The organism is Pseudomonas sp. AG1028 (assembly GCF_007993955.1).
Taxonomy (GTDB): Bacteria; Pseudomonadota; Gammaproteobacteria; order Pseudomonadales; family Pseudomonadaceae; genus Aquipseudomonas; species Aquipseudomonas straminea.
Genome location: NZ_VIVP01000001.1, coordinates 1 through 57,671, shown reverse-complemented (window position 1 = coordinate 57,671; position 57,671 = coordinate 1). Strand labels below are relative to the sequence as shown.

At 61.6% G+C, this 57,671-nt stretch carries 49 protein-coding genes and 1 pseudogene (1 of these 50 running past the window's edge); 23 read left to right on the top strand and 27 right to left on the bottom strand.

Translation table 11 applies throughout. The features are described 5' to 3' along the window. Positions 1 to 355, top strand: the 3' end of a protein-coding gene (locus FB481_RS00255) for an MlaD family protein (protein ID WP_093499929.1). Its footprint begins 563 nt before the window's first position; the window shows 355 of its 918 coding nt (coding positions 564–918); the start codon falls outside the window, past its left edge; it ends in the stop codon at positions 353 to 355. Next, positions 352 to 981, top strand: coding sequence for an ABC-type transport auxiliary lipoprotein family protein (locus FB481_RS00250; protein ID WP_147174736.1), 630 nt, complete (start codon positions 352 to 354; stop codon positions 979 to 981). The genes FB481_RS00255 and FB481_RS00250 overlap by 4 nt, the downstream gene beginning before the upstream one ends. 169 nt (positions 982 to 1,150) lie before the next feature. Here FB481_RS00250 and clpB read toward each other — a convergent pair whose 3' ends face one another. The 3 genes from clpB to rluD form a co-directional block, all read right to left on the bottom strand. Next, positions 1,151 to 3,715 carry an ATP-dependent chaperone ClpB gene (gene clpB, locus FB481_RS00245; protein WP_093499933.1) on the bottom strand — a complete coding sequence of 855 codons (2,565 nt, stop codon included), beginning with the start codon at positions 3,713 to 3,715 and terminating at the stop codon, positions 1,151 to 1,153. A gap of 337 nt (positions 3,716 to 4,052) precedes the next feature. Then, on the bottom strand, positions 4,053 to 4,793 hold the full coding sequence (gene pgeF, locus FB481_RS00240) for a peptidoglycan editing factor PgeF (protein WP_147174735.1): 741 nt from the start codon (positions 4,791 to 4,793) through the stop codon (positions 4,053 to 4,055). Further along, positions 4,790 to 5,764, bottom strand: coding sequence for a 23S rRNA pseudouridine(1911/1915/1917) synthase RluD (gene rluD / locus FB481_RS00235; RefSeq protein ID WP_013792894.1), 975 nt, complete (start codon positions 5,762 to 5,764; stop codon positions 4,790 to 4,792). The genes pgeF and rluD overlap by 4 nt, the downstream gene beginning before the upstream one ends. A 147-nt stretch (positions 5,765 to 5,911) precedes the next feature. On the opposite strand from rluD, the gene FB481_RS00225 reads away from it, so the two are divergent. From FB481_RS00225 to FB481_RS00210, 4 genes are all read left to right on the top strand, one after another. Further along, entirely contained in the window at positions 5,912 to 6,901 is a 990-nt protein-coding gene (locus FB481_RS00225; protein WP_093499936.1) for an outer membrane protein assembly factor BamD, read from the top strand. Positions 6,902 to 7,047: 146 nt separating this feature from the next. Then, positions 7,048 to 7,293, top strand: a complete 246-nt coding sequence (locus FB481_RS00220; RefSeq protein ID WP_093499938.1) for a PP0621 family protein — start codon at positions 7,048 to 7,050, stop codon at positions 7,291 to 7,293. Further along, a complete protein-coding gene (locus FB481_RS00215) occupies positions 7,283 to 8,875 on the top strand; it encodes a PAS domain-containing sensor histidine kinase (RefSeq protein ID WP_093499940.1) in 1,593 nt (530 codons plus the stop codon). The genes FB481_RS00220 and FB481_RS00215 overlap by 11 nt, the downstream gene beginning before the upstream one ends. Before the next feature lie 8 nt (positions 8,876 to 8,883). After that, positions 8,884 to 10,221, top strand: coding sequence for a sigma-54 dependent transcriptional regulator (locus FB481_RS00210; RefSeq protein ID WP_093499942.1), 1,338 nt, complete (start codon positions 8,884 to 8,886; stop codon positions 10,219 to 10,221). 107 nt (positions 10,222 to 10,328) lie between these two features. On the opposite strand, the gene thiO is transcribed toward FB481_RS00210, so the two are convergent. Beyond that, complete coding sequence (thiO, locus tag FB481_RS00205) at positions 10,329 to 11,423, bottom strand: glycine oxidase ThiO (protein WP_093499944.1); 1,095 nt, start codon at positions 11,421 to 11,423, stop codon at positions 10,329 to 10,331. 110 nt (positions 11,424 to 11,533) lie between these two features. On the opposite strand from thiO, the gene FB481_RS00200 reads away from it, so the two are divergent. From FB481_RS00200 to FB481_RS00165, 8 genes are all read left to right on the top strand, one after another. Next, positions 11,534 to 12,025 carry a GspH/FimT family pseudopilin gene (locus tag FB481_RS00200; RefSeq protein WP_147174734.1) on the top strand — a complete coding sequence of 164 codons (492 nt, stop codon included), beginning with the start codon at positions 11,534 to 11,536 and terminating at the stop codon, positions 12,023 to 12,025. A 69-nt stretch (positions 12,026 to 12,094) separates the two neighbouring features. Then, on the top strand, positions 12,095 to 12,646 hold the full coding sequence (locus tag FB481_RS23420; RefSeq protein WP_147174733.1) for a GspH/FimT family pseudopilin: 552 nt from the start codon (positions 12,095 to 12,097) through the stop codon (positions 12,644 to 12,646). A 15-nt stretch (positions 12,647 to 12,661) separates the two neighbouring features. Next, the gene (pilV, locus tag FB481_RS00190) at positions 12,662 to 13,228 is read left to right on the top strand and encodes a type IV pilus modification protein PilV (protein ID WP_147174732.1); all 567 of its coding nucleotides are present in this window, start codon (positions 12,662 to 12,664) and stop codon (positions 13,226 to 13,228) included. Further along, positions 13,225 to 14,073, top strand: a complete 849-nt coding sequence (locus FB481_RS00185) for a PilW family protein (RefSeq protein ID WP_147174731.1) — start codon at positions 13,225 to 13,227, stop codon at positions 14,071 to 14,073. Before pilV ends, FB481_RS00185 begins: the two co-directional genes overlap by 4 nt. Continuing rightward, a complete protein-coding gene (locus tag FB481_RS00180) occupies positions 14,070 to 14,714 on the top strand; it encodes a PilX N-terminal domain-containing pilus assembly protein (RefSeq protein WP_147174730.1) in 645 nt (214 codons plus the stop codon). The genes FB481_RS00185 and FB481_RS00180 overlap by 4 nt, the downstream gene beginning before the upstream one ends. Positions 14,715 to 14,725: 11 nt before the next feature. Beyond that, a complete protein-coding gene (locus tag FB481_RS00175; protein ID WP_178109807.1) occupies positions 14,726 to 18,475 on the top strand; it encodes a pilus assembly protein in 3,750 nt (1,249 codons plus the stop codon). Then, positions 18,472 to 18,927, top strand: coding sequence for a type IV pilin protein (locus FB481_RS00170; protein WP_147174729.1), 456 nt, complete (start codon positions 18,472 to 18,474; stop codon positions 18,925 to 18,927). Before FB481_RS00175 ends, FB481_RS00170 begins: the two co-directional genes overlap by 4 nt. 226 nt (positions 18,928 to 19,153) lie before the next feature. Further along, positions 19,154 to 22,924 carry a pilus assembly protein gene (locus tag FB481_RS00165; protein WP_147174728.1) on the top strand — a complete coding sequence of 1,257 codons (3,771 nt, stop codon included), beginning with the start codon at positions 19,154 to 19,156 and terminating at the stop codon, positions 22,922 to 22,924. A gap of 55 nt (positions 22,925 to 22,979) precedes the next feature. Here FB481_RS00165 and FB481_RS00160 read toward each other — a convergent pair whose 3' ends face one another. Further along, positions 22,980 to 23,138: a YqaE/Pmp3 family membrane protein gene (locus FB481_RS00160; RefSeq protein WP_013792916.1), complete on the bottom strand. Its 159-nt coding sequence runs from the start codon at positions 23,136 to 23,138 to the stop codon at positions 22,980 to 22,982. A 198-nt stretch (positions 23,139 to 23,336) separates the two neighbouring features. On the opposite strand from FB481_RS00160, the gene FB481_RS00155 reads away from it, so the two are divergent. Continuing rightward, entirely contained in the window at positions 23,337 to 23,897 is a 561-nt protein-coding gene (locus FB481_RS00155; protein WP_147174727.1) for an NADPH-dependent FMN reductase, read from the top strand. 278 nt (positions 23,898 to 24,175) lie between these two features. Here the strand turns inward: FB481_RS00155 and FB481_RS00150 are convergent, their stop codons facing one another. From FB481_RS00150 to bioB, 10 genes are all read right to left on the bottom strand, one after another. Beyond that, on the bottom strand, positions 24,176 to 25,951 hold the full coding sequence (locus tag FB481_RS00150) for an acyl-CoA dehydrogenase C-terminal domain-containing protein (protein WP_147174726.1): 1,776 nt from the start codon (positions 25,949 to 25,951) through the stop codon (positions 24,176 to 24,178). A 94-nt stretch (positions 25,952 to 26,045) separates the two neighbouring features. Further along, on the bottom strand, positions 26,046 to 27,338 hold the full coding sequence (locus FB481_RS00145) for a diguanylate cyclase (RefSeq protein WP_147174725.1): 1,293 nt from the start codon (positions 27,336 to 27,338) through the stop codon (positions 26,046 to 26,048). 136 nt (positions 27,339 to 27,474) lie between these two features. Further along, positions 27,475 to 29,280, bottom strand: coding sequence for a phenylacyl-CoA dehydrogenase (locus FB481_RS00140; RefSeq protein ID WP_147174724.1), 1,806 nt, complete (start codon positions 29,278 to 29,280; stop codon positions 27,475 to 27,477). Between the two features lie 153 nt (positions 29,281 to 29,433). Then, positions 29,434 to 30,177 (bottom strand): putative metalloprotease CJM1_0395 family protein, encoded by a 744-nt coding sequence (locus tag FB481_RS00135; RefSeq protein WP_093499969.1) that lies wholly within the window; start codon positions 30,175 to 30,177, stop codon positions 29,434 to 29,436. Positions 30,178 to 30,222: 45 nt separating this feature from the next. Then, positions 30,223 to 30,489 carry a hypothetical protein gene (locus FB481_RS00130; protein WP_093499971.1) on the bottom strand — a complete coding sequence of 89 codons (267 nt, stop codon included), beginning with the start codon at positions 30,487 to 30,489 and terminating at the stop codon, positions 30,223 to 30,225. Positions 30,490 to 30,581: 92 nt separating this feature from the next. Continuing rightward, positions 30,582 to 31,265 (bottom strand): dethiobiotin synthase, encoded by a 684-nt coding sequence (bioD, locus tag FB481_RS00125; protein ID WP_147174723.1) that lies wholly within the window; start codon positions 31,263 to 31,265, stop codon positions 30,582 to 30,584. Continuing rightward, positions 31,262 to 32,053: a malonyl-ACP O-methyltransferase BioC gene (gene bioC / locus FB481_RS00120; protein ID WP_147174722.1), complete on the bottom strand. Its 792-nt coding sequence runs from the start codon at positions 32,051 to 32,053 to the stop codon at positions 31,262 to 31,264. Before bioC ends, bioD begins: the two co-directional genes overlap by 4 nt. Beyond that, on the bottom strand, positions 32,050 to 32,757 hold the full coding sequence (locus FB481_RS00115; protein WP_147174721.1) for an alpha/beta fold hydrolase: 708 nt from the start codon (positions 32,755 to 32,757) through the stop codon (positions 32,050 to 32,052). Before FB481_RS00115 ends, bioC begins: the two co-directional genes overlap by 4 nt. Next, complete coding sequence (bioF, locus tag FB481_RS00110) at positions 32,757 to 33,929, bottom strand: 8-amino-7-oxononanoate synthase (protein ID WP_093499979.1); 1,173 nt, start codon at positions 33,927 to 33,929, stop codon at positions 32,757 to 32,759. The genes FB481_RS00115 and bioF overlap by 1 nt, the downstream gene beginning before the upstream one ends. 91 nt (positions 33,930 to 34,020) lie before the next feature. Beyond that, positions 34,021 to 35,076, bottom strand: coding sequence for a biotin synthase BioB (gene bioB, locus FB481_RS00105; protein WP_093499981.1), 1,056 nt, complete (start codon positions 35,074 to 35,076; stop codon positions 34,021 to 34,023). An 82-nt stretch (positions 35,077 to 35,158) separates the two neighbouring features. On the opposite strand from bioB, the gene FB481_RS00100 reads away from it, so the two are divergent. The 4 genes from FB481_RS00100 to rarD all read left to right on the top strand — a co-directional run bounded on the left by FB481_RS00100 (position 35,159) and on the right by rarD (position 38,747). Then, complete coding sequence (locus FB481_RS00100; RefSeq protein WP_167363076.1) at positions 35,159 to 35,896, top strand: ComF family protein; 738 nt, start codon at positions 35,159 to 35,161, stop codon at positions 35,894 to 35,896. A 58-nt stretch (positions 35,897 to 35,954) separates the two neighbouring features. Next, the gene (locus FB481_RS00095; RefSeq protein ID WP_093501190.1) at positions 35,955 to 36,719 is read left to right on the top strand and encodes a TOBE domain-containing protein; all 765 of its coding nucleotides are present in this window, start codon (positions 35,955 to 35,957) and stop codon (positions 36,717 to 36,719) included. A gap of 66 nt (positions 36,720 to 36,785) precedes the next feature. Continuing rightward, the gene (locus FB481_RS00090) at positions 36,786 to 37,760 is read left to right on the top strand and encodes a serine/threonine protein kinase (protein ID WP_147174720.1); all 975 of its coding nucleotides are present in this window, start codon (positions 36,786 to 36,788) and stop codon (positions 37,758 to 37,760) included. Between the two features lie 90 nt (positions 37,761 to 37,850). Then, positions 37,851 to 38,747 carry an EamA family transporter RarD gene (gene rarD, locus FB481_RS00085; RefSeq protein ID WP_093499985.1) on the top strand — a complete coding sequence of 299 codons (897 nt, stop codon included), beginning with the start codon at positions 37,851 to 37,853 and terminating at the stop codon, positions 38,745 to 38,747. A gap of 56 nt (positions 38,748 to 38,803) precedes the next feature. On the opposite strand, the gene FB481_RS00080 is transcribed toward rarD, so the two are convergent. Together FB481_RS00080 and FB481_RS00075 are read right to left on the bottom strand one after the other, a co-directional pair. After that, positions 38,804 to 39,322, bottom strand: coding sequence for a glycine cleavage system protein R (locus tag FB481_RS00080; RefSeq protein ID WP_013792932.1), 519 nt, complete (start codon positions 39,320 to 39,322; stop codon positions 38,804 to 38,806). 23 nt (positions 39,323 to 39,345) lie between these two features. Beyond that, positions 39,346 to 39,792 carry a GNAT family N-acetyltransferase gene (locus tag FB481_RS00075; protein WP_093499988.1) on the bottom strand — a complete coding sequence of 149 codons (447 nt, stop codon included), beginning with the start codon at positions 39,790 to 39,792 and terminating at the stop codon, positions 39,346 to 39,348. 308 nt (positions 39,793 to 40,100) lie between these two features. On the opposite strand from FB481_RS00075, the gene FB481_RS00070 reads away from it, so the two are divergent. Then, positions 40,101 to 42,278, top strand: coding sequence for a malate synthase G (locus FB481_RS00070; protein ID WP_147174719.1), 2,178 nt, complete (start codon positions 40,101 to 40,103; stop codon positions 42,276 to 42,278). Positions 42,279 to 42,525: 247 nt separating this feature from the next. Here FB481_RS00070 and FB481_RS00065 read toward each other — a convergent pair whose 3' ends face one another. Both FB481_RS00065 and FB481_RS00060 read right to left on the bottom strand, forming a co-directional pair. Beyond that, a complete protein-coding gene (locus tag FB481_RS00065) occupies positions 42,526 to 43,569 on the bottom strand; it encodes an acyltransferase (RefSeq protein WP_147174718.1) in 1,044 nt (347 codons plus the stop codon). Positions 43,570 to 43,656: 87 nt separating this feature from the next. Continuing rightward, positions 43,657 to 44,700, bottom strand: coding sequence for a glycoside hydrolase family 5 protein (locus tag FB481_RS00060; RefSeq protein WP_147174717.1), 1,044 nt, complete (start codon positions 44,698 to 44,700; stop codon positions 43,657 to 43,659). Positions 44,701 to 44,900: 200 nt separating this feature from the next. Here FB481_RS00060 and FB481_RS00055 point away from each other — a divergent pair, with 200 nt between their 5' ends. Beyond that, on the top strand, positions 44,901 to 46,832 hold the full coding sequence (locus FB481_RS00055) for a putative nucleotidyltransferase substrate binding domain-containing protein (RefSeq protein ID WP_147174716.1): 1,932 nt from the start codon (positions 44,901 to 44,903) through the stop codon (positions 46,830 to 46,832). Then, positions 46,829 to 47,536 (top strand): PolC-type DNA polymerase III, encoded by a 708-nt coding sequence (locus tag FB481_RS00050; protein WP_093499998.1) that lies wholly within the window; start codon positions 46,829 to 46,831, stop codon positions 47,534 to 47,536. Before FB481_RS00055 ends, FB481_RS00050 begins: the two co-directional genes overlap by 4 nt. Before the next feature lie 107 nt (positions 47,537 to 47,643). Here the strand turns inward: FB481_RS00050 and yegQ are convergent, their stop codons facing one another. The 8 genes from yegQ to FB481_RS00010 form a co-directional block, all read right to left on the bottom strand. Beyond that, on the bottom strand, positions 47,644 to 48,951 hold the full coding sequence (gene yegQ / locus FB481_RS00045; protein WP_147174715.1) for a tRNA 5-hydroxyuridine modification protein YegQ: 1,308 nt from the start codon (positions 48,949 to 48,951) through the stop codon (positions 47,644 to 47,646). Positions 48,952 to 49,161: 210 nt separating this feature from the next. Beyond that, positions 49,162 to 49,464, bottom strand: a complete 303-nt coding sequence (locus FB481_RS00040; protein ID WP_093500003.1) for a hypothetical protein — start codon at positions 49,462 to 49,464, stop codon at positions 49,162 to 49,164. Between the two features lie 45 nt (positions 49,465 to 49,509). After that, entirely contained in the window at positions 49,510 to 50,859 is a 1,350-nt protein-coding gene (gene creD, locus FB481_RS00035) for a cell envelope integrity protein CreD (protein WP_093500005.1), read from the bottom strand. 148 nt (positions 50,860 to 51,007) lie between these two features. Beyond that, positions 51,008 to 51,445: a CBS domain-containing protein gene (locus FB481_RS00030; RefSeq protein WP_147174714.1), complete on the bottom strand. Its 438-nt coding sequence runs from the start codon at positions 51,443 to 51,445 to the stop codon at positions 51,008 to 51,010. 120 nt (positions 51,446 to 51,565) lie between these two features. Next, positions 51,566 to 52,987 carry a two-component system sensor histidine kinase CreC gene (gene creC / locus FB481_RS00025; RefSeq protein WP_147174713.1) on the bottom strand — a complete coding sequence of 474 codons (1,422 nt, stop codon included), beginning with the start codon at positions 52,985 to 52,987 and terminating at the stop codon, positions 51,566 to 51,568. Between the two features lie 30 nt (positions 52,988 to 53,017). Continuing rightward, on the bottom strand, positions 53,018 to 53,698 hold the full coding sequence (gene creB / locus FB481_RS00020) for a two-component system response regulator CreB (RefSeq protein ID WP_147174712.1): 681 nt from the start codon (positions 53,696 to 53,698) through the stop codon (positions 53,018 to 53,020). Positions 53,699 to 54,444: 746 nt separating this feature from the next. Next, the gene (locus FB481_RS00015) at positions 54,445 to 56,472 is read right to left on the bottom strand and encodes a methyl-accepting chemotaxis protein (protein ID WP_147174711.1); all 2,028 of its coding nucleotides are present in this window, start codon (positions 56,470 to 56,472) and stop codon (positions 54,445 to 54,447) included. Positions 56,473 to 56,570: 98 nt separating this feature from the next. Beyond that, positions 56,571 to 57,071 (bottom strand): ATP-dependent zinc protease, encoded by a 501-nt coding sequence (locus tag FB481_RS00010; RefSeq protein WP_147174710.1) that lies wholly within the window; start codon positions 57,069 to 57,071, stop codon positions 56,571 to 56,573. 294 nt (positions 57,072 to 57,365) lie between these two features. On the opposite strand from FB481_RS00010, the pseudogene FB481_RS00005 reads away from it, so the two are divergent. After that, positions 57,366 to 57,671, top strand: a pseudogene (locus tag FB481_RS00005) (hypothetical protein); the annotation flags it as partial.

Here is a 57,671-nt window from a genome sequence, read left to right as displayed (position 1 = left end):
CGAACAACGCGAGGAACTGCGCGAAGCGCTCGCGCAAATGTCTGCCGCCGGCCGTGAGGCCAGCGCCCTGATGAACAACGCCAACAAGCTGTTCAGCGGCCCGGCGCAGAACACAATGGAAAGCGCCGAGCGCCTGGCAGCCTCGCTGGAGCGCAGCAGCAGCAATATCGAACAGCTGCTGCAGGACAACCGCGCCGCCCTTGATGGTGGTATGCAGGGCATCGGCGAACTCGGCCCGGCGATCAACGAACTGCGCGACACCCTGGGCTCGTTGCGCTCGTTCTCGCGGCGCCTGGAAGAAGACCCGGCCGGTTATCTGCTGCGCAGCGACAGCATCAAGGAGTTTCAGCCATGAAGGTATTCGTCACTGCCGGCGCTCTATTGCTGACCGGCCTGCTCAGTGCCTGTTCGGTTCTGCCCAAGGGCGAGCCACTCGAGGTGTACTTGCTGCCGAGCAACCTGCCGGTGCGTGCAGCCGGGGAGCAGCGGGAAAGCTGGTCGCTGCGGGTCAACCGCCCGCAGAGCAGCCAGTTGCTGGACAGCCCGCGCATCGCCGTGCTGCCGCAAGGCGATCGCATCAGCGCCTACCAGGGCGCCCGCTGGAGCGACCGCGCGCCAGCGCTTTTTCGCGACCGGCTGATCGGCGCCCTCCTCGATGACGGCCGAGTCGGCGCCGTCAGTAGCGACGACGGTCGCCTGCAGGCCGACCTGGAATTGAGTAGCGATCTACGCGCCTTCCAGAGCGAGTACCGCAACGGACGGCCGGAAGTGCATATCCTGCTCGATGCCCGCCTGGTGCAGGCTGGCAACCAGCGCATCCTCGCCAGCCGGCGTTTCGAAGTGCGACAGATCGCTGGGGACACGGCGGTGGAATCGGTGGTTAAGACATTCGGCGCTGCCAATGACCAGTTGTCGCGCCAGCTGATCGATTGGGTAGTGCAAGAAGGCCGACACAATGCGCCGGATAACAGCAAGCCCTGAAAACTGTTAGTAGCGAGCATTAGAGCTGGCTCCTGTGGGAACGGGCCATGCCCGTGATTTTCGCGCGCATGGCGCGCTCCCACAGGTCGATGACAGCTATCGCTGCATAATAAAAAACGGCCGATGTGATCACTCACACCAGCCGTTCTTTGTGCTGCATTATCAGGCTTTAGACGAAGACGATCTCGTCGTTCTCGACCTTGCCCGTCACCGTGCTGCCCGGGCTGAACTGGCCAGACAGGATCAGCTGCGCCAGCGGGTTTTCGATCCAGCGCTGGATGGCGCGTTTCAATGGCCGCGCACCGTACACCGGGTCATAGCCAACGGCGATCAGCTTGTCCATCGCCTCGTCGGAGAGCTCCAGGCTCAGGTCGCGTTCGGCCAGGCGCTGCAGCAAACGCGAAAGCTGAATGCGCGCGATGCCGGCGATCTGTTCACGGGCCAGGGGCTCGAACACCACCACCTCGTCGATGCGGTTCACGAACTCGGGGCGGAAGTGGTTGCCCACTGCATCCATCACCGCCGCACGCTGCGCCTCGCGGTCGCCAACCAGCTCCTGGATCTGCGCCGAGCCCAGGTTGGAGGTCATCACGATCACCGTGTTCTTGAAGTCCACAGTGCGGCCATGGCTGTCGGTCAGGCGGCCATCCTCGAGCACCTGCAGCAGCACGTTGAACACATCCGGGTGAGCTTTTTCAACCTCGTCCATCAGCACCACCGAGTAAGGTTTGCGGCGCACCGCCTCGGTCAGGTAACCGCCCTCCTCGTAGCCGACATAGCCGGGCGGCGCGCCGATCAGCCGCGCCACGGAGTGTTTCTCCATGAACTCGGACATATCGATACGCACCAGCGCGTCTTCGGTGTCGAACAGGAACTCGGCCAACGCCTTGCACAGCTCGGTCTTGCCCACACCGGTCGGGCCGAGAAACAGGAACGAGCCGCTGGGTCGGTTCGGGTCAGCCAGGCCGGCACGCGAGCGACGCACGGCATTGGCCACCGCCACCACGGCTTCGTCCTGACCGATCACCCGCTGGTGCAGCAGGCCTTCCATCTTCAGCAGCTTGTCGCGCTCGCCTTCGAGCATCTTCGAGACCGGGATACCGGTCCACTTGGAAACCACTTCGGCGATTTCTTCTTCGGTGACCTTGCTGCGCAGCAACTGGTTTTCCGTGGTGCCGTGCTGATCGACCATCTGCAGGCTGCGCTCCAGATCGGGAATCACCCCGTACTGCAGCTCGGCCATGCGGTTGAGATCGCCCTTGCGGCGCGCCGCTTCGAGCTCGGTCTTGGCCTGCTCGATACGCTGCTGGATCTGTGCCGAGCCCTGGACTTCGGCTTTTTCCGACTTCCAGATGTCTTCCAGATCGGCGTATTCCTTCTCCAGCTTGGCGATGTCTTCCTGGAGTTTGACGAAGCGCTTCTTGGCCGCCTCATCCTCTTCCTTCTTCAACGCCTGGGCTTCGACCTTGAGCTGGATCAGCCGGCGATCCAGGCGATCGAGCACCTCGGGCTTGGAGTCGATCTCCATGCGAATACGGCTGGCGGCTTCGTCGATCAGGTCGATGGCCTTGTCCGGCAGCTGGCGGTCGGTGATGTAACGGTGGCTGAGCTTGGCCGCGGCGATGATCGCACCGTCAGTGATGGCTACCTTGTGGTGCACCTCGTAGCGCTCTTTCAGGCCGCGCAGGATGGCGATGGTGTCTTCCTCGCTCGGCTCGTCGACCAGCACTTTCTGGAAGCGCCGCTCCAGGGCAGCATCCTTCTCGATGAACTGGCGGTACTCGTTCAGTGTGGTAGCGCCCACACAGTGCAGCTCGCCACGGGCCAGGGACGGCTTGAGCATGTTGCCCGCATCCATGGCGCCCTCGGCCTTGCCGGCGCCAACCATGGTGTGCAGCTCATCGATGAACAGAATCACCCGACCTTCCTGTTTGGACAGCTCGTTGAGCACGGCCTTGAGGCGCTCTTCGAACTCGCCGCGGAATTTGGCACCGGCGATCAGCGCGCCCATGTCCAATGACAGCAGGCGCTTGTCCTTGAGGCCGTCCGGCACTTCGCCGTTGACGATGCGCTGGGCCAGGCCTTCGGCGATGGCGGTCTTGCCGACGCCGGGCTCACCGATCAGTACCGGGTTGTTCTTGGTACGCCGTTGCAGTACCTGAATGGTGCGGCGGATCTCGTCGTCACGGCCGATCACCGGGTCGAGCTTGCCCTCTTCGGCGCGCTTGGTCAGGTCGACGGTGTACTTGTCGAGCGCCTGGCGCGACTCCTCGATGTTCGGGTCGTTGACCGCATCGCCGCCACGCAGGTTGTTCACCGCGTTCTCCAGCGCCTTGCGGCTCACACCCTGGGCGAGCAGCAGCTTGCCCAACTTAGTGTTCTCATCCATCGCGGCGAGCAGCACCAGTTCGCTGGAGATGAACTGGTCGCCCTTTTGCTGTGACAGGCGATCGGCCTGGTTGAGCAGGCGCGCCAGATCCTGAGACAGGCTGACGTCACCGGTAGGGTTCTGGATTTTGGCCAGTTGGTCGAGCTCTTTGCTCAAGGCCTGGCGCAGGCCGTTCACATCGAAGCCCACCTGCATCAGCAGCGGGCGAATGGAGCCGCCTTGCTGGTCGAGCAGCGCCTGCATCAGGTGCAGCGGCTCGATGGCGGAATGGTCGTGGCCGACGGCCAGGGACTGGGCGTCGGAAAGGGCAAGCTGCAACTTGCTGGTTAAACGGTCGATTCGCATGGCGTCTTCCTTCCTGTAAAGGCAGGCCGGCGCGGTGCATGCGCCTGACAATAAAACCTGCCGAGATGGAGCATAGATGAGGCCGATTGTGCGGGTTTCAAGCGGAGAGGTTTTGCGGTGGATCAGGGGCGGCGTCGAAAGTGCCACCCCTGATGACGCGCCGTTCGACAGCGGCGCCCGTGCTGACGATCACTTAGGACCTACTCACGGTCTTTCGGCCCGACTTCAGTACCTTGTTCCGGCCACGGTCTTGTAGGAGCGGCTTTAGCCGCGAGCTCTTTAATTGTCCTGATAACAAGCTCGCGGCTAAAGCCGCTCCTACGCAATTGCTGAGTGTCTAGCGATCCGCCAGCCAGATCAGCGACGCGAAGCGCCCGGTCTGGGCCGCGCGTCGGTAGGAGTAGAAGCGCGAATCACTGACGGTGCAGAAACCGCCGCCATATACGGCGTTGACACCACGCGCCGCCAGGCGGATGCGCGCCAGCTGATAGATATCGGCCATAAAGCGCCCGGCATTCTGGCTCGGCATGAAAGCGCCCGCGGCCTGAGCATGCTGACTGACGAAGGCCTCACGCACCTCGGCGCCAACCTCGAAGGCCTGGGGGCCGATGGCCGGTCCCAGCCAGACGAGCGTGTCGTCCGCCTCGATAGCCAGCGCATCCTGCGTGGCTTCCAGCACGCCATTGGCCAGGCCGCGCCAGCCGGCGTGGGCTGCAGCCACAAGACTGCCGGCGCGGTCGCAGAACAACACCGGCAGGCAGTCGGCGGTCATCACCGTGGCGGCAATGCCGGGTGTCGCCGTCCAGCTGGCGTCGGCTTCGACCACCGTTTCCGGGTCGGCATGGGCAACGGCAATACCATGCACCTGCTGCAGCCAGGCCGGCCGACAGCCGAGCTGGCTGAGCAAACGCTGGCGATTCTTGGCCACCGCTGCCGGGTCATCCTCGACATGGGCGGCCAGGTTGAAGCTGTCGTAGGGCGCCTGGCTCACGCCTCCGGCGCGGGTGGTCACGCAGGCACGCACCCAGTCGGGCGCTGGCCAGTTGGGCGTCAGCCAGTCGTGGGCCTTGTCACTCATCCGATGAACGCCTCGCGATCCTGACGCAGGAGACTCAGCAACCAGACGAAGTCATCGGGCAGCGGCGACTGCCACTTCATGCGCTCACCGGTAATCGGGTGATCCAGCTCGAGGAAACGCGCGTGCAGGGCCTGGCGCGGAAACTCCTTGAGGTTCTGCACCATGGTCTGGCTGGCGGCCGGCGGAATACGGAAGCGGCCGGCATACACCGGGTCGCCCACCAGCGGGAAACCGATATGGCTCATGTGCACGCGAATCTGGTGCGTGCGGCCGGTTTCCAGTTTGACGCGGGCGTGGGTGTGCGAACGGAAGCGCTCCAGCACACGGTAGTGGCTGACTGCGGGCTTGCCGCCATCGGTCACCGCCATACGCTGGCGCTGGGACGAGCTGCGGCCGATGGGCGCGTTGATCTTGCCGCCCGAAGTGATCACACCGATGACGATACATTCATAGATACGGCTCACGGTGCGCTTCTGCAACTGATCGACCAGGCGGGTCTGCGCCTCGATGGTCTTCGCGACCACCATCAGGCCGGTGGTGTCCTTGTCCAGGCGGTGCACGATGCCCGCGCGCGGCACGTTGACGATGTCCGGCACGTGGTGCAGCAGCGCATTGAGCAGGGTGCCATCGGCATGCCCGGCCGCCGGGTGCACGACCAGGCCGGCGGGCTTGTCGATCACCAGGATCTGCTCGTCCTCGTAGACGATGTTGAGCTCGATGTCCTGGGCGATCCACTCACCCTGGGCTTCCTGCTCGGCCGACAGCGCCAGAACGGCGCCACCGTGGACTATATCGCGCGGGCGCAGCACCTGGCCGTCGACGGTCAGGTTGCCCTCCTTGATCCAGCCGGAAAGGCGCGAGCGCGAATGCTCGGCGAACAGCTGGGCGGCGACTTGATCGAGGCGCTGGCCGCCCAGATCGGCGGGGACCTCGGCGGTTAATTCAATGGCCTGCTTATTGATAGATGACATGCTCGGCAACGGCGGGGGCATAGCCTTTGGTTTCGGCTACACGCTTGTGGTTAAATACGGCGTCTTTGCCCCAGGGGTACCGGGGGCACTCATCATAACAGGACGGCCCTGCCCAAGACAGCCGCCGTCCCAGGGACGCAAGCCGCCATGCCAGTGAAACACCTGCTGCTGATCGCCATCCTCGCACTTACCGCCGCCTGTTCCTCCAAGGAAGTCCTGGACGAAAACCTGAGCGAGGCAGAACTCTACCAGCAGGCTCAGCAAGACCTGGATAATGGCAGCTACACCAGCGCCGTCACCAAGCTCAAGGCCCTGGAATCGCGCTACCCCTTCGGCCGTTACGCCGAGCAGTCGCAGCTTGAGCTGATCTACGCCAACTACAAGAACGCCGAGCCGGAAGCCGCGCGCTCCGCCGCCGAGCGCTTCATCCGTCTGCACCCGCAGCACCCGAACGTCGACTATGCCTACTACCTCAAAGGCCTGGCCTCGTTCGACCAGGACCGCGGCATCGTCGCCCGCTTCCTGCCGCTGGACATGACCAAGCGTGATCCGGGCGCGGCCCGCGACTCCTACAACGAGTTCGCCCAGCTCACCAGCCGTTATCCAAACAGCCGCTACGCACCGGATGCCAAGCAGCGCATGATCTACCTGCGCAATCTCCTGGCCGCTTACGAAATTCACGTCGCCCACTACTACCTGCGCCGCCACGCTTACGTGGCTGCGGCCAACCGTGGCCGCTACGTGGTGGAAAACTTCCAGGAGACCCCGTCAGTCGGCGACGGCTTGGCCGTAATGGTCGAGTCCTACCAGCGCCTGACCCTGGACGACCTGGCCGCTACCAGCCTGGAAACCCTCAAGCTCAACTACCCCGATCATCCGAGCCTGGAAAACGGCGAGTTCGTGCCACAGGAAGAGGCCGCCGACGAACGCTCCTGGCTGGCCAAGGCTACCCTCGGCCTGATCGAAAGCGACGCGCCACCACCTCCAAGCCAGACCCAGGCCAGCCAGGACGTGCAGCGCCAGTACCAGGAAGCAGTCGACCAGATGCCGGCAGAGCTGAAATCCGGCGAGCAGGGCGAGGCGCAAGGCCGCAAACGCTCCTGGTTCAGCTACATGACATTCGGCCTGTTCGACTGAACTCTGTCTTCACGCCAGCCTGATCACGATGCCAGTCAATCGACTGGCATCGTGCTTTCTGGCCTGGCAAAAACGCGTGCCGGGTAACTGTGCGGGCAAGTCGTCGTTAGCTACACTGCCCCATCCCTCGACACGAAGAGAGCGCCATGGGCCTGTTCCGCCTGCTGTTCTGGATTGCTATCATTTTTGCCGTCATCTGGGTATGGCGGCGCTATGTCAGTGCCCCGCGCCAGCGCCAGAAGGCAACCCCAACCGCAGACAGCCCGACGCCGATGGTGCGCTGTGCCCATTGCGGCGTGCACACACCGCAGCAGCACGCCCTACAGCTGGCGCAGCGCTGGTACTGCAGCCAGGCCCACCTGGAACAAGGCCCCAAGCCCGGTGCCCAATAGCGCGCTAGCGGTACGCGGCTCCCAGGGCCACCGTATCTTCCGGCTGTATCACCTCTATCGCCTGATCATCGGCGTGGTGCTGGTGCTGCTGGTTTCCGCGAACCTGGACTCCGAACTGCTGGAGCTGGCCCACGTGCCGCTGTTTCGCGGTGCCAGCTGGGTCTATTTGATTCTCAACATCCTGATCGCGCTGACGCTACACACGCCCAACCGCCTGCTGCCGGTATTCGCCGTGGCGCTGGGCGACGTGATCATGCTCTCGGCGCTGTTCTACGCCGGCGGTGGCACGCCAAGCGGCATCGGCAACCTGTTGATCGTCTCGGTCGCGATCGCCAATATCCTGCTGCGCGGACGCTTCGGCGTGCTGATCGCCGCCGCTGCGTCGATCGGCATGATCTACCTGACCTTCTACCTGAGCCTGCATCACGCGCAGGCCAGCGCCCAGTACGTGCAGGTCGGCGCTCTAGGCGCCCTGAGCTTCGCCGCCGCGCTGTTCGTGCAAGGTGTGACCCGCCGCCTGCAGGCCAGCGAGAGCCTCGCCGAACAGCGCGCCGCCGATGTGGCGGATCTGGAAACTCTCAATAACCTGATTCTGCAGCGCATGCGCACCGGCATTCTGGTAGTGGACGAGCAGCGCCGCGTGCTGCTGGCCAACCAGGCAGCCCTCGCCCTGCTGGATCAGCAGAACCTGGCGGGTAAGATTCTCGACCCGCACTGCACTGAACTGGTCAAACGCCTGCAGCAATGGCAGGAAAATAGCAGCCTGCGCCCTGCCAGCCTGCAGACGCTCAGCGACGGCCCGACCTTGCAGCCCAGCTTCATCCCACTGCAGCGTGGCGGCCAGCGGCACATCCTGATCCTGCTCGACGACATCTCCCAGATCGCCCAGCAGGCGCAGCAGCTCAAGCTGGTCGCCCTTGGGCGCCTTACCGCCGGCATCGCCCACGAGATTCGCAACCCGCTAGGCGCCATCAGCCATGCGGCGCAGCTGCTGCAGGAATCCGAAGACCTGCAGGGGCCGGATCTGCGCCTGGCGCAGATCATTCAGGATCACTCGCGGCGCATGAACCTCATCATCGAGAACGTACTGCAGCTCTCGCGCCGCCGCCAGGCCGAGCCGCAACTGCTGGATCTCAAATATTGGCTGCACCGCTTCGCTGCTGAATTTCGCAGCACAGCGCCGGCCTCCAAGGTGCTGCACCTGGCCATCGAAGGCAGCAGCATCCAAACGCGCATGGATCCCAACCAGCTCAACCAGGTCATCACCAACCTGGTGCAAAACGGCCTGCGCCACAGCGCCAAGATCAATCCGCAAGGCCAGGTGTGGCTGAAGCTGTTCCGCGATCCGCGCAACGATCTGCCGGTGCTCGAAGTGCTTGACGACGGCGAAGGCGTGCCGGCAGACCAACTGCATCACATCTTCGAGCCTTTCTACACCACGGAAAACAAAGGCACCGGCTTGGGCCTGTATATTTCCCGCGAGCTTTGCGAAAGCAACCAGGCTCATCTTCACTATCAACCACGCGAAGGCGGCGGCGCCTGCTTCCGTATCACCTTCGCGCATCCGCGAAAACTGAGCTGAACGACCTGATGAATCGCCAGAGAGCCCTGATCGTCGACGACGAACCCGATATCCGCGAACTGCTGGAGATCACCCTCGGGCGCATGAAACTCGACACCCGCAGCGCCCGCAACGTCAAGGAAGCGCGTGAGTGGCTGGCCAAAGAGCCGTTCGACCTGTGCCTGACCGACATGCGCATGCCCGACGGCACCGGGCTCGACGTCGTGCAGCACATCCAGCAGCGCTATCCTCAAACGCCGGTGGCGATGATCACCGCGTTCGGCAGCATGGATACCGCGATCAACGCGCTCAAGGCCGGCGCCTTCGATTTTCTGACCAAACCGGTCGACCTCGGCCGCCTGCGCGAGCTGGTCGATACGGCGCTGCGCCTGCGCAGCCCTGAAGATGAAGAAGCCCCAGGAGCCAGCCGACTACTGGGTGAATCGCCACCGATGCGCGCCCTGCGTGCACAAATTCAGAAGCTCGCCCGCAGCCAGGCGCCGGTGTACATCAGTGGCGAGTCGGGCAGCGGCAAGGAGCTGGTCGCGCGGCTGATCCACGAACAGGGCCCGCGTCGCGAGCGCGCCTTCGTGCCGGTCAACTGCGGCGCGATTCCCTCGGAGCTGATGGAAAGCGAATTCTTCGGCCACAAGAAGGGCAGCTTCACCGGCGCCGTCGAAGACAAACAGGGCCTGTTCCAGGCCGCCAACGGCGGCAGCCTGTTTCTCGACGAAGTGGCCGATCTGCCGCTGACCATGCAGGTCAAACTGCTGCGCGCCATTCAGGAAAAGGCCGTCCGCGCCGTCGGCGGCCAGCAGGAAGTGGTGGTCGACACCCGCATCCTGTGCGCCACCCACAAGGACCTCGCCGCCGAAGTGGCGGCCGGTCGCTTCCGCCAGGATCTCTACTACCGCCTCAACGTCATCGAACTGCGCGTACCGCCGCTGCGCGAGCGCCGTGAAGACATTCCGCTATTGGCCGACGTGATGCTCAAGCGCCTCAACGAAGGCATCGGCCTGCCGCCGGTCAAGCTCGACGGCCCGGCGCTGGAAAAGCTCAAGAGTTACCGCTTCCCCGGCAACGTGCGCGAGCTCGAGAACATGCTGGAGCGCGCCTACACGCTGTGTGAAGGCGACGTGATCTGCGCCAACGACCTCCGCCTCGCAGACGCCGCACCGGCTGGCGAGAACGGCGACGCCAGCCTGGCGCAGATCGACAACATCGAGGATTACCTGGAAGACGTCGAACGCAAACTGATCATGCAGGCGCTGGAGGAAACCCGCTGGAACCGCACCGCCGCCGCCCAGCGCCTGGGCCTGAGCTTTCGCTCGATGCGCTATCGCCTCAAGAAACTGGGCATCGACTGAGACCGTAGCCTGCGGTTGCCCCCCCCTGAGCACACAGCCCTCGTAGCCTGAGGTTGAGCGAAGCGATACCCAGGTTCAGCGGCCCCGCCCCAAAGCAGGTCGCCTACCTAAAAACGCCCTGCCGGCGAGTAAGGCGCCGGATCGATGATCGGCTCACGCCTCAGCATCAGATCCGCCAGCAACCGGCAGGATGCCGGCGCCAGCACCAGTCCATTGCGGTAATGCCCGCAATTCAGCCACAAGCCCTGATGCTCCGGCACCTCACCGATAAAGGGAATGCCCTCGGGCGAGCCGGGCCGCAATCCAGCCCAATGTCCTACCACCTCGGCGTCGCGCAATGCCGGCAGCAACGTTTCGGCAGACGCCCGCAGACTGACCAGTGCGTCATTGGTCGGCGTTTTATCGAAGCCGGCATGCTCCAGCGTACTGCCCACCAGAATGTGACCGTCACGCCGCGGAATCGCATAACGCCCACCGGCCAGCACCATGCTGGGCAGAAAATCCTGCGCACACTTGAACAGAATCATCTGCCCTTTGACCGGTTCGACGGGCAGGCTCATTTCCAGACTCTGCAATAGCTCGCCGCTCCACGCGCCGGCAGCGACAACAACTTGCTCGGCCAACAACTCGCCAGCGGCAATTTGCACCCCTGCGATACGGGTGCCTTCGCGCACGAACTGCACAACCGGGCTGTGCTCACGCAGCGTTACATTCGGCAAACGTTGCAGGGCGGCGCGCAATGCCTTGACCAGCCGCGGGTTACGCACATTGGCGACGCCGGACATATAAATGGCGCGCTGGAATCCGGCGCCCAGAGCGGAAACCTGCCCATAGGCCGACTCGACCGGCACCTCATGCAACGGCCGCCCCTCACGCTGCGCCCAGGCCAACGCATCGGCCTGATCGTCCAGATCCAGCCAGTACAGACCGGTGACATGCACTTCGGGGTCGATACCGGTGTCCGCCAGCAACCGCTCGCCCAAGCCTGGGTAGTAATCCTGAGACCAATGCGCCAGCGCCGTCACCGCCTGGCTGTATCGCCATGGATACAGCGGCGACACGATCCCGCCCCCTGCCCAGGATGCCTCCGAACCAACAGAACCACGATCCAGCAAGGTGACGCGCTTGCCTGCCATCGCCAGTTGATAGGCCGACAACAACCCGATAACCCCGCCCCCCACCACAATCACATCCGCACGCACAACTCACCCCAGTCACGAAAACGGCAAGCCTTGACAGCGACACCTCAGGGTCTAAACAGAAAAGGCAGGCCAGGAAGGCCGCCAATCATACGCGCATAGGGATATGCATCATGAATAGAGATCAACAGAAGGCCGTAGGCCTGGTGGAGTTGCTGTTTGTGGTCGCTCTACTGGGCATTTTGCTTAGCCTGGCCATTCCCGCTTTCGCTCGCTTCCAAGAAAACAAGCGCCACGAATCGACTCGCGACCTTCTTGCCAGCCATATTCAGAAAACTCGTACGAACGCCATAACTCAAGGTCGCCCCCACAAGCTATGCGGTTCGAGCGATGGCGCAATCTGTGACGGCGACTGGAGCAGCTATTGGCTTATCACAACGGCAGGCGATGAGCCGACGATATTGAGCCAACAGGCAGCCCCGACTGGGAATATCTGCAGGATAGGTTTCGGCAGCGACAGTGTCAGCTTTCATCCCAATGGAACCAGCTGGGTTAGCAACGGCACGATTTTCATATGCAACAGCAATGGGCCTCACCAACTGTTGACACTCAACCGCCAAGGGCGACTGAAACTTGGCACCAGTCACACTTCTCAATGCTGCTAGACCAGTCATCCGCACTTCAAGGCCGATCATCTACAGCCTGAAGACAGCTATCAGGGAAGCCGTCAGGATTTGCATGTCTTCCTGTATTTAGACTGGACAACCATGCCAAGACTCTCGGATAGCCTGCCATCGGCGTACTCGCATACGCAACGTGGCTTCACCCTGATTGAGCTGATGATCATCATCGCTCTGGTCGGGATAATCGCCGCCATCGCCATTCCGAACTTCACCCAATTCATCAATAAGAGTCGCACGCAGTCGCTGAACAACGAGATGCTGGCACTGGTGCAGTACGCACGCACTACTGCAGTCGAGCAAAAGACCTTCATGAGGGTTTGCAAGGAAAGCGGTCGCTGGACAGTGAAAAAAACCTGTACCGATGCAGCTGAAGTACAGCGAAGACTGGATATTCCGCCTGGCAGCACGGTGAATCCAGTGGTCACTTCCGTCACTGAAATACTGTTCAGGTACAACGGAACCAGTACCGATACGACTTTGCTTACCTGCCAAGGTACTGACTACGCCAACGGTTTTACCATCGACGTCAAAGCCAGCGGCAGCGTCCGAAGTTGGCCAAGAGGCATGACTAGTTCCACTACCAGCATGACAGCCTGTCAGTAGTACCGAGGAAAGGTGATGAAAAACGTGCAAAAGGGATTCAGCCTGATCGAAGTACTCGTAGCTTTGCTGCTAACCACCGTCGGGGTGCTCGGCATGGTCGCCCTACAAGGCCGCAGCGTGCAGTACTCGCAAGATTCCGTGCAGCGCAATGTGGCAGTAGATTTAGCTAATGAACTGGTTGAAATCATCCGCGCCAACCCCGGCGAGACCTTTAGCAACGCCGCGCCGCAGTTCCCGATGAACAATGGGCTCAAGTCCAGTTCGATCTTCTATAAAGCCAAAGCGTCGGATTTCTCCAGCCCAGCCGATTGTGTCGCCAGCGCTACCGTAGTGCCCAAGACCGCCGCCGAACAACGTGACTGCTGGGCCAGTAAGGCAAAGGCGCTGCTGCCGGGCGGCTCGACCGTTTTCGTCAGCGACTCGTATATCTGCCGCAGCAGCAGCGCCGGCAACTGTAATGGCCAAGGCTCCATGATCGAAATCCGCCTTGCCTGGCAAGTTCGAGAAGGTACTTGCCTAGATGCGGCTGACACCACCAACTCTTCGACCATCTGTACCTATACCGTGCGAGTGCAACCATGAATCACATGAAGCGCCAAAGCGGTCTTTCGATGATCGAACTGCTGATCGCGCTGGCGATCAGCAGCTTTCTGATTCTGGGTATCACTCAGGTATACATCGATAACCAGCGGCATTACCTGTTCCAGCAGAGTCAAAGCGGCAATCTCGACAGCGGCCGATTTGCAGCGCTGTTGCTCGATCAATATCTGGGCAAGGCCGGCTATCGCCGAACTCCCTCAAGCCTTCTGGAAATGTCTTTCCCGGAGCGCGCAGCATCAGATGGCTGCATGGCCTTTAGCGCAGGTGCGTCAGTTACCAATTTGGCTACAACTGAAGGAGTAGGCTTCTGCCTGCGATACCAGCCCCAGGTAAGCGGCGACCTCGACTGCCAAGGCGTGGCAAGCAGCACCACATTCACACAAGCCTTCCCTTCGAATCTGACCTCAAACGACTTGATCATTCTTGCCTTCAAATATGAGCCAGGGGCTTCGAACGCACTTCAGAACGGCAGGCTTCTGTGCAAAAGCCTGAACGCAACTACCCCTCAATTCACCGAACAGCTCACAGGCATCGCTGATATGCGCGTCGATTTTGGTGTCGGCAGCAGTGACGTACTTTCCAAGGAAGTGACGTCTTACTTACCGCAAAAAGACTGGACGGCCAGCTCGGGGGCGATCCGTAGTGTGCGCTACTCCCTGCTGATGGCAAGTGCAGCTGGGCAGCGGGATAGCGACGACTCCAAGGTGCTCACCGATTGGCTCGCCGTGGCACCAGCCGCAACCAAAACGCGCCTGCAAGCAGGCGACAACAAACGTATTTACCAGGTCGTCGGAAGCACTCAAACCGTCAGGAATCTAATGCCATGACCCATCTATCTGATCGCCACTCACAAAACGGCGCTGTCCTGGTCGTCGCCCTGGTCATGTTGCTGGTACTGACACTGATGGCCGTAGGCAGCATGCGAGGCACCACGTTGGAAAGCCGCATCACGGCAAACCGCGCCCACGACACGCAACAGCAAAGTGCAGCTGATGCAGCGCTGCGTGAGGCAGAATTTCGCTACTACGGCCCGGCAAACCTAATCGATAAACTTGAAGGTAACGCAGCCAATTGCACCACAGCCAATACAATCAAGAGCAACGGCCTGAATAAACCGTGCTTGCTCGCAATCAACGATGGAAATTTGCTCAACTTCGTTGACAAACCTTGGTTGATCACATCAGCTTTTTTCAAAAGCGAGTCCACGAATAGCTTAGTGTGGATGCCTTATAGGGGTACGGATGCGGCAAACCAAACGACCGCTGGAAATAGAGAAACCGCCAACAATCAGACCACCCTTTGGAACAGCACTCGGGCGGTAACCGTCAGTAACAACGCGGTCAATGCAGAGTATGGGATGGTTGCCCAAGGCCAAGGCACCTACTACTACCTGAACAATTCCAAAGCTGACGATCAGGTCTATCTGCAGTCAACGCATGCCAATATATATATGGGCCTGAACAATTGAGATCCAGCATAATGAAAAGCAATCAGTACACCAAACTATTCTTTTACGGTGCGTTTAGTGCAACGCTACTGCACGGAGCCAATAGTTATGCTGCTGTCTCGCAAAGCCCATTAAGCCTTACAATTGGCGTTCCTCCCAACATGCTTCTGACGCTTGATGACTCAGGCAGCATGCGGTTTGGGTTTGCACCCGATGCTATTAGTGCAACATCAGCCACTCGACGCGCCAAATCCAGCGCATTCAACCCGCTCTACTACAACCCAACCGCAAAATACAAATCCCCCACGATTTTCAAAACAGATGGAACAGAGCAAGCACTAACAACAAGCTTCACCAAAGCTTGGCACAATGGATTCAACACCGGTATCAACTCGATCGATCTAAGTAAAGCCGAATACCGTGCAGCTTGGGACGTACCTATTACAGCTCCGCCCAGCAACTACAGCTACAATAACTCCACAAACTATTCAGGCACCGGGGTAGTTAGCCGACTAAGTCAGAACCCTGACTCAGACTTTGAACTAACTTTCAACATGAACCGCGATGGCACCGAGATAAGAACGATCAGTGATAGTGGCATTACATTCACAGTTATTAGAACCACTGACCGTCGAAGCACAACGTGTAGCGCAACAGCCAGCCACACATCATTTGCATCGCCGATTACAGCAAGCTGCAGCGTAAATGGTGCAGCAACCACGGTAACCGCGAGCCTGACGAAACAGCCGGTACCCGCATATTATTATATTTATGACACATCACTCGCCACCAACTGCAACTTATCAGTAGATGCCTGCTATAAACTGCGTTTTGTCGATCCTAACGAACAGCAAAATTTTGCTAATTGGTATTCTTTCTATCGAAACCGCGCATTGGCGACCATTTCAGCTGCTGCGCTAGCGTTTTATGATGTTTCCCCGGCGGTCCGCCTAAGCTGGCAAGGACTGAACCGCTGTACAACATTCAACGGATCAGATGCTGATTGCGGCAATAACGCTTTCAAAGCCTACAGCCCGACTCACAAAGGCCAGCTTTACAACTGGCTCCGCACAATGACATTCGACAATGGCACCCCATTGCCGGTAGCTATGCGAAGGGCTGGCGACTTTTACCAAACCGCTACCGCTTGGCAAGCGTTTCCCAATGCCGCGGGTAATACTACTCAGAACACCTATGCCTGCCGAGCCAGCTACCACATCATGATGACGGATGGCGTCTGGAATACCGCGGCATCGGCGCCTAGTGATTTCAAGGATGATGCGAGGACCTTCGAGCTCCCTGATGGTACAGCTTTTTCGCGAAGAGCCCCCTACTACGACAGCACTTCAAATACCTTGGCTGACTTGGCGATGCATTACTGGGCAACTGATCTTAATCCTAACCTGACTAATAAGCTGGCTGCCTATACCCCCTTCAAGAGTGGAAATAGCACGACTGATTATTGGGACCCGCGCAACGACCCCGCCACATGGCAGCATATGACCAATTTCACGATGGGCCTTGGTCTTACTCAGTCGCTTAATCAAAGCAATATTCCATGGGCAGGAAGTACGTTTGCCGGTACCGGATATAGCGCCCTGGCCGCAGGTACGGCGAATTGGCCCGCCGCCGGCCCCAATGCCACTAATGAAAACGTCTACGATCTTTGGCATGCGGCAATTAACTCCCGGGGTGAGTTCTTTAGCGTGGACAGCCCCGAAGATATGGTCCAAGCCTTTGCCGATATACTTTCACGCATCGCCGACCGCAAGTCCACAGCTGCACGCCCAGCGATTAACTCAGGGCAGATTAGTGTCGATGAAAATAATAACGGCACAGTTAAAACAGTGTCGTATCAGACATCCTATGCCAGTGATGACAACTGGTCTGGTGATGTAAAGCGCTTCGAAAAAGGCTGGAACGCTCAAACCAGCACAATCGAGACCATGGAAGTTTGGAGCGCCAAAGCCAATGTCCCCGGCATCCGCAACATTAAAATTGCGGGAGCAGGAAACTTGGGGCTCGTGGACTTTAACGCTGAAAATGCAGCTCTTACTAGCTACTCAGGTACTACGCTGCTCAACTATCTGAATAGAAATCCAGAAAGCGCTAACGTCGCCGACACTAAAGCTCCGGAACGTATCAATTACCTACGAGGTGATCGGACTGGTGAAGGCTCCACTTTCAGACGTCGAAGCGGGGTGCTGGGCGACTTCTACTCCTCCACACCTGCTGTGGTATTAAATACGCCACGTTATCTGGAGCAGTTTACCAATCGACTAGAAGGCAACCAAAAATATACTGAGTTCAAGAACGCCATTGCCAATCGTCCCTCCCGCGTATATGTGGGCGGCAATGACGGCATGCTGCATGGTTTTGATGCACAAACGGGGATCGAGAGGTTCGCATTCATTCCTTCTGCAGTTTTCCCTAAACTCAACAAACTGACTGGCTCCAACTACAGCCACGAATTTTATGTCGATGGTTCCCCCACTGTTGCCGACGTTTACACTGGTACCGAATGGCGCACAATTCTGGTTGGCACGTTAAAGGCTGGTGGAAAATCTATTTTTGCACTTGACATCACTACGCCGGGAGAAGAAAAGCTACTGTGGCAATTTGATGAGAACAGCATTACGGATGCTGAGAGAGTAAAGATGGGCTACAGTTTCTCGCAGCCTACGATTGCACGACTGCATACAGGAAAATGGGCAGTCGTATTCGGCAATGGTTATGAAAGCGCTAATAATACCAATGGCAAAGCTGCCTTGTTCATTGTTGATGCGATGCAAGGGACCTTACTCAAAAGCCTGGAGGTACAGGGTGCCAGCGGCGTTGCAAATGGGCTCTCAACACCGAAGCTTGGCGATTTCAACGGAGACGGCACAGCTGACTACGCCTACGCGGGGGATTTGCAAGGCAATATGTGGCGCTTTGATCTCCTGCGTACAACACGTGATGCCGATGCTCCGTTCAAAGTCACGAACGATGTGCCTGTCAGTCAGTTCAGGGTAGGCTTCGGTGGTAACCCGCTATTTAAAGCTACTGCAGACAATGAGGGTACAAAACGTCAGCCCATCACCTCAGCCCCAAGCCTCATCACGCATCCAACAGGTCGCGGATACTTGGTGGTATTTGGTACCGGACGTTTCTTTGATACCGCCGATAAGGAAGGCGATAAAAGCATGTCCCAGAGCGTCTATGGAATTTGGGACAAACAAACGCTGGGAGAGATTGCTAATAATCCCAATATTTCGCGATCAACACTACAAGCTCAGAGTATTATGAATAGCACCACAGTTTCAGCTGATGGACGGACGGCACAAGGCCGCGTCATCAGCAACAATGCTATTCGCTGGCAAGATACGACTAACTCGTCAGGCTCCACGCTGCCAGCTCAAAATGGTTGGTACCTGAACCTCGTACAAAATGATGGCGAGATGGTAGTGGAAAACATGTCCCAGTTGGGGCGAACAATATTCTTCCAATCCTTGGTTCCAAATACCGACCCTTGCGGCGACGGTGCAAGTAACTGGACTTACGCACTTAACCCCTTTACAGGCGGCCGAACGAATCAGAAAGCGTTTGACTATGCGCCAACATCTGACGTCGGCACGAAAATCATCTCTGCCGTTCGTCAGGACGGTGAGGGCGGCGGAACTCTTTCTCAGAATCCAGATAGCAGCTACCAGTACTGCACCGGCCAATCCTGCATCAGTATTTATCCAGACCCAACTAGCATTGGCCGCCAGGCATGGCGTCGCACGGAGGAAAAGGAATGAATAAGTTCACAAGCAACGCAAGGCTCTCCGCTCGCACCTACAGACAAACCGGCTTCACATTGATCGAGATGATGGTCGTCGTAGCCATCATCGGCATACTGGCCGCCATCGCCTACCCGAGTTACACGGAATATGTAAAACGCGGTAATCGCACAGAGGGTCAGGCGTTACTAAGTGATGCGGCCGCTCGCCAGGAGCGCTATTTCAATCAGAACAATGCCTATGTGACGGCAGCGGCCGACATAGGAAAGCTGGGAATGAATCTTTCGAGTAACAAGTCAGCTACTGGGAAATATATCTTTTCCGTAGGTAAGGTTGCTGGTGACGGCGGTTATACCCTGACAGCCACCCAGCAGTTTAGCGATACAAAATGCGGCAATCTCACGCTTACCGCGAATGGCGTTAAAGGGGCTACTGCATCAGGCGCCAGTGCGAGTGATTGCTGGCGCTAGTTCAATAATCTGCAACTAAAAACCGCGCTAGGCGCGGTTTTTTTTGCCTACGATTTGACAGGCAAGTCCTCTCGAAGGCCTATGTGGCACTTGTATTTGAAACACGCGAACGAAACCGTGATGCGTACCGCCACCCAGACGACGAGAGGTAGCCGAATTGGGCAGAACTATCTGCTCTACGCACGACCGTATACACAAGGAGCATGAGCGAGGGAGAGCCGGCGAGATGAAGCGATTCACAACCATCTTCAATGTCAAAACGCTGCGCTACGCCGTGTTGAGCGTTGCATTATCGAGCACCACGAGCAGCTTGGCAGCCGTTTCGCAGAGCCCGCTGAGCCTTACAGTGGGCGTGCCCCCCAATATGCTGCTGACACTCGATGATTCAGGAAGCATGCGCTGGGGGTTTGCGCCAGACGGACTAAGCAGCGAATCCGCAACTCGACGGGCCAAATCCAGCGCTTACAATCCGATCTACTACAATCCAAATGCCACTTATGCCGCTCCGGTGGTCTTCGATACATCGGGCAATGAGCAGCAGCTGGCGACCACTTTCACTCAGGCTTGGCACAACGGATTCAAAACCTCAGTAGGCTCGGCAAACTTGAGCGGTGCTGGCTATAGAGTGGCCTGGGACGTCCCCTTAACCACCATTCCAGGAAGTACCAGCTACAACTACGGAGACGTCAGCAACTATGCCCAACCGACTGGCACGGTTTCACGGCTGGCTGATAACCCCAGCGCCGACTTCTCCGCCACGGTAAGCCTCAGTACACTCATTGCTACCCAAGCAAACTCGCCCGGCGGCATCCAATTCACCATCACTCCGGTCCTCATTGGAGTGCTCGGCTGTACAGCGGTCGCCAGCTACCCAGGCATTTTTTCAGGCCTCACCGCGGACTGCAGCAGGACGGCCAGCGGTTACACCGCTTCGCTGGTCAGGCGACCAGTACCGGCTTACTACTACATCTACGATCCAAGCAGAGCCGGCAATTGCACAACGGGCAACGACAATTGCTATACCTTGCGTTTCGTCGGTAGCAACGAACAGGCTAATTTTGCGAATTGGTATTCCTTCTACCGCAATCGCGCACTATCGACCATTTCCGCTGCAGCGCTGGCCTTCTATAACCTCTCACCCTCCGTCAGGTTGAGTTGGCAGGGATTGGGACGCTGCACCACTTTCGATGGCAGTGATACTACCTATTGCCGCAACAACGCGTTCAAGGCCTATACGCCCGCTCACAAAGGTCAGCTCTACGCATGGCTACAGAATATTGCGTTCGACCAGAGCACCTATCTGCCTGCGGCGATGAAGCGTGCTGGTGAGTTTTATAGAACGACCGTTCCATGGCAGGTATTTCCCAACGCGACCGGAACCAATACCACCCAGAACACCTACGCGTGCCGCGCCAGTTACCACATCATGATGACCGATGGGCAGTGGAACGAGGCGGCAAGCGCGCCAAGCAATTTCCGTCATGACGCGGCGTCCTTCACGCTCCCGGATGGCAGGGCGTTCACGCAACGCGCGCCTTATTACGACAGTACGCCCAATACGCTAGCGGATCTGGCCATGCACTATTGGGCTACTGACCTGAACCCTAACCTAAGCAACAGTTTGCCCGCTTACCTGCCATTCAAAAGTGGCGATACGACAGCAGACTACTGGAACCCGCGCAACGACCCGGCGACCTGGCAGCACATGACCAATTTCACCATGGGGCTTGGGCTGACGCAGTCTCTAACCCAGAGCAACATCCCATGGGGCGGCAGCACCTTTGCGGGAAGCGGCTACGCGGCGCTTGAGGCCGGCGCCGCATGGCCTGCGGCGGCAGCCAATGCCACCGATGCGAATGTCTACGACCTGTGGCACGCCGCAATCAATTCCCGGGGAGAATTCTTTAGCGTCGACAGCCCAGAGGCCATGGTGCAAGCCTTCGCGGATATCCTCTCGCGCATCGCGGATCGAAAATCCAGTGCCGCCCGCCCTGCGATCAACTCTGGCCAGATAAGCTCCGACGAGAGTACGACTCAAACGGTTTCCTATCAGACCTCGTATGCCAGTGACGACAATTGGTCCGGGGACGTAAAGCGCTTCGAAAAACGCTGGAATGCTCAAACCAGTACCATTGACACCGTGGAGGTTTGGAGCGCCAAGACCAAGGTCCCGGCTTGGTCGCAACGGCGAATAAAGATCGCCGCCCCAACGACTGCCAGTAACAACGGACTTCAGGATCTCACCTCTGCCAACGCGCTTCTCAGCCAATACGCTGGAACCACGCTGCTTGCCTATCTGACCAGAAACCCGGAAACCGGCCTTGTGGATAATCTGGCCGCTTCACGAGTGGACTATCTGCGTGGCAGTCGGACGGGTGAAGGCACCACGTTCCGTCGCCGTAGCGGGCTACTCGGCGACTTCTACTCATCCAGCCCCGCCGTTGTGTCGGGGGCGCGATACCTCGAACAGTTTTCCAATCGTCTGGAAGGCAATACGGCTTACACCACCTTCAAAACTGCCATCGCCAATCGCACTCCGCGCATCTATGTTGGTGGCAACGCCGGCATGCTGCACGGCTTCAATGCGCTTACGGGGGTCGAAGAATTCGCCTTCATTCCATCCGCTGTGTTTCCCAAACTGCATAAGCTGACAGGCGCCAATTATTCACACGAGTTCTATGTCGACGGTTCGCCTGTTGTTGGCGATGTCTATGACAGTGCTACACGGCAATGGCGAACCATTCTGGTCGGAACGCTCAAAGCGGGCGGCAAATCCATATTCGCGCTTGATGTCACCACACCTGGCAGCGAAAAGCTGTTGTGGCAGTTTGATGAGAACAGCATCGCTACGGCCAACGCCGCAAAAATGGGGTATAGCTATTCACAGCCCACCATCGCTCGCTTGCACAACGGCAAGTGGGCAGTGGTTTTCGGCAATGGCTATGAAAGCGCGGGCAATACCAATGGCAAAGCAGCCCTTTTCATTCTGGATGCGATGCAAGGTACGCTGCTTAGGAGCCTTGAAGTTCAAGGCTCGGCTGGCGTTGCCAATGGGTTATCGACGCCCAAGCTGGCTGACTACAACGCTGACGGTGTAGCCGATTACGCGTACGCGGGCGACCTGCAGGGGAATATGTGGCGCTTCGATCTCCTACGCAGCGGTCGTAGTAACACCACCCCTTTCACCACGGCCGACGATGGCGATTCCGCTGTCAGCGAATTCAAGGTCGGGTTTGGCGGAAGTCCTCTGTTCAGGGCTACTGCAGACAACGCGGGAACTCAACGCCAAGCCATTACATCGGCTCCCAACCTTGTAGCTCACCCAACTGGAACGGGCTACCTGGTGGTGTTCGGAACGGGTCGTTTTTTCGACAGCGATGACAAGGACGGTGACAAGAGTATGCCGCAGTCTGTCTATGGCATCTGGGACAAGCAGACCTTGGGCGAAATAGCTAACAACCCGTCAATCAACCGCAGCAGCTTGCAGCAGCAGACTGTAACGGATTCGGTAACGGCGACTGCCGGCGATGGCACGACTCGCCAGGCTCGCATCATAAGCAATAACACCGTTCGATGGCAGGCAACTACAGGGAGCTCTGCACAACCGGCACAAAACGGTTGGTACCTGAACCTGTCTCAAACCGATGGAGAAATGGTGGTTGAAAACATGTCGCAGCTCGGCCGCACCATTCTTTTCCAGTCATTGACGCCCAATAGCGATCCCTGCGGAGACGGTGCCAGCAGTTGGAGCTACGCCATCAACCCCTTTACCGGAGGTCGAACCTCGCAGCGAGCGTTCGCTTATAGTGCATCGAACTCCTCTCTTGGCACTTCTATCATTTCAGCGGTACGCCAGGACGGTGAAGGTGGCGGCACGCTCTCCCAGAATCCTGATGGTGGCTACCAGTATTGTACTGGTCAGGAGTGCGTCACCGTCTACCCAGACCCCTCAAGCATCGGTCGACAAAGCTGGCGGCGGGTAGATCGACAGGATTGAAACTGAGCACGCAATAAAAAACGCCCCTCGGGGCGTTTTTTATTGCTCGCTTGGCTCAGCGCTTGGCGATGATGTACACCGCATGAATGATGCCCGGGAAATAGCCCAGTAGCGTCAGCAGGATATTCAGCCAAAAGGCGCCAGCGAAGCCGACCTGCAGGAACACTCCCAGCGGCGGGAGGATAATGGCGATCAGAATGCGGATCAGATCCATGATGATAGTCCTATGGTGAGGCCCAAGCGGGCGATACCCCATAATCGACTGACGCTGGCAAGCGGCGGTTCAGGGAAAATCGCCTTGCCAAGCCTCGCATGCAAGTGGACACAGTCAGGAAAGTTTATCGTCGCGCTACGGAGTCTATAGTGAGCAGGCCTGTCTATAACTGCTCCATCCCCGTTCAGGAGAGCTTCCATGAGCAAAACGTACAACGTGGCCGTACTGGTTGGCAGCCTGCGCAAGGCATCGATCAACCGAAAACTGGCGCTGGCACTCGCCGATCTGGCGCCACAGCAGCTGAAACTGAATATCGTCGAGATCGGTGAGCTGCCGCTTTATAACGAAGACATCGACGTCGATCCGGCTCCAGCCGCCTACACCACCTTCCGTAACGCGCTCAAAGCCGCTGACGCCGTGCTGTTCGTGACCCCCGAATATAACCGCACGATCCCAGCGCCGATGAAGAATGCCGTAGACGTCGCCTCGCGGCCTTACGGGCAGAGCGCACTGAGCGGCAAACCGGCCGGCATCGTCAGCGCCTCGCCAGGTGCCATCGGTGGCTTCGGCGCCAATCATCACCTGCGTCAGGCTCTGGTGTTCCTTGACATGCCGGTGCTGCAACAGCCCGAGGCCTACCTGGGCGGCGCCGGTAACTTCTTCGATGAAAGCGGCAAGCTGAGCGACAGCATCAAGCCCTTCCTGCAGAAGTACATCGACACCTTTGCAGCCTGGGTAGAGAAGACGGCGAAGCCATAAGGCTGAGCCCGAGAGCCCGCCCAGCGGGCTCTAGCCGCGGTGCAACCAAACTGTTTTTGCCGCACAAAAAGAAAACCCCGCCGAGGCGGGGTTTTTCAGACTTGAACCTGACATCCTTGATCAATCCGCCATCCTGGCAGCGTCCCACGTATCCTTGTCTGTTCAGTGCGCTTCCTGCGCTAAGTCCGTGAAGTGAAGATTACGCCTGTGCCGCAGGTGGCCATAGTGGCTAAAGGCAGAACCGCGTGTAAGCAATAGCCTACACGCGGCTCACAGACTCAGAACTGCTCGGCGGCCAGCAGATACAGGCTGTCGCTGCCGGCGCCCACCGAGGCGTTCAGCGAGTGGATGCGCGGTAGCAGGCGGGCGAAGTAGAAACGTGCGGTGCCCAGCTTGCCGGAGTAGAAATCATCCTGCCCTTCCTTGCCCTGCGCCGCCTTCGCCATCATCGCCCACATGTAGGCGTAGGCGGTGTAGCCGAACAGGTGCAGGTACTCCACGGAAGCAGCCCCGATCTCATTCGGATTGCCTTGCGCACGTGCGAGCAGTGCTGCCGTCTGGGTTTCCAGAATCTCGACGGCCTCCAGCAGCGGCGCCCTGAACTCCTCGGCCAATGCAGCATCGCTGGCAAAGGCTCGCACTTCGCCGGTGAAATGCCGGCAGAAGGATCCACCATTGCCGACGATCTTGCGGCCGACCAGATCCAGCGCTTGAATGCCGTTGGTGCCTTCGTAGATCTGCGTGATGCGACAGTCGCGCACCAGCTGTTCCTGGCCCCACTCGCGTACGTAGCCGTGACCACCGAACACCTGCTGGCCGTGGATGGTGGTCTCCAATCCCAGGTCGGTAAGGAATGCCTTGGCCACCGGCGTCAGCAGTGCCACCAGCTCTTCGGCGCGCTGGCGGATGGTTTCGTCCTCGCTGTACTTGGCGGTATCGAGTTGCAGGGCTACGTAGCTGGAGAAGGCGCGACCGCCTTCGTTGAAGGCCTTCATGGTCAGCAACATACGGCGCACGTCCGGATGCACGATGATCGGGTCGGCCGCCTTGTCCTTGGCCACCGCACCGGTCGGCGCACGGCTCTGAATGCGCTCGCGGGCATACTCGATGGCGCTCTGGTAGGAACGCTCACCGGTCGACAGCCCCTGGATACCAACGCCCAGGCGCTCATAGTTCATCATGGTGAACATCGCCGCCAGGCCGCGGTTCGGCGCATCGATGATGTAGCCGGTGGCGCCATCGAAGTTCATCACGCAGGTGCTAGACGCCTTGATGCCCATCTTGTGCTCGATTGAGCCGCAGGAAACCGCGTTGCGCTCGCCCAGCGAGCCGTCGGCGTTGACCATGAACTTGGGCACCAGAAACAGCGAGATGCCCTTGGGCCCGGCCGGTGCATCCGGCAGCTTGGCCAGCACCAGGTGGATGATGTTCTCGGTCAGGTCGTGCTCACCGCCGGTGATGAAGATCTTGGTGCCGCTGACCTTGTAGCTGCCGTCAGCTTGCGGCTCAGCCTTGGTGCGGATGATGCCCAGGTCGGTACCGGCGTGGGGCTCGGTCAGGCACATCGAGCCGGCCCAGACGCCAGCGTACATATTGGGTAGGTAGGCCTGCTTGAGTTCTTCACTGGCATGGGCGTTGATCGACAGGCAGGCACCGGCAGTCAGCATCGGGTAGAGACCGAACGACAGGCTGGACGAGTTGACCATCTCTTCGACCTGGGCGGAGATAACCTTGGGCATGCCCATGCCGCCGAACTGCGGGTCACCGCCCACGCCAACCCAGCCGCCCTCGGCGTAGGCCTTGTAGGCCTCGATGAAGCCAGCCGGCGTGCGTACCTCGGTATTGGCCCAGGTGCAGCCCTCCTCGTCACTGGCGCGATTCAACGGCGCGATCATGCCGGCAGTAATCTTGCCTGCCTCCTCGAGAATGGCGTTGGCGGTTTCCTCGTCGACGACCTCGGCCAGGGCAGGCAACTGCGCCCAGAGTTTGGAAACCTGGAAAACTTCGTTGAGCACGAAGCGCATGTCACGCAGGGGAGCTTTATAGTCGGCCATGGGAAATCCTCGGTAGCACGGTCAGAAACCGAGTCTAGCGCAACAACTTTTCAGAGACATAGGGTCGTGTCGTGACCGGTCGACCACCGATCGGTCAGGCCGGATCAGCCTTCACCTTTACCGCGCCGCGGCGGCGCTGCACCTGGCTGCTCACGCAGTTGCGCCCGGCGCTCTTGGCGCCATAAAGCGCCTTGTCGGCCGCCTTGAGCACCTCCTCCACACTGCGGTGCTCGCTGCTAGGCTGGGCCACGCCGATGCTGACCGTCACCGACACCTGGGATGCGCCTGCGCCGGCACGACGTTGGCGCCCTACTCTGTCGTCGACTGGGCGTAGTTGCTGATCACGCAGCTGAATCTGATAACGCTCGACCGCCTGACGTACCGCTTCCAGGTGAGGCAGACATTGCTCGACGTCCTTGCCGGGGAACACCAGGGTGAATTCCTCGCCGCCGTAACGATATACCTTACCGCCACCACCGACCTTGCGCAGCTGGCTGGCCACCACGCGCAGCACCTGGTCGCCGGTATCATGGCCGTGTGTATCGTTGAATCGCTTGAAGTGATCCACATCGGCCATGGCGATCACGTAATTGCGCCCCAGGCGCTGCAGGCGCTCGTTCAACGCTCGGCGACCGGGCAATCCGGTCAGTTCGTCACGAAAGGCCATCTGGTAGGCCTCATGAGCCACGCCGACGACGATCATCAGCATCACCACACTGGACATTACCTGCAGTGCATGGGGCTGGATGAAGGTCTTGGGCAGCATCCAGAACAGGGCCAGGGCCCCGATCAGTTGCACGGCGTGTACAGGCCGGGGCTTGCGTAGGTACTGAACCAGCAAAGCGATGATCACCAACAGGAACACTGGATAGGCCAGTTGCACCAGGTTCATCCACCCAGCGTGCAGCGACGGCCAGCGAATCACCGAAAGCCATTGTTCCAACTCGTGGGGATAACGCCGTGCCAACGCCGCAGCCACGCCGCCGACCGCTAGCAATACGGCCACGCGCGCAACCAGATCCTGAATCAGATGGGTACGTTCGCGCCACATGGCGAACAGACCGTAAAGCGCCGGCAACAGCAGGCTGCAGAGGTGGAAAACTAGAGCGGCGTCCTCGCGCACCCGGCCGAATTCACGGTAGTAATCGGCCTGTTCGTCGAGCAGGTAGTAGCCCAGATAGAGCACCAGCAACATGAATAGCTCACGCTGGCGGCCGTAAACCACGCAGAAGGTGCCACCTAGCAGCAGCAGCGAGGTGGGCAGCACGTTGAACAGCGAGGTGAAGAAGTCGGTCAGGGTCGGCAGTGTCGCGGCCAGCAAGCCGCCCCCAAGCAGCAGCAAGGCCGGCACGAAATGCCACAGGCGCAACGCGACTAAACGCGGCAAGGCGGGCTCCGCAATGGCCAAAGGAGGAAGCTGGCATTCTGCCTGTAATTAGCCGGCAACGCACGCCGGCACTCATAAGATCCTGTCCCATAAAAAACCGCGGCACTCAGGCCGCGGTTCATTTATCGCTGACGGATCAGTAGCTCAGCGCGAAATCTTCTTCGCTCATGTCCATCAGGTTACTGGCACCGGAAAGCATGGCCGCTACGTGAGTGCGGGTGCGTGGCAGAATGCGCGCGTAGTAGAACTGCGCAGTCTGCAGTTTGGCCTTGTAGAAGGCCTGGTCACCCTCGCCGGAGGCGATCTTCTCGGCCGCCACACGCGCCATGTCGGCCCAGAAGTAGGCCAGGCAGGCGTAGCCGGAGTACATCAGGTAATCGACCGAAGCGGCACCGACTTCCTCACGATCCTTCATGGCAGCCATGCCGATCTTCATGGTGACTTCGCCCCACTCCTTGTTGAGCTTGGCCAGCGGCTCGACGAATGCCTTGAGCGCATCAACGCCTTCATTGGCCTGACAGAACTTGTGGACGATCTTGGTGAAGCCTTTCAGCGCTTCGCCCTGGGTCATCAGCACTTTACGGCCCAGCAGGTCGAGGGCCTGAACGCCGGTGGTGCCTTCGTACATCATCGAGATGCGGCAGTCGCGCAGGTTCTGCTCCATGCCCCACTCGCTGATGAAGCCATGGCCGCCATAGATCTGCATACCGTGGGACGCCGACTCGAAGCCGACTTCGGTCATGAACGCCTTGGCGATCGGGGTCAGGAAGGCCAGCAGGCCGTCGGCCGCTTTCTTCTGCTCCTCGTCCTGAGCGTACTTGACGATGTCCACTTGCTTGGCAGTGAAGTAGACCATCGCACGGTTGCCTTCGGCGAACGCCTTCATGGTCAACAGCATGCGGCGCACGTCCGGGTGCACGATGATAGGGTCGGCGGCCTTGTCCGGCGCTTTTGGGCCAGTCAGCGAACGCATCTGCAGGCGTTCACGGGCGTACTTGATGGCGCCCTGGAAGCCCAGCTCGGCGTGGGCCAGACCTTGCAGCGCGGTACCCAGGCGAGCGGTGTTCATGAAGGTGAACATGCAGTTCAGACCTTTGTTCGGCGGGCCGATCAGGAAACCGGTGGCCGAATCGAAGTTCATCACGCAGGTGGCATTACCGTGGATACCCATCTTGTGTTCGATGGATCCACAGCTCACGCCGTTGCGCTCACCCACGCCGCCTTCGGCATTGGGCAGGAACTTGGGCACGATGAACAGGGAGATCCCCTTGGTGCCAGCCGGCGCATCGGGCAGGCGGGCCAGGACGATATGGACGATGTTGTCGGCCATGTCGTGCTCGCCAGCGGAGATGAAAATCTTGGTGCCGGAGATGCTGTAGGAGCCATCAGCCTTTGGCTCGGCCTTGGTGCGCAGCATGCCCAGATCAGTGCCGCAGTGCGGCTCGGTCAGGCACATGGTACCGGTCCACTCGCCGGACACCAGCTTGGTCAGGTAGGTGTGCTGCTGCTCTTCAGTGCCGTGGGCAGAGATGGTATTCATCGCACCGTGGGACAGGCCTGGGTACATGCCCCAAGACCAGTTGGCGGTACCAACCATTTCGCTGACCGCCAGCCCCAGGGACTCAGGCAAGCCCTGACCACCGTGCTCGACATCGTGAGCCAGGCTCGGCCAGCCGCCTTCGACGAACTGCTTGTAGGCTTCCTTGAAACCGGTCGGCGTCTTCACGCCGGACTCGCTCCAGGTGCAACCTTCGGTATCGCCCACGCGGTTCAGTGGAGAGAGCACCTGCTCGCAGAACTTGGCGCCTTCTTCGAGAATCGCGTCGACCATGTCTGGCGTGGCGTCCTGGCAGCCAGGCAGGCTCTGGTAATGCGCGTCATAGCCGAGCAGCTCGTCACGTACGAAACGGATATCGCGCAAGGGGGCCTTGTAATCAGGCATAGCGGGTACCTCTGCGGGTGGGCTCTTATGTTGGGAATGACCGATGGGCGGTCGTTTGCAGAATAGCCATGGGGAGAGCGTCGACGACACCCTCAAACACATGTTTGAAACATACGTTTACGCCCAATAGCTGTCAAGGCTGCTTATAGGCGTTCAGGCGCGAAGATCCACCAGCCCTGAAGGCCGCTGCTCATCCGTGGACGCGGCATAAAGACTGATGCCAGCTGGCACTGGCGGGCTCGCGACACTGTCGGCCGTGACTGACGGGTCGTCGCTTTTTTCGGCTTTTTCGTCGGCAGGTGCCTTGCCCTCTCCAGCTTCACCGCGCTGAGTGACCGCCAGCTCGGCACGCGCCGCCGCCAGTTGCGCCTGCGCCTGGCTGGCCACGCTGCGATCCTGACCAGAGGGCTCGGCAGGCGCCAGCGCGGCGCGAATGACGATTTCCATCTTGGTAATGGTGGCCTGGGGATCGTTAGCGACTGCGCCGACATCGATACCCACTTCTCCGCCAGAGGCGTAGCGCTTGCCGTCCGGCCCTTGGGTATAGGTGTAAGTGGGTGAACCGGCATGTACACCGCCAACAGCGGCGTGTGCCTGTTCATGGGCACGCACTTCACGATCACGATTGGCCAGTTCAGCGATGACTAGCTGCAGCTTCTGCTCTTCCTGGGCTGTGCGTGACTCGCCGGGCTTGGCGGGTGTGGATGAATCCTGAGATTTGCCCTGCTCTTCCTGGGAGCTGGCAGCGTTGGCACTATCGGCTTCGTTGCCGGCGGCTACGGGAGAGAAGGAGGCGCGGGCAAGCTCGGGCGAGCTGCTGGACTCAACCGGGCGCGGTGCAGAGGCGGCAGGTGAGTAAGCGGGAAAATAGGCGGAGGAAAAACCGGCAATCTGCATGGCGTGCTCCCTCCTGGAGTCGAGCGCCCGAACGGGCGCTGCGATTTAGGCGGTGACGTCGATCAAGGTGCCCAGCACCTTGTCTGCGGTTTCCACGACGCGAGCACCGGCCTGGGCTTCGTACTGGCCGACGCGCATCTCGACCATGCTTTCGGCGATGTCGGCACGCGCTGCGGAAGGCTCGTTGGCCTGGGCGCGCTCGGCAGTTACCGGGGCGCTGGCGATCTCACCTGCTGCCTGATCGACACGGCGCTGGCCGGACTGGATGGTATTGATACCGGAAGTGAAAGCACTGACGGACGAGATCTGCATGGGACGTCTCCTGCTGCAGGAACCTTATGACGTGCATTTAAGCAGAAGCCGGTTAAAAGATGTACAACCAAAAATGCTGCACGTGACCGGGTTCATAGCATCAATCGCGATAAATCGAGGTGCTGCGCCACCTGTTCAGCGGACACCGACGACAGAAACGGTACCTGTCCGATGCAGGGCGCCGGCAGCCGCTCGGCGAGCGTGGCGAGGTTGTCTTCAAGCCGCGCTGTGTTCGGGTCGACCACATTGGCAACCCAGCCGGCCAGCGGCAGTCCGTCAGCAATAATGGCTTCGGCGCTCAACACCGCATGATTGATACAGCCCAACCGCACGCCCACTACCAAGATCACCGGAAGCGCCAGAACACCTGCGAGATCTGCCAGCGTGGCCATACCGCCCAGCGGTACGCGCCAGCCACCGGCCCCTTCGACGAGGGTGAAGTCCGCACCTTTATCCAGAATCACCTGAACCGCCCCCTGCAAGGTCGACACATCGAGTGACACACCGATATCCCGGGCGGCCAGATGCGGTGCGATGGCGGGCGCGAAAGCCAGCGGGTTCACCTCCTCGTAATGCAGCGGTAGCGTGCATTGCGCGAGCAGCGCCAGTGCGTCGTCGTTACGCAGCCCCTCGGCGGTGAGCTGGCAGCCGGAGGCGACCGGCTTGGCCGCCGCGGTCGACTGCCCGGCGATGCGAGCGGCGAACAGCAGGCCTGCTGCAATGGTGGTCTTGCCGATTTCGGTATCGGTGCCAGTGACGAAATAGGCAGCGCTCATGGTCGGGGCTCCTTTTGCAGTACGCCGTAGATGACCTGATAAGTGCACGGCAAACCCTCGGGCTGACGCTGCCGTTCATAGGCATCGGCCAGGGCCCGCACCCGTGCTCGGCCGGTCAGCCCCACGGGGCGGCCTTCATTGAGATTGTGCGCGCCGAGAGCCTTGAGGCTATGGGTAAGGCTGCGCAGCTCCGGATAATGCAGGCGATGGGCGCGCACCTGTAGCCGTTCCACCCGAAGGCCACTGGCGGCGCACAGCGCCTGATAGTCCTCAAGGCGGCGGAAACGGTTGACGTGCACGAAGCCGTCCACCGCCTGCCAGCTGTCGCGAAGCTCCTGCAGGGTGCCGACACACAGGCTGCTGAACGCCAGCACGCCACCCGGGCGCAGCACCCGCTGCGCTTCACTCAGTACTGCGGCGAAGTCCGCACACCACTGCAGCGCCAGGCTGGAGAAGATCAGGTCACAACAGCTGTCGCGCAGCGGTAGCCGCTCGGCATCGCCGGCCACGAACACCTGGGCACCGCCCAGCAGCCGAGCGTGCTGCAACATGCCCTCGGCGATGTCCACGGCGATGCCCTCGCCTTGCGGATACCAGTCCGCCAGCGCGCGGCTGAAAAAACCGGTGCCACAGCCCATGTCGAGCCAACGCTGTGGCTGCAGGTGCAGCGGCAAGTACCACAGCAGTTGCCGGCCGACGTCGCGCTGCAACTGCGCCACGCTGTCGTAGGTGTCAGCGGCCCTGGAGAAGGATGCCGCCACCTGGCGTTTGTCCGGGCGGGCGCTCATGGCTGCGCCTCCATGAAGCGCGCTATTGCGGCTGACACTTCGCCCACCTGCTCGATCACCAGGGCATGGCTTGCGCCTTCGATCTGACGCACATCGGCGACTGACTGCAGCGCCCGGATGGCGACCGCAGCAGCGGCCGGCACCAGCGCATCGTCAGCGGCGAACAGATGAAGTTGCGGCCCACTGAATTGCTGCAGCGCCTCCCGCGTATCGAGCGCAGCCAGCAGATCCAGGCCTGCCAGGGAATCGCTGCCATCGGCCTGCTCCAGAAGGCGGCGGGACAATCCACGAAAATCCACAGCCCCCTGGCTGCAGAGCATGGCGAAACGCTTGAGCGTCGTGGCGGGGTTGAGCGTGTAGGCCTCGCGAAACGCCTCAAAGGTCGCAGCTGGCATCGCGGCAGGCCACGCCTCGCTGGCTGTAAAGCGCGCGTTGCTGGCCACAGTCAGCAGGCCCGGACAATCCGCGCCACGGCGCGCCGCCAGCAAGGTGGCGAGCATGCCGCCCAAGGACCAGCCGCCCAGCCATACGCCGCGTGGCAGGCGTTCATCCAGAGCATCCAGCCAGCGCTCGCTATCGGCGTGCTCGAACGCCGGCAACGGCTCGATGGCGACCTGAGCCTGATCAGCCAGCGCCGCAGCCAAGGGCTGCAGCGGCGCATTGCCCAGCCCCCAGCCGGGCAGCAGAATAAGCGATGGACGCATCACCTTGGCTCCCCCGGCAGCTGCGCCCAGCACTGGGCCAGGGCGTCGAGCAGTTGATCGACCTGAGCCTGCTCATGGGCCGCGGACAGGGTAACCCGCAGGCGCGCGCTGCCCGCCGGCACGGTAGGCGGGCGAATCGCGGTGACCAGAATGCCGCGCTCACGCAGCGCCTGGGATAAAGCCATGGCGCGGCCGCTGTCACCGACCAGGATCGGCTGAATGGCGGTGTCGCTCTCCATCAGCGTAAGCCCGAGCGTGGCGGCGCCTTGGCGAAAGCGCGCGATCAGCGCTGCCAGGTGCTCGCGGCGCCAGTGTTCGCTGCGCAAGAGCTCCAGGCTCTTGAGGGTCGCGCAGGCCAGCGCCGGCGGCTGGCTGGTGGTGTAAATATACGGCCGGGCGAACTGCACCAGGGTGTCGATCAGTTCATCGCTGCCCGCCACGAAGGCGCCGGCGGTGCCGAACGCCTTGCCGAGAGTACCGACCAGCACCGGCACCTCATCGATACCCAGCCCGAACTGCTCGACCACCCCACCGCCGGTGGCGCCCAACGTACCGAAGCCATGGGCATCGTCGACCATCATCCAGGCGTCATGGCGCCGCGCCTCGACGCACAGCGCCGGCAGATCGGCCACGTCTCCATCCATGCTGAATACGCCGTCGCACACCACCAGGGTATTGCCCTCGGCCTTGGCCAGGCGGCTGGCGAGGCTCTGCGCATCGTTGTGCAGGTAGCGTGAGAAACGTGCGCCGCTGAGCAGGCCGGCGTCCAATAGGGAGGCATGGTTGAGGCGATCCTCGAGCACCGAGTCGCCCTTGCCCACCAGTGCGGTGACCGCGCCCAGGTTGGCCATGTAGCCCGTGGAGAACAGCAGTGCGCGGGGCCGGCCGGTGAAGTCGGCCAGAGCTTCTTCCAGTTCATGGTGCGGCGTGCTGTGGCCGATCACCAGATGCGATGCGCCGCCACCGACGCCCCAGCGCTGGGCGCCGGCGCGCCAGGCTTCGATCACCTGGGGGTGATTGGCCAGGCCAAGGTAATCGTTGGAACAGAAGGCCAGCAATCGGCGGCCATCCACCTCCACTAGCGGTCCCTGAGGGCTGCCCAGCAGGGGGCGCTGACGATACAGATCGGCAGCGCGGCGCTCGGCCAGGCGAGCGGCAAGATCGAAACTCATGGGTTCACCCTAAGGCGCAGAGCGTCCAGCGCTTACCGGCTGTCACGGCTCACCGGCAACGGGCAGGCGCCGTCCTGGCGCCTGCAAGGGATCAAACGGCGGCGTCGTAGAACAGCCGCGAATCACGCTGCTCGACCAGTGCCTGCTCGATGGCGGCCTGGTGCACCTCGTCGGCGTGCTCTTCGCGGGCTTCGGGCTGAATGCCGAGGCGGGCGAACAGCCGCATGTCCTTGTCGGCCTGGGGGTTGGCGGTGGTCAGCAGTTTTTCGCCATAGAAGATCGAGTTGGCACCGGCAAAGAACGCCAGGGCCTGCATCTGCTCGTTCATCGCCTCGCGGCCGGCGGACAGGCGCACGTGGGACTTGGGCATCATGATGCGCGCCACGGCCAGCATGCGGATGAAGTCGAACGGGTCGACGTCTTCCTCATTGGCCAGCGGTGTGCCCTCGACCTTGACCAGCATATTGATCGGCACCGACTCGGGGTGCTCGGGCAGGTTGGCGAGCTGAATCAGCAGGCCGGCGCGGTCGTCCAGCGACTCGCCCATGCCGAGGATGCCGCCCGAACAGATCTTCATGCCGGCGTCGCGCACGTAGGCCAGGGTCTGCAGGCGCTCGCTGTAAGTACGGGTGGTGATGATGCTGCCGTAGAACTCCGGCGAGGTATCCAGATTGTGGTTGTAGTAATCCAGGCCGGCCTCGGCCAGGGCGGCGGTCTGCTCCCTGTCGAGCTTGCCCAGGGTCATGCAGGTTTCGAGACCCAGAGCCTTTACACCCTCGACCATCTTCAGCACGTAAGGCATGTCCTTGGCGGACGGATGCTTCCAGGCAGCGCCCATGCAGAAACGCGTCGAGCCGATGGCCTTGGCCTCGGCCGCCGCTTCCAGCACCTTCTGCACCTCCATTAGCTTCTGCTTGTCCAGGCCGGTGTTGTAGTGGCCGGACTGCGGGCAGTACTTGCAGTCTTCCGGGCAGGCGCCGGTCTTGATCGACAGCAGCGTGGAGACCTGCACGCGGTTGGCATCGAAGTTCGCGCGGTGCAAGGTCTGGGCTTGAAACAGCAGGTCATTGAACGGCTGCTCGAACAGCGCGCGAACCTCGGCGAGGCTCCAATCGTGACGCAGGGAGGTGGCGGTACTGGCGCTCATGGGGGCAAGTCCTTATCTACAGGCGGCCTGCTAGAGTCGAAGCAGGCCCAACACGGATGTGCGGCATAGTTAAGGAAGCCTTATGCACTGTCAACCACCAGCAATCCTAAAGGTTTACAATTGGCTAAAAATAAAACAAACCTGCTTATTGTGTGATGAACGGGTAGATACGCGACTACCGCTCTGCGCCGAGTGTGACGCTGAGCTGCCGTGGCTCGGCCCCCATTGCCAGGTCTGCGCTCTGCCGCTGGCGGTCGATGGCCTGACATGCGGCAGTTGTCTGAAACGCCCGCCGCCATTCAGCCGTGTCGAAGCGCCCTGGCGTTATGGATTTCCGGTCGATGCGCTGATCAATCGCTTCAAACATCAGGCCCGCTGGCCCATCGGGCGCCTGCTGGGCGATCTGCTCGCGCGCCATCTTACTCACGCCTTCAACGAGGGCTTGCCAAGGCCCGACTTGTTGCTGCCGGTTCCTCTATCACCCAAGCGCCAGCGGCAACGCGGCTTCAACCAGGCGCAGTTGCTTGCCGAGGTGGCGAGTCACGCACTGCAGATTCCCCAACGCAGCGACTGGTTGCAGCGCAACGGCGATGCTCCCGCCCAGCAGAAACTCGATGCCGCCGCGCGACGCCGCAATCTGCGTGGTGCCTTTGCCCTGCGACTCACCGCCCAGCCTCGCGGCCTGCACTTGGCCTTGATCGACGATGTGCTGACCACCGGCGCAACGGCTCAGCAGCTGGCGCGCCTGCTGATGCGCGCGGGCGCTCTGCGGGTAGATGTGTACTGCCTGGCGCGCACGCCGGCTCCGGGCGACGATTGACGCCGCCTGGGAGCGTCACGCACAGTGGCCGACCGCCCTCATTCATCGCCTGCTGCCCATGCCCACCCTGTCCCTGCTCGCCCAACACGTTACCCGCCGCCCGCAGCGCATGGCCCTGCTCGAGCAGATCGCCGAACAGGGCTCGATCACCCGCGCCGCCAAGGCCGCCGGCATGAGCTACAAGGCTGCCTGGGACGCCATCGATGAGCTGAACAACCTGGCCGACCAGCCTCTGGTGACTCGCAGCGTGGGCGGCAAGGGAGGCGGTGGCGCACGCCTGACACCGAGCGGAGAACGCCTGCTGCACCTGCACCAACGCCTGCAGGCGATCCAGACCGAGGTGCTGCAGGCCGCCGACGATGACGCCGACCTGCAGCTGCTGGGCCGTCTGATGCTGCGCACCAGTGCGCGTAACCAGCTCAGCGGCCGGGTGCGTGCGATCCAGCCACAGGGCGGTAATGACCTGATCGACATCGAACTGCCCGGCGAAGTGGCGATCCAGGCGCAGATCACCCGCAGCAGCACCGCCCACCTGCAACTGCAGCCAGGCGTGGCGCTGCTGGTGCTGATCAAGGCTGGCTGGCTACAGCTCAGCGCGGTCAGCGAGGAGCACGACCCGGCGCTCAACGCCCTGCTCGGGCATATCGAACAGATTCAGGTCGAGGCCGACGGCCCCAGCGAAGTGCGCATCGGCCTGCCCAACGGGCAGACGCTGTGCGCCCAGGCGCCTGCCGAGCAGCTTAGCGACCTGGGCCTGGTGGTTGGCAGCCCGGTACGCGCGCAGTTCGCCGCCTCTCAGGTACTGCTCGGCACTCAGGTCTAGGGCGAATAGTGCCCGTGCAGGCCGCGCCGAGGCGTTACACTCTGCGGCCAACCGCAGGAGCCGCCCATGACCCATCCCTTCGCCGCCCTCACCCCCGATCTGGTTCTGGATGCCGTCGAGAGTCTGGGCTACCTCAGCGATGCCCGTGTATTGGCCCTGAACAGCTACGAAAACCGTGTTTATCAAGTGGGCATCGAGGCCGAAACGCCGCTGATCGCCAAGTTCTACCGGCCGGATCGCTGGACGGACGAAGCGATTCGCGAAGAGCACAGCTTCACCGCCGAACTGGCCGAACGCGAAGTGCCGGTGGTGGCGCCGCTGCAGCGTGACGGCGAAACCCTGTTCGCGCACGCCGGCTTTCGCTTTGCACTGTTTCCGCGCCGCGGTGGGCGCGCGCCAGAGCCGGGCAACCTGGATCAGCTATATCGCCTAGGCCAACTGCTTGGCCGCCTGCACGCGGTCGGCGCGATGCGCCCCTTCAAGCACCGCGAATTGCTGCGGGTCGACAACTTCGGTCACGCCTCGCTGGCCACCCTGCTGGACGGCAACTTCATTCCCAAAAGCCTGCTGCCGGCCTACGAATCGGTGGCTCGCGACCTGCTGGCGCGTCTGGACAAACTGTTCGCGGCAAATCCGGTCAAGGCGATTCGTCTGCACGGCGACTGTCACCCCGGCAACCTGCTGTGCCGTGACGAGACCTTCCACATGGTCGACCTGGACGACTGCCGCATGGGCCCGGCCATTCAGGACCTGTGGATGATGCTGGCGGGGGAGCGCCACGAGCGCCTCGGGCAGATCGCCGAACTGGTCGACGGCTATCAGGAATTCCACGATTTCGATCCCCGTGAACTGCCGCTGATCGAAGGTTTACGCTCCCTGCGCCTGATGCATTACAGCGCCTGGCTGGCGCGCCGCTGGGACGACCCGGCATTCCCCCAGAGCTTTCCCTGGTTCGGCAGCGAGCGCTACTGGGGCGAGCAGATCCTGATGCTGCGCGAGCAGATCGCGGCGCTGGATGAAGAGCCGCTGAAGCTGTTCTGAAACTCACGGATTCGGCAAGAAAAAGCTGAACGCGCAGACAACTGCGCACTAGAATGATGCGCTTTCCCCACTGCCTCGATAAGGACTTACATGGCCACCGCAGATTTGCGCCGCGGCTACATCCTGGGCCTTTCCGCCTACGTCATCTGGGGCCTGTTCCCGATGTACTTCAAGGCGATCCAGGCCGTTCCCTCGCTGGAAATCATCGTTCATCGCGCCATCTGGTCGGCGCTGTTCGGCGCCTTGCTGCTGCTCGTCTGGAAGCACCCGGGCTGGCTGCGCGAACTGATCGACCACCCCAAGCGCTTCGCGGTGCTGGCCCTGAGCGGCTCGCTGATCGCCGGCAACTGGCTGATCTACGTCTGGGCGGTGAACAACGGGCGCATGCTCGAGGCGAGCCTGGGTTACTACATCAACCCGCTGGTCAACGTGCTGCTCGGCATGCTGATTCTTGGCGAACGGCTGCGGCGCTTGCAGTGGGTCGCGGTGGCGCTGGCGGCGATTGGCGTCGGCCAACAGGTGTGGCAGGTGGGCAGCCTGCCTTGGGTGTCGCTGGCCCTGGCGTTGAGCTTCGCGACCTACGGGCTGATCCGCAAGAAAGCGCCAGTCGCCGCGCTGCCGGGGCTGGTGGTGGAAACCTGGATTTTGTTGCCGCTGGCCATCGGCTGGATTGTCTTCCACCCAGACGCGATGAGCAGTCAGCCGGCGTTCTGGACTACGAGTGAGGCGCTGTGGCTGATGGCCGCCGGCCCGGTCACTCTGATTCCGCTGGTGTGTTTCAACGCCGCTGCGCGGCATCTGCCCTTCGCCACCCTGGGCTTTTTGCAATACGTGGCACCGACTCTGGTGCTGCTGCTGGCGGTGTTCGTTTTCGACGAGCATTTCGACCCAGCGAAACTCATCTCCTTTCTGCTTATCTGGGCGGGGCTGGCGGTATACAGCGTCGACGCCTGGCGAACCCTGCGCAAGCGCCCGGCAACCGTTTGAAAGCAAAGGCCGCTGATTCAGCGGCCTTGTCGTTTCTGGCGAACAGGTTCAGTCCCTTAGTCTTCCATGCGCAGCTTGAGCTCCACCATCAGGTCATCCGCCAGGCTTTCCAGCGAGGTCTGCAGGGTGCTTAGCGGCAAGCCTTCCGGTACCGCCAGGGTCGCCTGGGCGTGGAACAGCGGCTCGCCGCTCATGGGTGCGGGCGTCACTTCGGTCACCAGGTTTTCCAGGTTGACGCCATTGGCGGCCAGCAGCCGGGTGATGTCGCGCACGATCCCGGCGCGGTCGTTGCCCAACAGATCAAGGTGAATGGACTTCCAGGTGCAGTCCGGCTCTGCGCCGGCCGAGGCGAGCTGCACGCGAATGCCCTGGGCGCTGAGCTCGCCCAGCGCCTCCATCAGCGCGCCATGGGAGGCGGCCGGAACATCGACGCGCAGGATGCCGGCGAACTGCCCGGCCATGCGCGACATACGGCTCTCCAGCCAGTTGCCACCGTGCTTGGCCACGCACTGGGCAACGCGCTCGACCAGGCCGGGCTGGTCCTGGGCGATAACGGTGAGTATCAGGTGATCCATGCTCATGTCCTCGTCGTGGGCGCTCAATTCAGGTCGAGCCAATAGGTCAGGTAAACCTCATCCCGAACATAGCCGAGACGTTCATAGAGAGACTGCGCCGCCAGGTTGGTTCGCGCCGTTTCCAGCTGCAAGCCGCAGGCGCCGGTAGCCAGCGCATGCTGCCTGGCAGCCTCGAGCAGTTGCTCACCGATGCCCTGGCGCCGCGCGTGATCGGCGACGTACAGGTCGCTGAGCAGCAGGCTCGGGCGCAGCGCCAGTGATGCATAAAGCGGATAGAGCTGCACGAAGCCCTGGGCCGCGCCCTCTTCGCTGCGGGCGATCAAGATCGTCGAGTCGCTGCGCTCCAGCCGCGCCGAGAGAAAATCGCGCACCTCCCGGGTGCTTTTGTCGACCTTGTAAAAGGTCAGATAGGCCGCGAACAGCGGCACCAGGTCATCGAGATCAGCAGTGGTCGCAGCGCGTGTCGGCATGTTGGCGTCCTCACAGGTGGTCTGCAGTATAGGCAGCGGTGCGCCAATCAGCTTCCTGGCAAGAATACGACCAAGGTCGCGGCGATCATTTCCGGACTGTTTTTCCCAATTCGTTCATGTAGTATCAGCCAAACCCCACTACATGAACCCAAACCCAGTCCTGCTGGTTGTGGAAAACCCCGCTCACGAAGCACCTCCAGACACGCCGCAACGCGGGCAGCCGTCGACCACGGCCCCAAGGCGATCGGTCTGCGCAGCATCGAGGGTTCCCGCCGTTACACAGGCTAAGCGAAGCAGAGAGGCGAGAGATGACTGAGCGTATTCGAGTCGGTGGCCTGCAGGTCGCCAAGGTGCTGTTCGATTTCATCAACAACGAAGCCATTCCCGGCAGCGGCGTGACCGCCGAGGCATTCTGGGCCGGCGCCGATGCCGTGTTCCGTGACCTGACGCCAAAGAACCGCGCGCTGCTCGACAAGCGCGATCAGCTGCAGGCGCAGATCGACGGCTGGCACCGCGAACGGGCCGGCAAGCCCCACGACGCGGCGGCCTACAAAACCTTCCTGCAGCAGATCGGCTACCTGCAGCCGCAGCCTGAGCACGTGCAGGTCAGCACCGAGAACGTCGACGACGAGATCGCACGCATGGCCGGCCCGCAGTTGGTGGTGCCGGTGATGAACGCGCGCTTCGCGCTCAACGCCAGCAACGCCCGCTGGGGCTCGCTGTACGACGCGCTGTACGGCACCGATGCGATCAGCGAGGAAGGCGGCGCCGAAAAGGGCAAGGGCTACAACCGCGTTCGCGGCGACAAGGTGATCGCCGCCGCGCGCGCCTTCCTCGATGAAAGCGCGCCGCTGGCCACCGGCTCCCACGCCGAGGTCACCGGTTACCGCATCGAAGGTGACAAACTGCTGGTTACCCTGGCCAATGGGGACATCAGCGGCCTGCGCGACGCCGATCAACTGGTCGGTTACCAGGGCGAGGCCGCCGCGCCCATCGCCGTCCTGCTCAAGCACAACGGCCTGCATTTCGAGATCCAGATCGACGCCGCCAGCCCGATCGGCAGCACCGACGTCGCTGGCGTGAAGGACGTGCTGATGGAATCGGCGCTGACCACCATCATGGACTGCGAAGACTCGGTGGCGGCGGTGGATGCCGACGACAAGACCCTGGTCTACCGCAACTGGCTGGGCCTGATGAAGGGCGACCTCAGCGAAGAAGTCAGCAAGGGCGGCAGCACCTTCACCCGTACCATGAACCCGGATCGCGTCTACACCCGACCGAACGGCGGCGAGTTGACCCTGCACGGGCGCAGCCTGCTGTTCGTGCGCAACGTCGGCCACCTGATGACCAACCCGGCGGTGCTCGACGCCAGCGGCAACGAGCTGCCCGAAGGCATCCTCGATGCGCTGTGCACCAGCCTCGCCGCGCTGCACAACCTCAACGGCAACAATAGCCGCGCCAACAGCCGCACCGGCTCGGTGTACATCGTCAAACCGAAGATGCACGGCCCTGAAGAAGTGGCGTTCACCAGCGAACTGTTCGGCCGTGTCGAGCAGGTGCTGGGCCTGGCGCGCAACACGCTCAAGGTCGGCATCATGGATGAAGAACGGCGCACCACCGTCAACCTCAAGGCCTGTATCGCCGCGGCCAGCGAGCGTGTGGTGTTCATCAACACCGGTTTCCTCGACCGCACCGGCGACGAAATCCATACCTCCATGGAAGCCGGCGCCATGGTGCGCAAGGCCGCCATGAAGAGCGAGAAGTGGATCAGCGCCTACGAGAACAACAACGTCGACGTCGGCCTGGCCAGCGGCCTGCAGGGCCGTGCGCAGATCGGCAAGGGCATGTGGGCGATGCCCGACCTGATGGCCGCCATGCTAGAACAGAAGATCAGCCATCCGCTGGCCGGTGCCAACACCGCCTGGGTGCCCTCGCCGACCGCCGCCACCCTGCACGCGCTGCACTATCACAAGGTCGACGTGTTCGCCCGCCAGGCCGAGCTGACCAAACGCGCCCCGGCCTCGCTGGATGAAATCCTCAGCATTCCGCTGGCGCCAGACACCAACTGGAGCGACGAGGAAATCCGCAACGAGCTGGACAACAACGCCCAGGGCATCCTCGGCTACGTGGTGCGCTGGATCGACCAGGGCGTCGGCTGCTCCAAGGTGCCGGACATCAATGACATCGGCCTGATGGAAGATCGCGCCACCCTGCGCATCTCCAGCCAGCTGCTGGCCAACTGGCTGCGCCACGGCGTAGTCAGCGAGGCGCAGGTGCTGGAGAGCCTCAAGCGCATGGCGCCGGTGGTGGACCGGCAGAATGCCGGCGATGCGCTGTACCGCCCGATGGCACCGGACTTCGACGCCAACATCGCCTTCCAGGCGGCCGTGGAGCTGGTGCTCGAAGGCACCAAACAGCCCAACGGCTACACCGAACCGGTGCTGCATCGCCGTCGTCGGGAACTGAAGGCCAGCCTGGCGCGCTAAGCGTCAACGCAAAAAAGAAAACCGCCGAGAGGCGGTTTTCTTTTATTCGCAGATTGGTTGGTGGATTACGGCGCCACGAACGCCGTAACACGCCTCAACGGCGAAGCGGCGCCTGCACCCGCCCTACGATTCGAAGAGACCACGCACACCCCGTAGGGTGGGTAAACGACGCATGGCAGATTACGTCCTGACACCGCTGCTCCCTGCGCGTCGCGTAACCCACCAAGCGATCTCACCCCAGACACGATCAAGCCGCCGGCTGCACCGCCACCCGCCGCTGCTGCCAGCGGTAGACGGAGAAGCGTTTGGGCATTTCGTACAGCCAGTTAATGCCCAGCGCCTCGAGAATCTTCGCGGCAATCACTGGCAGCAGCACGCCGGCCAGGCAGCCGACGACGATATGCACGGTGTCGTCGTTGATGCCCAGGAACTTGTTGAGGATCACCCGCGCGCCGCTGCCAGCCAGGATGTGCATCAGGAAGATCGGCATCGACAGCGCGCCCAGGGTCAGCATCCAGCCCACCGGCCGGCGCGCCAGCACCATGCACAGGCTGACGGTGAACAGGATGCCGATGAAGGCCACCACCAGCGACGCCGCGCCGCGGTCGATATAGGTCAGCCCCAGCACGCCGTGGAACACATACTGCGCCACCACGAAGGCCAGACCACTGCCCAGGGCCACGGCCGAAGCACGAGATTCGATGCTGCCACGCACCTGGTTAAACCAGATGCCCAGAGCGAAGAACACGAAATTCTGTGCCAGGAATATCAGCACCCCGACACGTGGCGCCCACTGCTGCAGCAGGTAGAACAGCGCACTGAGCACCAGCAGCGGCAGGAAGGCCCGCGTCGAGAAACGGCGGTACAGCAGAATCGCCAGGCAGAACGCGGCGAATAGCGCGTACAGGAACCAGAACTGCGCCCGTGGCGACCAAAGCAACGTCAGCACCTCGCCCATGCTGACGCCGCCGTTGGTGTAGCGCGACAGCATCGCCTCGATGGTGCCCTGCAGCAGGGACCAGAGCACGAACGGATAGAAGATGGTATCGATCTTGTTGCAGAACAGGCCGACACCGCCGCGGTTGTTCAGCGAATGCCAAAAGAACAACCCGGACAGAAAGAAGAACAGCGGCATGTGGAAGGTGTAGATGATGCTGTCCACCAGCCAGTGGAAATCCACGTTCTCGGTGATGATGCCGCCGTTGAGCAAGCCCCGCACCACATGGCCATAGACCACCAGGAGGATGCCGATGGCCTTGGCGTAATCCACCCATAAATTGCGGTTTTGCATGCGGGAATCCTTGAGATCGAGGTCAGCGCGAGGAGCGATGGCGGCGACCGGAGCGCCGCCACGCTGATCAGATCGTCAACCCGCGCTTCAGGTTCCCGGCCCGATGCTGGTGCAGTTGCCGCCGCCCAGGTACTTCTTCAGCACCGCCCATTGCGGACGGTCCACACCCTTGACCGGCTCGACGGACAGCTTGTTCTTGCCCCACGATGGCCCGGCTGCCCAGTAAGCGAACGGAATACAGTGCTTCTGCAGGTAGGCGAGCGTCTGATCCAGCGCCTTGAGGCCGCTTTCGTCCTCGGCCGGTACACCGAACTCGCCGATATGGCCCTTCTTGTTGTGCTCGATCAACCAGTTGACGAAGGGCTCCAGGCGTTTGACGCCGATCTGCGGATCCAGATCGGTGGCCAGGGCGGTCTTGTAGAGGCCGCTGGCATCCGGATCGATGTACATATGCGCCGAATAGATCAGCTTGTTGGCCGGGTCCTTCAGGTCGAGCAGGTTGTCGTTGAGCTTGGGCCAGCGCAATGCAGACGAATATTCGGCGCCTTCGACGTAGATATCGTTCTTCGAGTCGTGCTTGCGCACGCCGTTGATACCGGCCTGGGCCACCTGCGGCCAGTACTTGTTGGCCGCGCCGTGGGGCTCGTTCATCAGGTCGTAGGAATACACGGCCGGGTGGCTGCCCCAGCGCTTGGCGATGCGTTCCATGAGGTTCTGGTAGGCGGAAATCGGTACATCGTCAGTGCCAATTACCTTGCCGTAGTAGCGGCCATAGTTGTGCACGTCGAGCATCACCTCGATGCCGGCCTGCTGGGCTTCATCGAGGGTCTTGTCGATCAGCTTGGCGTAGGCCTCGTCGAACTCGCCATTGGCCTTGGGCTGCAGGCGCTCCCAGATGAAGGAGAAGCGCACCCAGCTGATGCCCTTCTGCTGCCACTTCTCGTAATAGCCTTTGGGCGGGAAGAAGAAGTTGGTGCCGTGCTTGCCGGGAAGCACCGAGCTGGCGAACCCTGCGCCCGCAACGTTGATGCCGATCAGCTCGACCGGCTTGGTTTGTGCGCTGGCGACGCCGCAACTGAGCAGGATGCTGGTGCCGAGCGCCACGGCGTGACGCAGAATGCTGCCACTCATAGGTGAGGTCTCCTCTGTGCCTGGATGGGATGACTGCCTGAAAAACGCGTCTCAGACACATCAGGACGCCAATAGAGGTGAGAGGTTCACCGCAGGCCGGCATATTCATCCGCCAATCGCCTGGCCTAGACTTACGTCTTATGTCGATTCCAGGCCTGGCTCGCCACCATGCCGCTACAAGAACAAAAGGAACGCGCGCAATGAAACCAGCCGACGATTTCGTCCAGGCCGGCAAGACAGCGGTACGCCAGAACGTCCATGGCACCATGGAGTTTCTGCAGAAATTCCCGCCCTTCAACCAGATGGATGCGGCCCACCTCGCCTACCTGGTCGAGCACTGCCAGCTGCGCTTCTATGGCGAAGACGAGGTGATCATTCACCCCGATGACGGCCCGGTGCAGTACTTCTACATCGTCAAGCAGGGCCGCGTGCACGGCCAACGTCCGCACTCGGCGCGGCGTGGCACCGAGACCACCTTCGAGATCACCAGCGGCGAGTGCTTCCCAATGGCCGCGCTGATTGGCGAGCGCGCCACCCGCACCGCGCACCTGGCCGCCGAAGACACCTTCTGCCTGCTGCTCGACAAGGCCGCCTTCGCCCGCCTGTTCGCCCAGTCCACGCCGCTTCGCGACTTCGCCCTGCGCGGCGTCAGCAGCCTGCTCGATCAGGTCAACCAGCAGGTGCAGATGCGCGCCGTGGAAACTCTCGGCTCGCAGTATTCGCTCGACACCCGCCTGGGCGAGCTGGCCATGCGCCAACCGATTTCCTGCGCCCCCGAATTGCCCCTGCGTGACGCGGTACGGCAGATGCACGAACAGCAGGTCGGCAGCATCGTCATCGTCGATGCCGGCCTGCGTCCGCAGGGCATCTTCACCCTGCGCGACCTGCGCCGCGCGGTGGCCGACGGCAGCTCACTCGACCAGCCGATCAGTGGCCTGATGACCCAGGCGCCCTTTCACCTGCCGCCGAGCGCCAGCGCCTTCGACGCTGCCATCGCCATGACCGAGCGGCATATCGCCCACGTCTGCCTGGTGGACCAGGGCAAGCTGTGCGGCGTGGTTTCCGAACGCGACCTGTTCTCCCTGCAGCGCGTCGACCTGGTGCACCTGGCGCGCACCATTCGCCACGCCGGCCGGGTGGAAACCCTGGCCGCGCTGCGTGAAGACATACGCCAGCTAGTTGATCGCATGCTCGCCCATGGCGCCAGCTCCAGCCAGATCACCCATATCGTCACCCTGCTCAACGATCACATGGTCTGCCGGGTCATCGAGCTGACCATCGAGGACCTGGGCGACCCCGGCGTGCCCTTCACCTGGCTGTGCTTCGGCAGCGAGGGCCGCCGCGAACAGACCCTGCACACCGATCAGGACAACGGCATTCTTTTCGAAGCCAGCGATAACGTCGAAGCCGCCCAGCTGCGCGGCCGACTGCTGCCGCTGGCCATGGAGATCAACGGGCGCCTGGCGCGCTGCGGCTTCACCCTTTGCAAAGGCGACATCATGGCCGGCAACCCGCAGCTGTGCCTGTCGCGTCAGGAATGGTCGCGGCGCTTCGCCGGCTTCATCCGCGAAGCGACGCCGGAAAACCTGCTGGCCTCGACCATCTACTTCGACCTGCGCACCGTATGGGGCGATGCCAGTGGTTGCGAAACCCTGCGTGACGAGCTGCTCGGGCAGATCGCCGACAACCGCCTGTTCCAGCGCATGATGGCCGAGAACGCCCTACGCCAGCGCCCGCCGGTGGGCCGCTTCCGAGACTTTGTGGTGGCCAGGCGCGGCGCCGAGAAGGACACCCTGGATCTCAAATCCCAGGGCCTCACGCCCTTCGTCGACGGCGCGCGCCTGCTCGCCCTGGCCAACGGCATCAAGGCCTGCAACACCCAGCAGCGGCTACGTGAACTGAGCGAGCGCGGGATCATCGACAAGCTGGATGGCGCCGCCTATGAAGAGGCCTACCACTTCATCCAGCAAACGCGCCTGCAGCAGCACCAGCTGCAGGCACGCCAGGCCCAGCCGTACTCCAATCGCCTCGACCCGGACAGCCTCAACCACCTGGACCGGCGCATCCTGCGCGAATCCTTCCGTCAGGCCCAGCGTCTGCAAACCAGCCTGGGGTTACGTTACCAACTATGAATGCCTTTTCCTGGCTGACCCGCCGCCGCAGCGCCCTGCCCGCCGACCAGCAACGCCGCTGCGCCGCCCTGCCCGTCCCACGCGCGGCGGACGACACACCGCTCGCCGGGCAACGCCTGGTGGTGCTCGACCTGGAAACCAGCGGCCTGGACACCAGGCGCGACGAGGTGCTGTCGATTGGCGCCGTAGTCATAGACAACGGCGCCATCCAGCTCGGTGAACAGTTCGAGTGCACTCTGCACCGCGACGGCCACACCGTCAGCGCCAGCGTGCTGATCCACGGCCTGGCGCCCAGCGACATCGCCGCGGGCATCGAGCCGGCCCAAGCGCTGCTGGCGTTCATGGAGTTTCTCGGCGACAGCCCGCTGCTGGCCTTTCACGCCGGCTTCGACCAGCGCATGCTGGCCCGCGCCCTCAAGGACACCCTCAACCTGCGCCTGCGCCACCCTTTCTATGACGTCGCCGAGCTGGCACCCATGCTCTGCCCACAGGCCGAGATCCGCAACGGCGGCCTGGACGACTGGACCGCGCACTTCGGCCTGCAGGTCGGCCAGCGCCACCACGCCAGCGCCGACGCCCTGGTGACCGCCGAACTGGCACTGATCCTGTTCAGCCGCGCGCGCAAGCAACAGGCCGACAGCCTCAAGGCACTGGAGCAACGGCTGAAGAGCTGGCGGCAGCGGTTGCAGGGGCCTTCGCTCTAGGCGCAAAACGTCCCGGATTACGCCTGCGGCTAACCCGGGCTACGGGAGCGTTAACCGTCCGTAGCCTGCGGTTGAGCGCAGTGATACCCAAGAAGGGCGACGCCGAACTAGAGGTCACGCATCAGCAGCGCAAAGCGCAGATCCACCTCGGGTGGCACCGGCAGGTACACCACATGCCCATCGCCGGGCGCCACGCTGATCGACTCACCTGCGCGGTTCTCAAGGTGCTCCAGGGTAAAGCGCAAATTGCCCTCCGGTGTCATCAATTCCATGCCGACGCCCACCGTGAAGCGGTTCTTCACCCGCACTTCGGCCAACTCGCCACGGCGTTCGCCGCTCAGTTCGCCGACGAACTGCTGGCGATCGGAGACCGAGCTGCCATGCGCATAATTCTGATACTCGTCATGCACGTGGCGGCGCAGGAAGCCTTCGGTGTAGCCGCGATTGGCGAGCGACTCCAGGCTGGCCATCAGGCCGCGGTCGAACGGCCGCCCCGCCACCGCATCGTCGATGGCCTGGCGATACACCTGAGCGGTGCGAGCGCAGTAGTAATGGCTCTTGGTGCGCCCTTCGATCTTCAACGAATGCACACCCATGTTCACCAGCCGCTCTACGTGCTGCACGGCGCGCAGGTCCCGGGAGTTCATGATGTAGGTACCGTGCTCGTCCTCGAACACCGGCATCTGCTGTTCGCCATCCTCGAGCACGAACACCTGCTCGCTCGGCGCGCCGATACCCAGCGTTGGCTCGACCACCCGGACGACCTCGCCGAGTTCGTTCTCGCCCGCCGCCTTGAGGTCGTACTGCCAGCGGCAGGCATTGGTGCAGGCGCCCTGGTTGGGGTCGCGGCGGTTGAGGTAGCCGGACAACAGGCAACGCCCCGAGTAGGCCATGCACAGGGCGCCGTGGACGAACACTTCCAACTCGATCTCCGGCACCTGGGTGCGGATTTCCTCGATCTCGCCGAGCGACAGCTCCCGCGACAGGATCACCCGCTCCAGCCCCTGCCCCTGCCAGAACGCCACGCTGGCCCAGTTCACCGCATTGGCCTGCACCGAGAGGTGGATGGGCGTCTGTGGATAACGACCACGCACCAGCATGATCAGCCCCGGGTCGGACATGATCAGCGCATCCGGCGCCATGTCGATCACCGGCTGCAGGTCGTCAAGAAAGGTCTTCAGCTTGGCGTTGTGCGGCGCGATGTTGACCACCACGTAGAAGCGCTTGCCCAGCACATGGGCCTCGCGAATGCCCTGGGCCAGGTTGGCGTGGTCGAACTCGTTGTTGCGCACCCGCAGGCTGTAGCGGGGCTGTCCCGCGTACACCGCATCGGCGCCGTAGGCGAAGGCGTAGCGCATGTTCTTCAGGCTGCCGGCCGGTGATAGCAGTTCGGGGCGAAACGGTTGGCTAGACATGGTGCAACGAACTCGCGGAAAAACAGGGCCGGTGATTCTAGAGAGGCCGGCCCGCCCAACCATTGATCCAGGTCTATGGCGGCGCGTGTACGGCCTGCCGTGCGGATCGGCGGCCCTCGCCGCCTGGCCAGCGTACGGGAAACAGCCCGGCGATGCTGCGAGCCAGCTGTTGCCGCGCCACACGCTCCTCGCGTAACCCAAGCCGCCCACTCATCGCCGGTACCACAGGCGAAAGAGCCCCATCGCGAACAACAGGGCGATCTGCGCCATGGCCACGCACAGTTGCAGGAACGACTGCACCGAGTGATTGGCGGCGGCATCGGCCACACCGGTCAGGCCGTTCCAGAACGCCTCCGGCAGCAGCTGCAGGCTCAGGGTGGCGACCGGCCAGCCGCTGAGCATAAGCGCCTCGATCCAATCGAAGCGGCCGACGAACATCATGCCGATCAGCAGTACACCGGCGATGCACAGGCCGAGGGCGAAGCAGGCGGAAAATTGCACCAAGACTCGCATGGCGATCTCCAAGGGGCGTGCACTGTGGCACGCCCCGGCAAAGGGTCAGGAAGTGAAAGTGTCGCTGGTGGCCGGGCGGCCGACGCCGTACCAGTCGAGTTTGCGGGTCAGCACCATCACGCATCCCAGCACGCCGAACACCAGAAGCGAGCCCATCAGCAGGGCGTAGTCCTCGGCGCTGAGCAGGCCGTAGAGCAGCCCATATAGCGCGGCCAGCAAAGCGCCGAATGCCGCTCCACGCAGCCAGCTGCGCAGCACGCTGCTGACGTAGAAGGTGTTCAGCGCCACGCATGCCAGAGCGGACAGGCCGTAGGCGACAGCGAAGCCCAGGTGCTCGGAAAGCGACAGCAACAGCAGGTAGAACAGCGCCATGGACAGGCCGACCAGGGCGTACTGCACCGGGTGCACGGCCATGCGCTTGAGCACTTCGAACAGGAAGAACACGGCGAAGGTCAGGCTGATGAACAGCAGCGCGTATTTGATCGCCCGATCGGCCTTGAGGTACTGGTCCACAGGGTCGATGAGGCTCACGCCGAAGGCGCGGCTCTGCATCGCCCCGCAGGAGCCACTGACGCAACTGCTCAAGGCATCCTGCATATCGGTGGCGAAGAAGCTGGTCTGCCATTTGGCGGTGAAGCCCTGCTGCGTCACCTCACGCTGACTGGGCAAGAACTCGCCGATAAAGCTCGGATGCGGCCAGTCCGAGCGCAGGGTGACCTGGCTTTCGCGGCCCACCGGGGTGATGCTCAGTTGCTCGGTGCCCTGCAGCTTGAGGTCGAAGGCGAAGCTATAGGCCTGCTCGTTGCGGGTATCGCGAGGCGGCAGCGCCACGTGCACGCCGCTACCGAAGTTGTCGTCGCCGCTGCCCGGCTCGAAGCTCAGGCTGGCACCATTGAGCTGCAGCTTGAGATCGTTGCCGATGCCGCGCACATCGCTGATGCCAACGGCGATAAAGGGCTCGCCGAACCAGTAGGCGTCGACATCGCTGATGCCGTAGTTGGCCGGCACCGCAAACTCGCCGCTGACCTGGCTATCGCTGTGGTACAGACGCGCCTGGTAGATGCCGCGATAGCGCAGCTCGGTACGCACGTCGCCATCGAGGGCGAAACGCTCGGGCAGAAAGTACAGACGGCCCTGCTCGATGGACTCTTCCTGATAACGCTCGTCGCTGTCCTTGCGGGTTTTCCAGGTCAGCACCTTCTTGCGGTACGGCACCACCATGATCGGCCCGGTGATCTGCTGGGCGTAGCTGGAGCTGCGGGCGATATCGCGCAGCACGTCGTCGCGCGCGCCCTGGCGCTCGCTGACCAGGCCGTCGATCAGCAACAGGGGAATCATCAACAACAGAATCAGCAGGGCGATGGCGCCCAGTTTGAACAGCAGACTTCGGTTCATGGCACAGCGCTCCGTGCAGTTGGGATGCGCGCAGTTTCGCCAGGCCAAGTGGAGCCAATATGGGCCGCAGGTGGAGTTTATGTGGGAATTGTGAGAAGCCCGGCAGGCGTCACCCGTCGGGCTGGATGGCTACGGGCGCAGCCATCGGTCATTCGCCGCGGATGTACTGCTCCAGATGCTGGATCAGGTTTTCCTGCTGGCTGATGATGTCCTTGACCAGGTCGCCGATGGACAGCAGGCCAACCAGCCGACCGTCATTGATCACCGGCAGGTGGCGCAGGCGCCCGGTGGTCATCAGCTCCATGCAGTGGCGGCTGTCTTCCTCGGGCGTCACGGTGATGACCTTGCTGGTCATGATCTCGCTGACCTTGAGGTTGGCCGGCGAGCGCTCCTGCACCGCCACCTTGCGCACGTAATCACGCTCGCTGACGATGCCCGCCAGGCGCTCGCCCTCGAGCACCACCAAGGCGCCGATGCCCTTCTCGGCCATCAGTTTCACCGCCGCGAACACGCTGCTGTCAGGGGTAACGCTGTATACGTTGGATATGGGCTTGCTCTTGAGCACGTCAGCCACGGTCTTTTTCATGCGCGTTCTTCCTGTCCCGGTAGATTGGCGAACGGCTTCAGAATAGCCAAAGTGCGGGCATCTGTACGCCCCCTGTTTGCGACAAGTCGCCGCCAGCATCGCCGAGGTCGCAGCCACGCCTCAGCGTGGGAAGCGCAAAGCGACCTGCACACCGCCCTCGACGTTGGCGATGCTCAGCGTCGCGTCATGCAACTGCGCCACTTCCTGCGCGAAGTTGAGCCCCAGGCCGGTACTCTTGCGGCCGGTGGTCGGCCGCGCAAGGGAGTAGAAGCGCTCGGTCAGGCGCGCCAGGGCGTAGTCGGGAATCGCCGGCCCCTGATTGAACAACCGTAGCTGCACCGCCTCGTCATCGGCTGCGCAATCGAAGCAGATCAGGCCGCCGGGCGGCGCGAAGTCCAGCGCGTTGTCGAGCAGGTTACTCAGCGCCTGGCGCAGCAGGAAACGTTCGCCGAGCACGATCTGCGAGGCGTCGACGCGGTTATCCACCCGCACCTGGCGCTGTTCGATACGCGCCATCTGGGCGTGCACCAGCTCGTCGATCATCGGCTGCAACGGCACGGCGACGCGTTCGTCGAGGCCCTGGCGCTGCTCGACCTGGGCCAGGTGCAGCAAGCGCTCGATCAGGTTCTGCAAGCGCTCGCCTTCTTCGCTGATATTGGCCACGAAGCGCTGACGCAGGGCTTCGGGCATCTCGCCTTCCAGCAGCTCGGCGGCGCCGCGGATCGCCGCCAGCGGGCTCTTCAGTTCATGGGTCAGGGTGTGCACGTAGCGCTCGACGTAGGCTTTGCCCTCCAGCTCGGTGCGCATGCGTTCCACCGCCTTTGCCAGCTGGCCGAGTTCGCCGCCGCGCACCTGGGGCAACTCGGCGCGCTGGCCCTCGCTGACCGCTTGTGCATAACGGGTCAAACGGCGCAGCGAGCCGCTCAGCCACCAGCTAAGCAACCCGCCGACCAGCAGGCCTAGGCCGATCAGCCCGGCGCCGAGCCAGCCGAGGCGGCGTTGCGAGCGCTCGATATAAGGCTGCAACGTGCGGTTGGGCTTGGCCACCGACACCACGCCGAGAATGCGCCCGTCATCGATGATCGGCGCTGCCACGTACATCACCGAGGAATCCGGGTCGTTCGGGTCTTCGCGGGTCGAGCGCACGCCGTAACGGCCACGCAGGGTCAGGTACACGTCGTTCCAACGCGAGTAATCCTGCCCGACCGCCAGACCGCTGGAGTCGAGCAACACGATACCGTTGGCGTCGGTAACGTAAATACGGTGGTTGACCTGATTCTTCGCCACCCCCCAGATCTGCGCGCCGGGCTGGCGTTGCCCGTAGGCCTTGAGCAGTTCGGGCAGCTGCCCCTGGGCGAGGCGGCCATCGCGTACATCCTCGCGCAGTAGCACCGCCAGCAGGTGCGCGGTATCGACCAGGGTTTCCTCGGTGGACTGGCGCACGCCGGGACGGATCTCGTCCATCACCGTACTCAGCACGAACCAGCCGGACAGCCCGACGAACAGGAAGTAAGCCAGAAAGATACGGACTCCGAGCGGCATCAGCAGGCCTCCTGAAGGCAGGGCATGGCGCTATTCAAGGCGCAGGCTGTAGCCCAGGCCACGGTGGGTCTGGATCGGCTCGGCCTGGGGTGCGACCTGGCGCAGCTTGGCGCGCAGGCTTTTGATGTGACTGTCGATGTTGCGCTCGTAGCCGGCATCGGCCGGCACGCCCAGGGCGTCGAGCAACTGCTCGCGGCTGAACACCCGCTCGGGCTGGCCGAGCAGGCACTGCAGCAACTGGAACTCGAGGCGGGTCAGGCTCAGGGGCTGGCCATGGTAGTCGATGCGCACGCGCTCGCTGTCGAGATGAAACGGGCCTTCATTGAGCTTGGCGAGCGCGGGTTCGCGGGGCGCCACGCGCTTGAGGATGGCCTTGACCCGCGCTGCCACCTCCCGCGGGCTGAAGGGCTTGACCACGTAATCGTCGGCGCCGATCTCCAGCCCCACAACGCGGTCGATCTCGTCGTTGCGCGCGGTCAGGAACATCACCGGCACTTCGGAAAAACGCCGCAGCCGCTTGCAGGCTTCGAAGCCACTGATATCGGGCAGGCCGACGTCAAGAATCACCAGATCACAGGTTTCACGCTCCAGCAGCGCCAATGCCTCACCGCCTAACGTCGTCCAGCGCGTAGCGAAACCCTCGGCCCGCAGAGCGTAAACCAGGGTATCGGCGATTGCGGCTTCATCTTCGACGATCAGGATGGTCGCCATGGTTGGCATCCTTGCGGCACGTGGGTTGCGGAGCCTGCGCGAGGCAGTTGTCAGCGTCAATAGCACGAGGCGTCACCACTCATACACAAATCAGGTGGATCATTCTGTGGATAAGCTTGGAGCGAAGCGCTGAACGCCACTGAAAACGCGCCTTCCAGCCAATCGATCATTATTTGACCAGAACTTTATTCACAGATGAAAACGTGCCAAACCGCTGTTACTAAAGAAATTTTGTCAAGACTCGTGAGTACGCCAGCATACTGGGGACAATACACAACTTGAGTGGAACACTTTGTGGATAACCTTTGCATGGCCGGCTACAGGCCATGACAAACGGGCCCTCCAGCGCACTGATCATTTACTGAGCAATGACCAGAGCTGATAAAAATATTCGCGCTTTAAACGAATAGGCGTTGTCATCCACAAAAAATCTTCTTCAGGGCGGTTCGCTATACACAATAGCCGTGGAAGATTCTGTGGATAAGCCTGGTATCGAACCATAGAGGCCACGCCATATGCGGCATTCGGACGCCTGGTCAGTTATTGATCAGATCCATCCACATGCGTCCCAACCTACTGTATTGCTTGACTTTATTGACTTAATCAGGCCCTGAGTTCGGGCGCAGCAGCAAACGAGCATTCATGCACAATGGCCGTGCATGGGCCTGTGGACAACCTGGAGATCATCCCCTGCAGGCCAATGGAATCGCGGCCTGCAAGAGATCGTTCACTTATTGATCAGCCGCTCATTCCACCCGGAAACGGCCGGTATTGCGCGACAGGGTTTCGCTGCCACGGCGCAGTTGTTCACTGGCGTCGCTGACCATGCGCGCGCCGTCGAGCAACTCGCTGGCCGCCTGATCGACCTGCTGGATATTGCCGCTCACTTCGTCAGCGGTCGCGGCCTGCTGCTCGGCAGCGGTGGCGATCTGTGCCAGGCGGTCGCTGACCCGTTGCACCGACTCGACGATACCGTCGAGATCCGCACTCATCGCCAGCACGTTACCCACATCGCCTTCGGCCTGGTGCATGGCCTGTTCCATTTCGGCGACGGACTGCCCCACCACCTTGTGCAGATCGCCAACGGTCTGGGCGATTTCCGCCGTGGAATTCTGGGTGCGCTGCGACAGGGAGCGCACCTCATCGGCGACCACCGCGAAGCCACGGCCCTGCTCGCCGGCACGCGCCGCTTCGATAGCCGCATTGAGTGCCAAGAGGTTGGTTTGCTCGGCAATGCCCTTGATGACGTCGACCACTCGGGTGATCTGCTCGGTCTGCTGGCGCAGCTTCTGCAGCGTCTGTGCGCTGCCGGCCAGGCGCTCGCTGAGCTCACGCATACTGGCACTGGTCTTGGCGCTGCGTTGATTGCTCTGGTTGGCGATCTCGCGGGTCTGCCCGGCTTCCTGGGCGGCCTGCTCGCAGCTCTGCGCCACGCTCAGGGCGGTGGCGGCCATCTGCGTAGCAGCGGTAGCGATCTGGCTCATCTGCGCCTGTTGCTGTTCGACCGCGCTCAGCGATCCCGCGGCCTGACTCCCCAGGCTACGCACGGTCTCATCGAGGCTATGCCCTTCGCGGCCGACGCCCTGCATGGAATCGCGCAACTGGGCGACCGCGGTATTCAGTGCGCTGGAGATCGCCGCCAGGTCATCGGCGCCGTGCACCTGCATACGTACCCGCAGATCACCGTCACGCAGGCCTTCAGCGGCCTGGATGATGCCGGCGGTACTGCGGCGAATGGAGGCGTGCAGGCACAACAGCAGGTACAAGGCGAGCAGGGTCAGCACGCCGAAGATCAGCGAAGTGCGAAGCATGTCCTGGCGAGCTGCACTCTGGTACCCGGAAATATTGCTGTTGAACTGCTCGAACACCGCCTGGCGCAAGGTCTGCACGTTCGCCTGCAAGGTCTGCACCTGCTCCACGAAGCGGGCTGGCTGCAGCACCATGGGGTTGGCCTCGAACATGTCGCGATCCACTTCGGCGAGGAACTGCTTGAGCCCCTTGTCGACCTGTTCATAGGCCTTTTCCAGGTTGCTCATGGTCGCAGGCGAGGCCTGCTGCAGGGCATTGCGCGACTTGGCCAGCTGCGCGCCGGTCTGTTCGAGAGCGCGACGAAGATCACGCACGGTCAGGCGGTTCTGCAAGGTGAAACGCTGAGCCACCAGCGGGTCGTAGCCCTGGCTGGCGAAGCTGCCAATACCATCGGCCAGGCGGGGCAGAATCAGCGTCATCTGCTCCATCATCAGGTAGGTATCGAGAAAGGGATCAAGTATCAGGCCGCTGTCGGTCGCGACCTGATCACGTAACACGGTCAGGGTCGAGAGTGTGCTCTGGTAACGCTCAAGAGCATCGGGCAGTCCCAATTTACCCAGCGCGGCCATGTCCAGCCCGGTGACCGACGCCTGCAATGCCTCGATTTGCCGGGCAGTATGCTCACTGGGCGTCAGCTTGATCTCGTCGTCGGCCTCGGCCAGCGTTTGGCCGAGCTTGCCGTTGCTCTCACGCAGCGGGGTTTCAGCTGGCTTGTCGTTGCTCTTCCAGCGCGCCAGCAACAGGCGCTGATCGTGCAGCTGCGCCTCGACTGCACCCAGGGCGTGAATGCCCTGCATGCCGTCTACCTCCATGGCGAGCACCTCGACACGCTCCTGGGCACCGCTCAGCATCACCCAGAGCGCATAGGCCATTGGCGCGACAAAAAGCACGAACAGCAGCTGAAACTTGCGGGCGAAACTGACACGTTCCAGAACGCGCACACCCGGCTTGAGCAATCCCCACATACCTCACCTCGAACAAGCACCCACACAACGTGGCAATCTGCTATTTCAAGGCAAGAATCACACCGCTACGCATGAAAAGGAAGCGCAGCGGTGGCAAATCAACAGCTAGGCTGCTCGGCGGTATAGCGATTGGATGGATCGATGGCCGCATCCAGCTTGCGGATGGCACTGGCGCCGATCAGCAGCGGGTAGTCGAAGTGGCTGCGGTCGGTGAGGTTGACCTCGATGGTACGCAGCTCCTCGCCCAGGCAGATGTCCATATTGACCACCGGGCGCGCGGAATAGGACGGTTTGGCAGAACTGCCCTCCTCGGCGCGATTCTTGATCTCGGTGACACGAGCCAGGGGCTTCTCGAAAACTTGATCGTCCGCATCTTCTACGGCCAGACGGAACCGCACCCAGTCCTCGCCATCACGCTTGAACTGCTCGATGTCACGGGCCGACAGCGAAGCGGTCATCGCGCCAGTGTCCATCTTGGCCTTGAGGGTCTGACCGAGCTGGGGAAGCTGAATGTACTCATAGCGACCGTAGAGAGTCGGCTGGTTGGCCATGGCAGGTAGTGTGATGGCAGCAGCCAGCAGGGCTAGAACGGTTTTCACGCCTTAACGTCCTCGTTTGAAATAGAGAACCTTGGGACTGGGGCAGGCGTGAATGGTTCTGGAAAACTGCCGGGGCGAAATTTTGCAAAATGGTGCGGGAATGCCGGAGTCGTCTCTGTGGGAGGGGCTTTAGCCGCGAGTGCTTTACGCCTAGCCAGGCACAATCGAGGCTAAAGCCTCTTGTATGGTGATACTCGAAGGGGTGGTGGGACGACAAAGCCAATTCTGACTGTTCGCAGCAGTACAGACGGTAGGAGACCTCGCCCCACCCCTTCACCAAAGCGCCGATAAAGAATGCATCGTTTGCAAGCGACGATAGGAGCAAGTCAGCGCCTCTTGGTGAACCCCTCCGAGCCTAAAAACCATAGCGTGGGAGCTCAACTGATGGCAATGCCAGCGAAGCCATTCATCATTGGTGTCGATGTCGCCAAAGTTGAACTGGTTAGTTATTGCGAGCAGACCGGTCAACATCACTCGTTTCGAAACACTCAGCCAGAGATTCGCAAGTGGTTGGCACTTCAACCGGCCAGTACGGCTATTTGTGTTGAGGCCACCAACATCTATCACCTGGATCTGGTTGAGATGGCTTACGAGAAAGGG

Excerpts from the sequence above, each read along its gene's own strand:
- FB481_RS00070 (WP_147174719.1), top strand. The coding sequence starts at position 40,101 with ATGACTGAGCGTATTCGAGTCGGTGGCCTGCAGGTCGCCAAGGTGCTG.
- FB481_RS00150 (WP_147174726.1), bottom strand. The coding sequence starts at position 25,951 with ATGGCCGACTATAAAGCTCCCCTGCGTGACATGCGCTTCGTGCTCAAC.
- FB481_RS00015 (WP_147174711.1), bottom strand. The coding sequence starts at position 56,472 with ATGTGGGGATTGCTCAAGCCGGGTGTGCGCGTTCTGGAACGTGTCAGT.
- FB481_RS00175 (WP_178109807.1), top strand. The coding sequence starts at position 14,726 with ATGAAAAGCAATCAGTACACCAAACTATTCTTTTACGGTGCGTTTAGT.
- creB (WP_147174712.1), bottom strand. The coding sequence starts at position 53,698 with ATGGCGACCATCCTGATCGTCGAAGATGAAGCCGCAATCGCCGATACC.
- FB481_RS00250 (WP_147174736.1), top strand. The coding sequence starts at position 352 with ATGAAGGTATTCGTCACTGCCGGCGCTCTATTGCTGACCGGCCTGCTC.
- FB481_RS00030 (WP_147174714.1), bottom strand. The coding sequence starts at position 51,445 with ATGAAAAAGACCGTGGCTGACGTGCTCAAGAGCAAGCCCATATCCAAC.
- bioB (WP_093499981.1), bottom strand. The coding sequence starts at position 35,076 with ATGAGCGCCAGTACCGCCACCTCCCTGCGTCACGATTGGAGCCTCGCC.
- FB481_RS00185 (WP_147174731.1), top strand. The coding sequence starts at position 13,225 with ATGAATCACATGAAGCGCCAAAGCGGTCTTTCGATGATCGAACTGCTG.
- FB481_RS00060 (WP_147174717.1), bottom strand. The coding sequence starts at position 44,700 with ATGAGTGGCAGCATTCTGCGTCACGCCGTGGCGCTCGGCACCAGCATC.
- FB481_RS00165 (WP_147174728.1), top strand. The coding sequence starts at position 19,154 with ATGAAGCGATTCACAACCATCTTCAATGTCAAAACGCTGCGCTACGCC.
- FB481_RS00135 (WP_093499969.1), bottom strand. The coding sequence starts at position 30,177 with ATGCAGATTGCCGGTTTTTCCTCCGCCTATTTTCCCGCTTACTCACCT.
- FB481_RS00180 (WP_147174730.1), top strand. The coding sequence starts at position 14,070 with ATGACCCATCTATCTGATCGCCACTCACAAAACGGCGCTGTCCTGGTC.
- rluD (WP_013792894.1), bottom strand. The coding sequence starts at position 5,764 with ATGTCATCTATCAATAAGCAGGCCATTGAATTAACCGCCGAGGTCCCC.
- pgeF (WP_147174735.1), bottom strand. The coding sequence starts at position 4,793 with ATGAGTGACAAGGCCCACGACTGGCTGACGCCCAACTGGCCAGCGCCC.
- FB481_RS00115 (WP_147174721.1), bottom strand. The coding sequence starts at position 32,757 with ATGCGTCCATCGCTTATTCTGCTGCCCGGCTGGGGGCTGGGCAATGCG.
- bioD (WP_147174723.1), bottom strand. The coding sequence starts at position 31,265 with ATGAGCGCTGCCTATTTCGTCACTGGCACCGATACCGAAATCGGCAAG.
- FB481_RS00100 (WP_167363076.1), top strand. The coding sequence starts at position 35,159 with ATGCACTGTCAACCACCAGCAATCCTAAAGGTTTACAATTGGCTAAAA.
- FB481_RS00140 (WP_147174724.1), bottom strand. The coding sequence starts at position 29,280 with ATGCCTGATTACAAGGCCCCCTTGCGCGATATCCGTTTCGTACGTGAC.
- clpB (WP_093499933.1), bottom strand. The coding sequence starts at position 3,715 with ATGCGAATCGACCGTTTAACCAGCAAGTTGCAGCTTGCCCTTTCCGAC.
- FB481_RS00170 (WP_147174729.1), top strand. The coding sequence starts at position 18,472 with ATGAATAAGTTCACAAGCAACGCAAGGCTCTCCGCTCGCACCTACAGA.
- bioF (WP_093499979.1), bottom strand. The coding sequence starts at position 33,929 with ATGAGTTTCGATCTTGCCGCTCGCCTGGCCGAGCGCCGCGCTGCCGAT.
- FB481_RS00225 (WP_093499936.1), top strand. The coding sequence starts at position 5,912 with ATGCCAGTGAAACACCTGCTGCTGATCGCCATCCTCGCACTTACCGCC.
- FB481_RS00095 (WP_093501190.1), top strand. The coding sequence starts at position 35,955 with ATGCCCACCCTGTCCCTGCTCGCCCAACACGTTACCCGCCGCCCGCAG.
- FB481_RS00040 (WP_093500003.1), bottom strand. The coding sequence starts at position 49,464 with ATGCGAGTCTTGGTGCAATTTTCCGCCTGCTTCGCCCTCGGCCTGTGC.
- FB481_RS00090 (WP_147174720.1), top strand. The coding sequence starts at position 36,786 with ATGACCCATCCCTTCGCCGCCCTCACCCCCGATCTGGTTCTGGATGCC.
- FB481_RS00210 (WP_093499942.1), top strand. The coding sequence starts at position 8,884 with ATGAATCGCCAGAGAGCCCTGATCGTCGACGACGAACCCGATATCCGC.
- FB481_RS00075 (WP_093499988.1), bottom strand. The coding sequence starts at position 39,792 with ATGCCGACACGCGCTGCGACCACTGCTGATCTCGATGACCTGGTGCCG.
- creD (WP_093500005.1), bottom strand. The coding sequence starts at position 50,859 with ATGAACCGAAGTCTGCTGTTCAAACTGGGCGCCATCGCCCTGCTGATT.
- FB481_RS00160 (WP_013792916.1), bottom strand. The coding sequence starts at position 23,138 with ATGGATCTGATCCGCATTCTGATCGCCATTATCCTCCCGCCGCTGGGA.
- FB481_RS00130 (WP_093499971.1), bottom strand. The coding sequence starts at position 30,489 with ATGCAGATCTCGTCCGTCAGTGCTTTCACTTCCGGTATCAATACCATC.
- rarD (WP_093499985.1), top strand. The coding sequence starts at position 37,851 with ATGGCCACCGCAGATTTGCGCCGCGGCTACATCCTGGGCCTTTCCGCC.
- creC (WP_147174713.1), bottom strand. The coding sequence starts at position 52,987 with ATGCCGCTCGGAGTCCGTATCTTTCTGGCTTACTTCCTGTTCGTCGGG.
- pilV (WP_147174732.1), top strand. The coding sequence starts at position 12,662 with ATGAAAAACGTGCAAAAGGGATTCAGCCTGATCGAAGTACTCGTAGCT.
- FB481_RS00200 (WP_147174734.1), top strand. The coding sequence starts at position 11,534 with ATGAATAGAGATCAACAGAAGGCCGTAGGCCTGGTGGAGTTGCTGTTT.
- FB481_RS00055 (WP_147174716.1), top strand. The coding sequence starts at position 44,901 with ATGAAACCAGCCGACGATTTCGTCCAGGCCGGCAAGACAGCGGTACGC.
- yegQ (WP_147174715.1), bottom strand. The coding sequence starts at position 48,951 with ATGTCTAGCCAACCGTTTCGCCCCGAACTGCTATCACCGGCCGGCAGC.
- FB481_RS00155 (WP_147174727.1), top strand. The coding sequence starts at position 23,337 with ATGAGCAAAACGTACAACGTGGCCGTACTGGTTGGCAGCCTGCGCAAG.
- FB481_RS00050 (WP_093499998.1), top strand. The coding sequence starts at position 46,829 with ATGAATGCCTTTTCCTGGCTGACCCGCCGCCGCAGCGCCCTGCCCGCC.
- FB481_RS00220 (WP_093499938.1), top strand. The coding sequence starts at position 7,048 with ATGGGCCTGTTCCGCCTGCTGTTCTGGATTGCTATCATTTTTGCCGTC.
- bioC (WP_147174722.1), bottom strand. The coding sequence starts at position 32,053 with ATGAGCGCCCGCCCGGACAAACGCCAGGTGGCGGCATCCTTCTCCAGG.
- FB481_RS00080 (WP_013792932.1), bottom strand. The coding sequence starts at position 39,322 with ATGGATCACCTGATACTCACCGTTATCGCCCAGGACCAGCCCGGCCTG.
- FB481_RS00065 (WP_147174718.1), bottom strand. The coding sequence starts at position 43,569 with ATGCAAAACCGCAATTTATGGGTGGATTACGCCAAGGCCATCGGCATC.